This window comes from Geofilum rubicundum JCM 15548, assembly GCF_000974365.1.
Lineage (GTDB): Bacteria > Bacteroidota > Bacteroidia > Bacteroidales > Marinilabiliaceae > Geofilum > Geofilum rubicundum.
The window spans coordinates 1-57,671 of record NZ_BAZW01000017.1 but is presented as its reverse complement, the minus strand read 5'-3'; the positions used below and the strand labels follow the sequence as shown (position 1 = coordinate 57,671).

Sequence of the window (57,671 nt, the reverse complement as noted above, 5' to 3'; positions counted from 1 at the left end):
GATCGATGACCTTACCCTGATACAAATCGATGAAGGAGGAAGCCTTCCGGTCCATGTAGTTCTCCCATGGGCCACGCCCAAACCATGTCAGATTTTGAAATTCTTTTTTCAGCAAGAAATTCATTCCTACACGTGGAATATCTGCCGTCTCAGCGGCAGATGCGCTTAGATGATTCATCACGCCTATCCGGCCATCGCCATAAACCATATAGGTAATGGTATAGGCATTGGCAGTCTCCTTCAGATGATAATTTGCGCGGACTTCAACGACATCTTTGCTTATGCGTTGATGCTCAAAGAGATCACAAGTAGCCTGGTGCATGGCCTTTTTCCAATCGATGCTGTTGACGTGCATGCCATTGCCAAAATCATTATCGGTCACGGCCCGCCATAGATCCGGCTGTGGTCCGTTACCCGCGTGTAAATAGTCTGTCTGGCCCACCTGGTAAGTGACCATCTGCCCCTTTGCTGTGTCAAAAACAACCCTTACCTGAGCGTTGCTTAAAGTGAGTGTTCCTTCACCGACCTTCACATTCAAATCCGCCACCTGGGGCGAAGCATATTCTGGCGCTGACTGCCAGTTCAACTTGATTTGCTCATGGGCCACCATGTGGCCCGCTTTGAGCATCGAAGAGGCCGCCCTGGTGGTGGCTTCCAGGTGCAAAAAATATTCGGTGCCGGGCAGGAGCTGGAGAGGGGTAAAATCTACCTCAACGATTTGCCCCACATGCGGTTGGGCCTTTAGTGACGGCAGGTCCAGGGTCAGAACTACCTGCCCGTCTGCCTTAACATAGCCCTTAAAATCAAATGCTTCCAACGTGGTAAAGTCGTACAGATTCTCCACCAGCAAGCGCAATGATCCCCGGGTCGTCTTCAGCAGTTTAAAGCGTACCGACTCGTGGGCCTTCTTCACTTCATGGGTAGCAGGTTTAACGCTTCGGTCGGGAAACACAATGCCATTTAGTAAAAAATTGCCATCACTGGGCATATTATCTCCAAAGTTCCCCCCATAGGCGAAGATCTGTTGACCAGCCTCATTGGTCTTATACAAGCCCTGGTCTACCCAATCCCAGATAAAACCTCCCTGCAACTGACGGTATTTATTGATTTCATCCCAGTAATCCTGAAAATTGCCCATACTATTGCCCATCGCATGGGCATATTCAGAGGCAATGAAGGGACGGTCGAGCACCTGTTGTCCAAACCAGCTAAAGGTATAAGGATCGGGATACTGTGGAACGATGATATCTGTATTCCAGTCGAACTCCAGCGCCAGGCGCCCGCCGATCTCCGTCCGTTCATACTGAACCGGACGCTTGGTCCGGTCAGCCGCCTTGGCGGCATGGTAACCGGCATAGAAAATCGGACCATTTCCGGCTTCATTACCCAATGACCAGAAGATCACGGAAGCATGGTTACGACTTCTTTTAACCATCCTTTCAATGCGATCGACATGGGCCAGCTCCCAGTTTTCATTGAAGGATGGGGAAGCCGCACCATAACCAAAACCATGGGATTCAATATTGGCTTCATCCAACACATATAAACCGTGCTCATCGCACAGTTCATACCATCGCTCCGGAAAAGGGTAATGACTCAGACGCACCGCATTGATATTGTATTCTTTCATGCGTTGGATATCCTCGAGCATCTGCTCCTCTGTGAGGTATTGACCGGTTTGAGGACTGTGCTCATGAATATTAACGCCTTTAATGGTAATGGGCACGCCGTTGACCAGCAACTGACCCCGTACGATCTCTACACGCCTGAACCCGATGCGGGAGGAAGTACTCTCCAATACTTTTCCCTTTTTGTCCCTCAATGTAATCAACAGCGTATATAAATGGGGCGCTTCGGCACTCCATGGTCTGACCTGTGGAATGTTGGCCGATAGATGCATGGTGGTTTTGGAATTCCCAGCTACAATAAGGCGCTCAGAGCCTTTGGCCAACTCTTTGACCCCGTCCAGTATTGTATACTCTGCCTCCATCCGTTCCGACTTAGCCAAATGGTTTTGAACATCCACAAAGAGGGAGAATTCACCGTTTTCACATCCTTTATCTAAGGTGGTGACGACTTCATAGTCGGCCATGCGCACCTTGGGCTGACTGTATAAAAAAACAGACCGGGAAATACCACTCAATCGCCAAAAATCCTGACACTCCAAATAGCTGGCATCACTCCAGCGATAGACTTCCACAGCCAGGGTATTGGACTCCCCCATCTTAATATAAGGCTAATATTAAATTCAGATGGTAATTTGCTGCCCTGACTATAGCCCACCATTTCGCCATTGACCCATAGGTAGAAGGCCGACTTTACCGACCCAAAGTGTATAAACACTTCACGGCTGTGCCAGTCCGCCGGCACTTCAAAAGTACGCCGAAAAGAACCAACCGGGTTGTAGGTCTTAGGGACCCGGTTCAAATCGGGGCCGTTGGTCAGTTCTGTAATGGGCGTTCGCGTATCCGCGAACTCATAAGGGATATTAACATAAATGGGGACATCATAGCCTTGAACCTCCCAATTGCCAGGGACATCGATCAAATCCCAACCGCTCACATCAAATTCGGGCCTGAAAAAATCAACAGGACGCTCGTCGGGGTTAGCAGCTAAATTAAAAAACCATTGGCCATCAAGGTTCACCCTGTAAGCATCTGTCAGGTGGCCCCGAATGGCCTTAGATACATCCGGGTAACTAAAAAAAACAGCCCTTCCCGGTTCTTTGTTTCGCTCTATTATTTGGGGATCCTCCCAGTCGAGCAACTGTGCCTGAATACCATTAAAAGGCATTAGGACGATAAGGGCAACTGCAAATATCCAACTGTATTTTATATATACCATCTGATAGTTTTGTTTTATCTATTAACTCGGAATTCTTTCGGACCAACTTGCCAACTGCTTTTTGACCTTAATAACCCCATTAAAAATTCACATTACAAAAAAAGCATTTTTTTTATATTTTTTAAAATTATTCCCTCATTCTTTTATTATTTTTTTATAAAAGATTATCTTTATCCTCGAAAATTTATATAATCGTGCCTAAAAAACACATAAACATAGCAACATGAAGAAACACTGGTTGATTTTACTGCTTTTGACCACCCTAATGTCGTGCAAACAACCATTAGAGGATTTAACCATTTTTGTGGATCCAATGATAGGAACCGATGCACACGGGCATACTTTTCCCGGCGCCACAACCCCTTTCGGAATGGTACAGCTGAGTCCCGACACCGGCATTGAAGGCTGGGACTGGTGCAGCGGCTATCATTACTCCGACAGTTCTATCATGGGCTTTTCACATACCCATTTGAGCGGGACCGGCGGCGCCGATCTGGGCGACATCCTGGTGATGCCTTTTTTGGGTGACCACAAATGGGAACCCGGAACCAAAGAAAATCCCGACCTGGGCTACCGATCACGCTTCTCGCATCAGCGCGAATTTGCCCAAGCGGGTTACTACTCGGTCATGCTCGATGATTATAACATTGCAGCCGAATTAACGGCTACCCCCCGCACCGGTATTCACCGCTACCGCTATGCCCAAAGCGAACCTTCCTCCCTCATCATCGATCTTAAACATGGGATCTCTAACCAGCCGCGCGAAGCTTCATTCGCATCAATGGCGACAACGAGGTGGTTGGCCTTCGTCGCTCGCAGGGCTGGGCAGCTGATCAATACGTCTATTTCGTGGCCCGCTTCTCAGCGCCTTTCACTGCTCACACCATTATGGTGGATGGTGAAATCGTTGACCATGCGAACGCTGCTGAAGGTAAAGAAGTAAAACTCATCCTTGATTTTGACGCACTGGATAAAAATGAGCTGATGGTGAAAGTGGCCATTTCAGCCGTAGATGTGGAGGGAGCCATTAAAAACATGGAAGCTGAAGCCCCGCACTGGGTTTTTGACGACTACAAGGATCAGGCTACCGACATCTGGAACGAGCACCTGCATAAAATAAATATTGAAGGGGCTTCAGAAGCGCAGAAACGTACTTTTTATACTTCATTGTATCACGCACAAATTGCTCCCAACTTGTATACCGATGCAGATGGCAGGTACCGTGGCATGGACAAAGCCATTCATTCAGTGACGCCCTCCCATAACATGTACACCATCTTCTCACTGTGGGATACTTTCAGAGCCACCCATCCGCTGTTTACCATTATTGAGCCTGAGCGAAATAACGAGTTCATCAATACCATGCTCACCCAGTACCAGCAACATGGAACGCTACCCGTTTGGGAACTCATGGCCAACGAAACAGGCACCATGATCGGCTACCACTCGGCACCCGTCATCTGGGATGCTTTTGTCAAGGGACAGCGCGACTTTGACGCAGAGCTGGCTTTTAAGGCCATGAAAACATCGGCCATGAAGGACCACATTGGCTTAAAGGACTACAAAGAGCTCGGTTTTATTCCCATGGAAAGGGAAGGCAACAGCGTTTCCAAACAGGTGGAGTATGCCTATGACGACTGGTGCATAGCGCAAATGGCAAAGGCTTTGGGACAGGAGGAAGACTACCAGAACTATATACACCGGGCTCAAAATTACCGCAATGTATTCGACACGTCTGTTGGATTTTTAAGAGGACGCCGGGCCGATGGCAGCTGGCGTACCCCCTTCGACCCCATTGAAAGCTCCATCCTGGGGTCTGGTGATTTTACCGAAGGCAACTCCTGGCACTATACCTTCTTTGCCCCGCATGACGTAACAGGACTCATGGATCTGATGGGCGGAGATGTAGCCTTTGCGGCTAAAATTGATGAAATGTTTAATCAGGAAGCCATCGTCACCAACCAAAATGCCCATGACATTTCGGGTCTCATTGGTCAGTATGCCCAAGGTAACGAGCCAAGCCACCACGTGGCTTACCTCTACAACTTTGCCGGTCAGCCATGGAAGACGCAGGAAAAGGTGGCCCTGATACTGGATTCGCTTTACACCGACCAACCCGATGGCATCAGTGGCAATGAAGATTGCGGACAATTATCGGCCTGGTACGTTTTTTCGGCAGCCGGTTTTTATCCTGTCACCCCCGGAAGTGGCGACTACATAATAGGCACCCCACTTTTTGAACAATTGTCCTTTAATCTGGACAATGGCCAGCAGTTTACGGTCAAGGCCAAAGGCAGAAGCAAAGAAGCGCTCTACATTCAATCGGCCAGCCTGAACGGAGAACCCTTCAACCGCTCTTACATCCAACACCAGGAGATTATGGCCGGCGGTGTATTGGAGTTCACCATGGGCACATCACCCAATAAAACGTGGGCCAGCCAACCCGAAGCCCGCCCTGTAACAACGATACCCGAAGAGTACCGCTTGGCACCCATTGAGGAGCGAATGGTCTTTGCGCCATATATCCATGAAACAACGGCCCTGTTTACGCAACAAAAGGAAATTGCCATTCATTGCAACACGCCTGGGGTAAGCATTCATTACAATCTAAATGGTACCAATGTCTCAGAAAATGACCCTGTTTATACCGGCCCATTCAAAATCAGCGAGACGAAAAAAGTGATGGCCCGGGCGTTCAAAGAAGGCATGAAGCCCAGCGAGTTGCTCAGCCGGGAATTCATCCGGGCACATTTCAACAGCGGCGAAACCTATCCGTCGATTCAATACAACCTGGCGCCTTCCCGACCCTATGATAAAGCCGGAGAAAAAGCCCTCATCGATGGTTACCGTGCCTCCATGGATTTCCATGATGGTCAGTGGCTGGGTTTCAACCGTAACATGGAAGCGATCGTGAATCTGGGAGCGCCAAAAAAAGTAGAACAAGTGCGACTCTCCTTCATGAGAAATGTGGGTTCGTGGATTCTTTTGCCCCGGACGATGACCGTTTACGGGTCCAATAACAACCAATCGTTCACCAAACTGGGCGCCATTACCACAACAACCCTGCCCCAGGAGCACGAGGGCATCATCAGTGAATTCCACTTTCCGGTGAACGCCAGCTTCCAGTATTTTAAAATATCCGCGGAAGCGCTTCCGTTGTTGCCCGACTGGCATCCGGGTGCCGGCAACCGCCCCTGGATATTTGCCGATGAGATCATTTTTGAATATTAAACCAACTCAAATTCCCCTGATGAAATACGCTTCAATCATAACTTTCACTTTAGTGCTGCTCCTTAACGGCTGTTCACATTCCGAACAGCCGGCTAAGGAAAGACTGACGTCACTGGTCAACCCCTTCATGGGCAGCGATGGCCCGGGAAACACCTATCCCGGAGCGACCGTCCCCTTTGGCATGGTCCAGCTCAGTCCGGATATCGGCTACTCAGGCTGGGACAGAATTGCCGGCTACGCATGGGCCGACAGCATCATCACCGGTTTTAGTCACCTGCATCTTTCAGGTACCGGGGCGGGCGATTTGTACGACATACTGCTGACGCCGGTCAACAGCCAATCGGTTAAAACAACACCGGAAAATGGCCACCGGCCCTATTCGCTCTTTAGTCACGACCAAGAGCATGCAGAGCCTGGTTATTACCAGGTATTTTTACAGGACTACGGCATCAACGCGGAACTGACAGCCACCCGACGCACCGGCATTCATCAATATACTTTTCCGCAAGACGACAACTCGGGCTTCATCATTGATTTGGGCTACGCCCTCAACTGGGACTGGCCGACCGAAACTTTTCTGCAAATTGAGGATGCCCAAACCATTTCAGGGTATCGCTACTCTTCCGGCTGGGCGGCCGATCAACGGGTCTATTTTGTGGCCCGCTTCTCAAAACCGGCTACCTCCATCCAACTTTTTAAAAAAGAGACGGCCGTTGATGGACCGTCGGTCAAGGACACGCACACCAAAGTAGACCTGCGCTTTGCCACCTCTGACAACGAAAAGGTTATGGTTAAGGTAGGGATCTCCAGTGCCAGCATTGAAGGTGCCGCCAAAGCCATAGAGAATGAGGCCCCGGAGTGGGACTTCAACGCCATTAAAACGGCAGCCTCCGACACCTGGGAAAACCAGCTGCAAAAGATCAGGGTGCAATCGGACAATGAAACCTGGAAACGCACCTTCTATACCACACTTTACCAAAGCATGCTGGCACCAACCCTTTACAGCGATGCCCAGGGTGCATACAAAGGCGCCGATGGCCACTATCATACGGCCACTGGCTACGATAAGTACGACACTTTTTCGCTGTGGGATACCTTCAGAGCAGCCCATCCGCTCTACACGTTGATGCATCCCGAGCGTGTGCCGGATATGATCCAATCCATGCTTAGTCATTACCGTGAGACAGGCCTGCTGCCCGTCTGGTCCATGCAGGGCAACGAGACCAATATGATGATTGGCTACCACGCCGTCCCAGTTATTGTGGATGCCTACTTTAAAGGCATTGGCGGTTTCGATGTGGAGGAGGCTTACGCAGCTTGTAAATCCAATGCCTTGTCGAGCGACCACGGCATTCAGGAATACCGGGAACTGGGCTATGTGCCCATTTCCTTCGATCATGAAAACTGGTCGGTTTCCAAAACGCTGGAGTATGCTTACAACGACTGGTGCATCGCTACTTTTGCCAAGGCATTGGGAAAAATGGACGACTACGCATACTTCCTTAAGCGCTCTGAAAACTGGCGCCACCATTTTGATGCTGAATCGGGCTTTCTGCGTCCCAAGGATGCCAAGGGCCAGTTTCTTAAAGATTTTGTGGCACGCGATTACACCGATCACTATTGCGAAAGCAATGCCTGGCATTACTTTTGGTTTGTGCCGCAAAATATCGAAGGCCTGCAGAGCGCTTTGGGCAAGGAGCGTTTCAGTGCCCGCCTCGACAGCATGTTCACCTACGATCCTTATCCCAGTGATGAGCTGCCCATTTTCAGCACCGGTATGATCGGGCAGTATGTGCATGGCAATGAACCAAGCCACCATGTGGCCTACTTGTACCATTACACAGGGCAGGCCTGGAAAACGCAGGAGAGGGTCCGACAAATCTTAACCACGATGTATGCCCCTGAACATTACGGGCATTGTGGCAACGAAGACTGCGGCCAGATGTCGGCCTGGTACACCTTCAGCTCACTGGGCTTTTATCCGGTCAATCCCTCCACTGGCATTTACCTCATCGGCAGTCCCTTGTGGAAGCATGCCACCATCCAACTGCCGGGCGGAAAACAGTTCACCGTAGAAGCGCCGGAGGTAGATGATACCCATCTTTACATTCAAGAGGCCTTCCTCAATGGGGAAGCATTGACGCGTCCATGGATCACCCATTCGGAAATTACCAACGGAGGCACACTTACTTTTAAAATGTCGCCCACCCCCAATCTTTCATTGTGGCATGAGGTGACAGAAATTCCTTACCTTGAACTGATGAACCTGCCATAGTTTTTTTCAGACCAAACAAACGACCACTATTATGAGCCGTTATTTCTTTACATTATCGACTTTAGGAGTATTACTCCTCGTTGCTTGTCAACCCAAAAATGACCTGGTGAACCAAAGAGCACTGCATCAGGACTGGGAATTTCGCAGTGCCGATGAGGAGGTCTGGACGCCGGCCTCAGTGCCGGGAGTGGTGCATACCGATCTGCTGGAAGCTGGCATCATTGACGATCCTTTTTACCGCTCCAACGAAGACTCGGTGCAATGGATCAGCACCAAAGACTGGATTTACAGAACGACCTTCACGGTTTCTGAGGAAGAGATGGCCAACCATAATATCCAGCTGGTCTTTGAGGGACTCGATACCCATGCGACTGTTAAACTTAACAATGTGGAGGTACTCAAGGCGAATAACATGTTCCGCACATGGACCATCGATGCCCGGGAGCACCTCACTGCCGGCCTCAACACTATGGAGATCTATTTTCTGTCGCCCGAGACCTACAACAAAGCCCAGGCAGCTAAGCTGCCCTATGTTTTACCCGAAGACGAACGTGTGCACTCCCGCAAGGCGCCCTACCAGTTTGGGTGGGACTGGGGGCCACGACTGATTACTTCGGGGGTTTGGCGACCGGTCTATCTTAAATTCTGGAACACGGCCAACATCCAAGATGTATTTCTTTACGCCCAAAACATTTCTGAGAACCAGGCAGACTATCGCGCACAAATAGAAATTTTGGCCGATCAGGAAGAAGAGGCAGACATCAGGGTGAGTAGTCCGGATGGTCAATTCAAGACCCAAACAACCAAAATCCATTTGAAAAAAGGCATCAACCCTGTCGACCTTGACTTCACCATCGACGATCCGCAACTGTGGTGGCCCAACGGCATGGGCGAAGCGCACCTTTACAAGGTGGATGTTACCCTGGAAACAGCTCAGGGCATTGTTACCCGTTCACAGCGTATTGGGGTGCGGACCATTGAACTGGTGCAGGAGCCGGATGCGCATGGCAGCTCCTTTGAATTCCATGTCAACGGACAAGCCTTCTTCGCCAAAGGGGCCAACTATATTCCTCTGGAGAGTTTTCTGCCGCGACTCACCGCCAGCGATTATGAAAAGGCCATTGAGGATGCGGTTAAAGCCAATTACAACATGCTGCGGGTATGGGGTGGCGGTATTTATGAGGACAAGCTGTTCTATGATCTCTGCGATGAAAAAGGCATCCTGGTCTGGCAGGATTTCATGTTTGCCTGCGCCATGTACCCCGGTGATGAGCCCTTCTTGGAGAACGTGCGCCAGGAGGCCATTGACAATGTTCGCAGAATCAGAAACCATACTTCCATTGCCCTTTGGTGTGGCAACAACGAAATTCAAAATGGCTGGTTCGACTGGGGCTGGCAACGCAGTCTGGGCTACTCCACTGCCGACAGTCTGGAAGTCTGGGGTCACTACCAAAAGGTGTTTCACGACATTATCCCGGAGGTTCTGGCCGCTGAAGATCCTACCCGCCCATACTGGCCCTCTTCCCCCTCTTACGGATGGGGGCATCAAGAGGCCACGGTGATGGGCGACAACCACTACTGGGGTGTTTGGTGGGGCAAGGAACCTTTTGAGATGTACCGCCAAAAGGTGAGCCGCTTTATGAGTGAATTTGGCTTTCAATCGTTTCCCGACTGGAGCACGGTTGAATCCTTTACACTGCCGGAAGACCGCGACCTTTGGTCGCCGGTCATGCGCACCCATCAGAAGCATCCCATTGGCAATGAAACCATCGATGAATACATGAAGCGCTGGTATCCGGCGCCTAAGGACTTTGAATCCTACGTCTATGTCAGCCAAATACTGCAATCAGAAGGCATGATGATGGGCATCGCCGCCCACCGCCAGGCCATGCCCTTTAGCATGGGAACGCTCTACTGGCAGTTTAACGACTGCTGGCCGGTGGCTTCCTGGTCGAGCCGCGACTACTACGGCAACTGGAAAGCCATGCACTACACGGTGCGCAAAGCCTACGAAAATCTCTTTTTATCCCCCATGCAGGAAGACGGTATCTTCAGCCTCTTCCTGGTCTCTGACTTGCAGGAAACTTCTCAGGCAGAAGTGGTACTTACCCTGCTGGATTTTGAAGGAAAGCAGCTGAGCCAGGACAAGCATGCTGTTGAGATTAAACCCAACAGTCAGGTAGTGGTGCAAGCCCCTGTCAACAAGCTGCTCAAGGGCCATGCCGCCAACAACAGCGTACTTAAAATGGAGCTGTGGCAAAATGGGCGGTTGCTGGCCGACAACCTGCACTATTTCGATTTACCGAAAAACCTCTCACTTAAGGCGGTCGATATCCACGCTGAAGTCCAACCATCTGAGAAAGGTTACGAAGTCAGTCTATCGGCCGACTATCTGGCCAAGCACGTCTACCTGAAAATGGATGGCGTGAAGGGCTGGTGGAGCAACAACTATTTCGATTTGCTTCCCGGCGAGCCAGTCACGGTCACTTTCGAGACCAGTGCGGCGGTCGACGATTTCGAGGCCCGACTAAAGATCACTTCTCTGGCAGATGCGTTTTAATGAACCTTTTAAAATGATTGTACGATGCAATATTCCAACAATAGCCGAATTTTTAAAACCCACCTCAACAAGTCGCTCTTCGTCATCCTGACCATGGCCGTTCTGGGTATGGGCCGGGCAACTGCCAAAGAACCAGCTGCGTGGGTGGACCCTTTTATTGGCACCTCCAACTACGGGGCGACTTTCCCAGGCCCCGTCATGCCCTGGGGCATGGTCTCGGTGGTGCCATTCAACGTGACCCCTGCTCAGGGCAATGAATACAGCAACACCGATAACTGGTGCTCTAACCCCTACGTGCATCCCAACAAGGTGATGACGGGTTTTTCGCACGTGAACCTCAGCGGAGTTGGCTGTCCCGATTTGGGGAGCATCCTGCTGATGCCGCTGACCGGTGAGCTGCAAGTGGACCATGCGCAATATGGCACGACTTACAGCCAGGAGGAGGCCAGACCGGGCTACTACACGTCTTTTCTGGACCGTTATGCCATTAAAGCAGAAGCCACCACCACCCTGCGTACAGGCATCAGCCGCTACACTTTCCCAAAGGGGGAAGCGCATATTTTACTGAATTTGGGTCACGGACTGACCAACGAATCCGGCGCTTTTATGCGCATGGTATCGGATACAGAAATAGAAGGTTACAAGCTCATGGGGACTTTTTGCTACAACCCAGATGCGGTATTCCCGGTCTATTTTGTGGCAGAGTTTAGCCAGCCGGCCCTGAACCGCGGCTACTGGAAAAAACAACAAAAACTGCCCGGTCACCGCCACAGCTGGGATGCTACCAGCGGCACCTATAAAATTTACAACAACTACTTCAAAGACATGGCCGGTGAGAACATCGGCGCATGGTATTCCTTCAACACCGAAGAAGGGGAACAAATAGAAGTAAAAATAGGCGTGTCCTACGTCAGCATTGACAATGCCCGTGAGAACCTCCGAGCCGAACAATCCGGCTTTGCCTTTGACGAAACCGCTCAAAGCGCCTGGCGTGAATGGAATAAACAGTTATCAACCATCGAGGTAGAAGGCGGCAGCGACGCAGACAAAACCAAGTTTTACACCGCGCTTTACCACCTGCTAATCCATCCCAACGTCCTGCAGGATGTGAACGGCCAGTATCCGGCCATGGAGTCGCCCGATATTCATCAGGTGACCGACCGCAACCGCTACACGGTCTTTTCGCTTTGGGACACTTATCGCAGTGTTCACCCACTGCTCTCACTGCTTTACCCCGAACAGCAACTCGGCATGGTGCAGTCGATGCTCGACATGTACAAAGAAGGTGGATGGCTGCCCAAATGGGAACTATACAGCAGAGAAACCAACGTCATGAACGGCGACCCGGCCCTCATTGTCTTGGCGGACACCTATCTGCGCGGCTTGACGGATTTCGACATTGAAACGGCTTATGCAGCCATGATGAAGTCGGCCACCACTCCCTCCGCAGAAAACAAAATCAGACCCTTTAACGATTTCTACTTAAAACACCACTACATTCCCTTTACTAAGGACTACGACAATTCTGTTTCTGAAGCTTTGGAGTTTTATGTGGCCGATTACAGCCTGTCGCAACTGGCCAAAGCGCTGGGCAAAAAGGAGGATCATAAGGCGCTCCGGCAGCGCGCTTTGGGCTATAAAAAGTACTTTGACAAAAACTATGGCCTGTTGCGTCCGGTTTTGCCGGATGGCTCATTTATGCCAGGCTTTGATCCCGTTCAGGGTGAGAATTTTGAACCTGTCCACGGTTTTCATGAAGGCTCTTCCTGGCAATATTCTTTTGCCATTCCGCACGATATGCCGGGCCTCATCCGTTTAATGGGGGGCCAAAAAAAATTCATCCAGCAACTGGAAACCTGCTTTAACGAGGATCTTTTCGATATGGGCAACGAACCGGATATGGGCTACCCCTTCCTGTTTAACTATGTGAAGGGCGAGGAATGGCGCAGTCAGAGAACCGTCCGTGATTGTATCAACACTTATTTCCACACCGGACCGGCCGGCTTGCCCGGCAACGACGACACCGGAACCATGAGTGCCTGGCTGATTTACAGCATGATGGGCTTCTACCCCATTGCGCCCGGCGATCCTGTTTACACGCTGTCTTCGCCCGTATTCGACAAGGTGACCATTCACCTTGACAACAGCCATTATGACAACGACCAAATCATCATTGAGACCATCAACAACACTTCGGAGAATATCTACATTCAGAAAATGGAAATGGATGGGCAGCCGCTGAATAAATACTTCATCTCTCATGAAGAGCTGGTCACCAAGCAACATTTCAAATTTCACCTGGGCAATACCCCAAAAAAATAACACTCATGATAAGACGATCAATGATAATCGCTTTGCTCTTTGGCATGATCCATAGCGGACTTTCACAAGAGACGCCTAAAGAGAAAGCCCAACGGATGGAATGGTTTAAAGATGCCAAACTGGGTATCTTCATCCATTACGGCATCTATGCCGTCAATGGCATAGATGAGTCGTGGTCCTTTTTTAACGGCTACATCTCTCACAAAGATTACATGAAGCAATTGGACGGCTTTACGGCCGCCAATTACCGACCCGACGAATGGGCAGAGCTCTTTACCCGGGCAGGTGCCAAATATGCGGTACTCACCAGCAAGCACCACGACGGCGTGGCGCTCTGGGATAGCCAATACGACCATTACACGACCGTGAAACACACGCCTGCCGGCAAGGACCTGGTGGATCCATTTACAAAGGCCTTGCGCAATAAGGGCCTGAAGGTGGGACTGTATTATTCGCTCATCGACTGGTCTCACCCCGATTACCCCGGCTTTACCAGAGAACAAAACCGCTATGAAGATGACCCGGTTAAATGGGCAGCCTTTAAAGAATTCTATCTGGGACAACTCAATGAGCTCTCCACGCAATTTAACCCGGATCTTTACTGGTTCGATGGCGACTGGGAGCATTCGGCCGAGGCGTGGGACACGGACCGCTTAAAGCGGCAACTCAGAAGTCATAACCCCCATGTGATTGTGAACAGTCGGGTAAAAGAAGGTGGCGATTATGAAACACCGGAACAGGGCGTCCCCGTCAGAACGCCCTCCAACCCCTACTGGGAGCTTTGTCTCACCATCAACGATTCCTGGGGATATCAATACAACGATCACAATTACAAAACGCCCTTCCAGTTGGTACGCATTTTTGCCGACTGCATCAGCAAAGGGGGCAACCTGCTTTTAAACATTGGTCCGAAAGAAGATGGCAGCATTCCGCCACCTCAGGTAGAGGTGCTGGAAGAATTTGCCAGATGGACGGGCAAACATGCAGAGGCCATTTATGGCACCCGGGCGGGAATTGATGAAGTGCACTTCCCGGGTATGACGGCACTGAGCAAAGACCACCGCACCTTGTTTCTCTATATTGACAACGCCCCCAACCATCCGCTACAGGTAAAAGGCCTGCTGTCGGAAGTCTCCAATGTTCGGGTGGTAGGTACCCATCAAGCCATCGATTACAACTACACGAAAAAAACGGGCAGTCTGCAAATCACCTTGCCGGGCAAGGTGCTTGATCCGGCCATCACGGTGATCGCCATCGATCTGAAAAGTCCGCTGACGTTATCCACACCCCAAGAGATGTTAACGGCTGAATTCCTAGAAAAGCTCGAGGCAGACAGCCGCTGGTACGAAAAGCATGCACCGGTATTGGAAAACAGCACCAAAGGCATTTCGTCTCTCCACTATGCAGGCCACTCTTTGCTTTCTATGGGAAAGGACATTCTGTATCTTTTGGTAGATGGTCAACCCAACGGACCGCTCATGATCAAGGGGCTGAAAAACAAAATTAACCGCATCTGGGTAGTGGGCAACGGCACCAAGCTGGATCACAACATCAATGGCCAATTATATTGGAGTCACGTTCCCGGAATTGCTTACATTGATTTACCTGAACAAGCGCTGGACCCTTCTGTGACGGTTATTGCCGTGCTGCTGGATGGCCCGGTTGCGCTCTATTCAGAGGAGGGACAAGTCATTGAAAGCAATTAAGCGATTTTCAAACTGATCTACAATACCAAAGCTTTGCTATTTTACACCTGGCAACAAAAAGGCTGTCCATACCATTTGGACAGCCTTTTTTCCTATTACTAACTAAACCTAATCTCTGTTGATGCGATTGCGGTGCATGAGCTCATCATTGACATAAATCTCCACAATGTAACGGGCGGGACTTAAATGCCCAATATCAAAACCAATGGAGCCGCCTTTGAAGTCGTAGTACTCATGCACGGCTAAAACAACCCCTTCTGTCATAAACTGCACACGCAAGGTCGAAGGCGTTGGCAAAAAGGCATCCAATTCAATGTTCTTTTTAGTCCTGCGTGGATAAAGAAAGAAAGCACTTTGTGAAATACTGGTGTCCCTCACGGCATTTAGTTCAGCTTTAAAGGCCAAAAACTGACCATTGCCACAATCGCTTATAAAGGGATGAATGATGTTATCCTCCATGTCCAATAAGCGCAAATAGCCATAGCCACTTTGAGGTCTCGCCCAGAATTCAAGGCCATCACCGGCTGAATCTGTCAGATGAAATTCATAGTTGCCGGATTTTAAAGTGACCGTATCCACATAGATTTCATTGGGTCTGCATTGCTCAGGCATTCGCTGATAAATGGTATCACCCTTGCTGTTGACCATAAACAAATGGTTCTCTTCTGGCTTGTTATTGGATTTGTACTGAACCTTGAATTGTAAAGGCAGCACTTTGGGACCTTCGAAATCCTGAATCAAAAAATTGTCCTTTTCCCAAGCATCTTTCTGACCGTTCGGCCGCTCAAGGCTTACTTCAAACTGATTCCCCCCCTGCTTAAAATCAATTTCACCGGGAAGTGTCACCTGCTCTGTTTCATTAAAATCCAAGTATCCCTTCCAGATAAATTTCTTTTGTTTGAATCCGGTTGTTCTATATAAAATTTCGATCTTTTCAAGCGGTTCGCTGCCCAAATTTTTAATCACTACTATTGGGTTGAAAACCGCAGGATTTTGTCTCGAATAAAGCTGTTTTTTACTGGGTACGATAACATCCACCAAAGCCACATCATGCTTATTTGCGGGCTTCTCATACTGAATCAGGTAGGCGCTGATAATTTCTTCAGCTTGCACATTTGCGGTCGCTATATAAGGCTCCATAACAAACTGGATGGTGTTGACGCCGGCATCGGCGGCCACATCAAACAAATCAGGCTGCTGCAGATCGCCCGGACACCAGTATGCCCTATCATGAATCCAGGTACCACCTTGCGGATACAGCGGATTGGCCCCACAATCTTTCCATAAGGCCCGGTGATCTATCAGCGCCCCATTAAACAACACTTCCCGCCAACGCGAACAAAACTCACTGCAATAACGTGGGCTGTCTGCTCCGTGACCGGTATGCTGAATCCTGATTCTTCCAAAATCCGCTTTTTCCTCAAACTCAAAAGAGAAGGGCGTCAGATGGTTTTCAATGGGGTCTTCCGCATTCCCATAAGGGTAACGACCATTGTAAATTTCAGTGATGGATATAGGTTTGGCAGCAGGAGGTCCTAAAACAATCTCAAAATCCACCGTCAATGCCCATCCCAATGTTTCTGGTTCCCATCCGGAGTGCATATATTCAATCTCCACACTATCGCGCAACAACATGGAAAAATCAGTCACATCTACCTCCCAGGTAAATTGCCAGTCATCCTTAAAACTACTTCCATAGGGCGTCAGCATCCGGCCAATTTCAATGTCCCTTGAAGGTTTATTGACCCCACCTTTCCGACGCAAGTAGATGAAATCAAGGTAGTCCCAATGGGCTATGGCCATGGTATCAGGGTGCCCTAAAGTCACCTTCATGGTTATTTGGCGAATGTCCTCCTCAATGGAAGGAAAAACGCCCCAAGAAGGGAAGTAATTCATACCCTCTGCCACATTGGTATGGATGGTTACGCCTTCATGGGTTGTCACTGTGGCATCCGAACGACCCGAGGCCCATCCAAATCCGGACCCGATAAAGATCACGATAAAAAAAGAGATCCAATTCTTCATAAATAAGTTCTTTAAAACCTTATAATAGGCTATCCTACAGTTGCTGATTAATAGGCCGGCACTTCCTGCTGCTCAGCTGATAATACCAGTGCCCCGGCTCCCAACAAGGGAATTCTGGGATTACCCGACACTTCAATAAGGGTGTGTGCCAATGCCTCCTGATGGGCAAAGTTGGATAAAAACTCCTTCAAACCGGACTTAAAATATGGAAAGGCATTTGAAAGGGAACCCCCAAGAATAATCGCTTCGGGTCCAACAGAGTATAATATTGTCTCTATAAGATGACCAACATGAATGCCAAATTCATGGAAAATATTGAGTGCCGAAACGTCTCCTGAGGCAGCTTGTTGAGCTAAATCAACAGCCTCTATATGGTGCTGGTTTCTGAAGAACTTACCACTGCAGTATTCTTCATAGCTACTGTCGAGATGTTTGATACCACCAAACTCGCCTGCTAAGGATCCATTACCAATAAGAAGCTGCTTGTTGATGATTACACCAGCGCCAACACCAGTTCCAAGCGCTAAAGCCACCAGGTGTTTGTAGCCTTTTCCTTTCCCAAAATAATATTCGCCAAGGGCAAAACAATTGGCATCGTTACCGATGTAAACAGGAATATTGAAACGTGACTCAAGGAGTTCTTTTACCGGAAAATCCTTCCAGGCAGGAATGTTAGAAACATTGCATATCACACCGGCCTTAATATCCACCAATCCGGGAACACCCAAACCTATCCCTGCAACCCTATCTGTCATCAATTCAGAAATGCCTGCTTCCAAATCGGCAACAATCTCTTCACGGGGTCTATGAGCCGCTGTAGGAAGCCTCAACTCTTTAAGAACCTCTCCATCCCTGATGAGCCTACATGAATCTTTGTGCCTCCAACATCCACTCCAATAAATTCTCTGATAATCATAGTTCTAAAAAGTAAAAATCTATTTTTCTAACTTAAACATTTTGTCGTTCAATGCTTAACTTGCCAGAAATCTTATTTTTACTAAAACTATAACTTCTGAAAGCTAGTGATGATGCTTTTGCATATAGTCAAAAACCTCAGACATAACTACAGCTAATGCGCCATTTAGGCCAATATCCTTTCCAAACCTCGATAATTCAATGGTGACCCTGCCACTTATCTGTGACATACTATATGTATTAATGGCTTGTTGTATAGGCATGGTTAAATACTGCCCCACTTCGGCCATCTTTCCACCTATGACAATTTGCTCAGGATTAAACAGTTGAATCAAAATAGAAATTCCTTTACCCAGATTTTTTCCTATTTCAGCAAACAAATTAATGGCAAACTGATCGCCCCTAAGCGCTGCATCAACAATGGCATGCAAACTAAGGGTACCCAATTCTTCTTTTGCCAACAAGGAACTTTTCCCCTCCTTTAATCCTTCTTTGGCCTTCTTCACCAACGCCGTTCCTGCACCCAGTGTTTGTAAACAACCCAACTTTCCACAAATACAAAGTTCTCCATTCTCTACAATGGGAATATGGCTAAACTCCCCGGCAAAGCCAGAGGCTCCTCTATATAACTTTCCATCCAGGATCATCCCTAAACCGATGCCCCAATCTAAAAACAATACAAGGACATCCTTTTTTCCTTTAGCAACACCATCCCGCCAAACCGACAATGCTATGGCTTTTGCATCATTTTCAATAAAAACCGGAAGCTTTATTCTATCTTCCAAAACATCCTTAAGCGATGGGCCATCGAATTGAAGATAGGTTCGGTTGACACCCTTACGTGAATCCACAAGGCCTGGCATACTCACGCCAATTCCAACCAATAATTTTCGGTCAACACCAGCCTCCTTAATAAAGCTCTCGATACTACTTACCAATAACTCCAAAGTCTCAACCGTGTTGTTTAGCGCAATTTCATAAGTCCGTGTTTCTGAACAGGATTGGTTGGCAGCATTAAAAACATTTATGCGGGTCTGATAGATATCCATGTCAATAGATAAAACATGAAAAGCATCTTCGCATAATCCATACAATTCAGGTTTTCGACCTCCTTTAGATTTCCCAACCCCTTTTTCTCAATTATCTGCCGATCTATCAGTTCCGACAATAACGCCACCCCATTTGGAGCGCTTATCTTCAACAACTTACACATATCCGTCACAGATGACCCGCGACTATAATAAAAGCCCTTCAATGCCTTTATGGCCAAAGCCAACTTTTTGGGCTCAAAGCCGGATAACTTATCGATGAGCTGGTTTTCCAGAAAATAAGATTTCATAACAGCTTAAGCTTATAATAAATGAACGACATGGTAAAGTACACCATTTTTTTTTAATGATCCAAGACTTTTGTAAAAAAATAACAAAAGAGAATGATTGTTTTTTGAAATAATACTATTTCAATCCATAAAAGACCCAAAATTACAAATTGAAAGCGCACTAACCACAATCCCATCAAAAAAGATCAGGTAATAAAACCCTTTCCTCATTTTTCACATTTTTTTTGAACCAGATATTTGGAAGAATCTAAATTTGCTATATCTTTGCATCCGCAATTGAAAAGCGATTCTCCTTTGAGAATATTTTAAGGTCCCTTCGTCTAGGGGTTAGGACGCCAGGTTTTCATCCTGGAAACAGGGGTTCGATTCCCCTAGGGACTACAATAAAAACATTTGAACTTTATATTTAATTACGATGGCAAATCATCAATCAGCAAAGAAAAGAGCGAGACAAGGCGAAGCCCGCAAGGTGACCAATAAATATTATGCAAAAACGGCACGCAACGCTGTTAAATCATTACGTGACACCACCGACAAAGAAGCGGCATCTACTTTGTACCCAAAAGTGGTTTCTATGATTGATAAATTGGCTAAGAAGAACCTTATTCACAAAAATAAAGCTTCTAACTTAAAAGCCAGTTTAGCCAAGCATATCAACACTCTGGCATAAGCGCCAAGAGTCACGGTCCCTTCGTCTAGGGGTTAGGACGCCAGGTTTTCATCCTGGAAACAGGGGTTCGATTCCCCTAGGGACTACTGAAGCCTCACCTGAACGGTGTGGCTTTTTTTATTTTTATTATTCAGGACTTTTTGTAAATTGTGGGTCAAAATCTTAACCATGACCCCATACACCAAACTTTCCATCAAGCAGTTGGCTGTGGAAGACCGACCACGGGAAAAGCTGCTTCAAAAGGGCATCTCCACCTTATCAGATGCCGAATTGCTGGCCATCCTCATTGGATCGGGCAGTTCCAAAGAGTCGGCCGTTGACCTGGCACGAAAAATTATGGCCGGCTACCGCAACAATCTCAACGAACTGGGAAAAGCCGAAATTGACCATCTCAAAAGCAATTTTCATGGGGTTGGCGAAGCCAAAGCCATCACCATTGTTGCCGCCATGGAACTGGGCAGAAGACGACTCCAGCATGAATCATTAATAATGCCCGTCATCAAAAGCAGTCAGGATGTCTACAACCTCCTGACACCTTTGATCGGCGACCTGCCCCATGAAGAATTCTGGGTGCTGATGCTCAACAGGGCCAACAAAGTACTTTTCCGATACAATGTCAGCAAGGGCGGAATGACCGGCACGGTGATAGATGTCCGAATGATTTTGAAAAAAGCGCTCGAAACCAGAGCCGCCTCCATCATTCTTAGCCACAACCATCCCTCCGGCAACAAACAACCGAGTAATGCAGATACAAAAATCACCCACAAATTAAAAGATGCAGGAGCCCTTATGGATATCCCGGTGCTGGATCATGTGATTATAACAGATAATGGTTATTTTAGCTTCGCCGATGAAGGCATGCTGTAAACAGTTTTATCTGTATGAAAAAAAACGACCTGATACAACTTCGGCACGATGAAATCGACAAAGCGAAATGGGACGCGGGCATTGCGCGCTCTTTCCATCCGTTGATCTATGCGGAAAGTTGGTATCTCGACATCGTCTCTCCGAAATGGGAGGCCATTGTGTCGACCGACTATGGCACACTGTGGCCGCTAACCATCAATCGAAAACTCAAATGGCCGGTGATTATGCAACCCATGTTCACTCAACAGCTGGGCTTGTTTTCATCGCAGCACTTAGACGATAATGACCTTACCCGGATTTTTAACACCAATAAATATCCGGTTTTCACGCTGCAGAACCATTCGAAAATAGCGTGGCCGGAAACGCGCCGGACCTCAACCAAAAGCAATTATATCCTGGGCCTTGAAAAACCGTATCCGGAACTCAAAAAAACTTTTAGCAAAAACTGTCAGCGAAACATCAAAAAAGCCCTCAGCCAGGCCCAAACTTTTGGCGATCCACCGACACCGCCAGCTTTTATTGCATTTACCCGACAGCATAAAAACTACCTTCTGACTGAAAAACACCTGCTCATACTCCAACAAATCATCGAAGAAGCCCTTCATCGAAAGACCGGTTTTTTGCTTCAGGTGACAGATTTAAAGGGAGCGCCACTGGCCATGGCTTTTTTTCTCAAAAAGCACCAGCGGCTGACTTTCCTGTCGGGACAATCCTCACCCGAAGGTTTTCAGCACCAAAGCATGTTCCTGATCATGCATCAGGTGATTCAAAGCCATGCGGCCTCTGATTTAACACTGGATTTTGAAGGGTCTGAAGTGCCAGGCATTGCTCGCTTTTACAGGAGTTTTGGCGCTATCACTGAGACCTGCCAATACTTTCAAAGCCCCTGGTTGACCCATTTACAAAAAATCAAAAAACGATTCAGCCAAAAAAACAGCTGACTTTTAATATTATCCATTATTTTTGTCAAAAAAAATCGACCGATGGAAATTAAGTATATCAATCAACCACCCTCTATTCTTAATCAATTCATTGCAGAAATTCGTGATAAGAACATCCAGACCGACCCGCTCCGCTTTCGCAGGAATCTGGAAAGAATCGGTGAAATTTTTGCCTATGAAATAAGCAAAACACTCACCTATCAGGAAAAGGAGGTTAATACACCCCTGGGTACAGCCAAAGAGTTTTTTCCTCAGGAACAGTTGGTTATTGCCTCCATTTTAAGAGCTGGTATTCCGCTTCACAATGGTCTGCTCAATTATTTCGACCGCTGTGAGAATGCCTTTGTTTCGGCCTATCGCAAATACACCGAAGACGGTCAGTTCGAAATTCACATCGAATACATTTCAGCTCCCGACCTCACCAATAAGACCGTCATTTTGGCCGACCCCATGCTGGCCACCGGGTCTTCGCTCGAATTGGCTTTCAACGCCCTAAAAGCCAATGGACAGCCTGCCCACATTCACATGGTGAGCATCATAGCCAGTCAGGCCGGTGTGGATTACGTTGAAAACATGCTGGCAGGTGAGCCCGTTACCCTATGGCTGGCAGGCGTGGACGAAGAGCTCAATGCCAAATCTTACATCATTCCCGGCCTGGGTGACGCTGGCGATTTGGCCTATGGTGCCAAACTTTAGTCCACCCGCTGAACAAAACCATGGTCGCTACAGCGCGCCAATAACTCTTTAACCGTTACACCAATGGTCGGATGCACCCAATCCGGCCATTGTTCGTTAAGGGGCATCAGGGTGAACCGCCGCTGATGCAAGCGGGGATGCGGAACGGTCAACTCTTTGGTTTCCATGACCAAATCATCCAAAAACAAAATATCAATATCAATACCCCGTGACGCATAGCCGGAACCAGGGCTTCGTGTCCGTCCCAAATCCTTTTCAATTTTCTGCAAAAGATGCAACAAATCAACCGGCTTTAGCTTGGTGGTCATTTCCAACACCTGGTTTAAGAAATTTTGATCCGCCTCAAAGCCCCAGGCGGCGCTTTCATACATCGCCGATTCTCGGGTCACCTTTCCCGCCAAGCGGTCCATTTCATTCCTGGCCATCTGCATCAGACGCTTCGTCTCTCCTATATTTCCACCCAAAAGTATCAAAGCTTTCACCATTATTTTTTTTTATCAATACCATTCTTTAACCATTTGAAAAACCAGTCACCGTCCACCTGGCTTACCCGGTTATGACCTAAAATAATCTACAACCTGAAAACCGTACCTATTCAGAACTTTTATTCCCAGAAACAGTAACCCTTTGATTCCAAAAAACCTCTTTGGGTCCTATTATCAAAGAGGTGAAATCCAATCAGGTCATTTCAGGAATTAATCAGGTAAAATTGCACCACAACAAGCATTGTTCAATTGATTTTTTGTAAATTAGCCCATAATTTTTTCAAACATACAACAGAACTTTCCTTATTCCTAAAAACTGCAAGTTATGAGTAAATTTTTAAAGTATTTTTTAGCCGTTATAGCAGGCTCAATGGTATCGGCTTTTTTCTTTCTCATGGGCATCGTCATTTTCGTGAGTATTCTGGCTTCCTCCTCCAGTCAGGAAGTTAAGGTGGCCGACAACTCCATTTTGGTTCTGGATCTGAAAGGCCCTATTGTCGAGCGTACTTCCGACGACCCGTTTGAGCAAATCATTTCTGAATTGTCGGGTCAGGTGGCCCCTGTCGGTCTCAACAAAATACTGGCTTCCATTAAAAAAGCCAAAAAAGACGACCGCATCAAAGGTATTTATATGGAATCGGGCATGGTCATGGCCGGTTATGCCACCATCGAAGAAATTCGGAACGCCCTGATCGATTTTCGGGAATCGGGAAAATTTGTTCATAGCTATGCCCCGGTCTATACCCAAAGTGCCTACTATTTAGCATCGGCTGCGGATAAAATTTATCTTAATCCAACCGGCATGTTGGATTTTCAGGGAATAAGCGCCTCCTATACTTTCTACAAAGGAACCCTGGAAAAGCTGGGCATTGAGATGCAGATTTTCAAGCACGGCGAATTCAAATCGGCTGTTGAGCCATTTATTTTAGAGAAATTAAGTGATGCCGCCCGCCACCAGTCGGAAGTCTATTTGAATTCCATCTGGGACCACGTTTTGGCCAAGGTGGCCGACAGTCGCTCACTCAACATGGAAGCCCTGAATCAAACCGCTTCGCAGGCGCCCGTACTGATGGAGGACTCATTGATGCTGGCATCCGGTTTGATTGACGGCTTCAAATACAAGGATGAGGTGCTCAATGAACTGAAAAGCCTCACCAACACCGAAGAAAAGGATGATCTTAATGCCTTGAACATAAGCAAATACAGCTCCGTTTATCTGCCGGACGAAAAGAAAGGCCTTGAAAAAAATAAGATCGCTGTCATTTACGCAGAAGGTGCCATCGATGGCGGTTCCTCGGATGGCATACAATCTGAAGACCTTTCCCGTACCATCCGGGAAGCCCGCCGCGACAGCTCCATAAAGGCCGTCGTGCTAAGAATTAACTCCCCCGGAGGTTCGGGCCTGGGCTCTGAAATCATTTGGCGGGAAGTGCAGCTGACCAAAAAAATCAAGCCGGTTATCGTCTCTATGGGTGACCTGGCGGCTTCGGGCGGATACTATATTGCCTGTGCGGCCGACTCTATAGTGGCGCACCCCACAACGCTCACGGGAAGTATAGGTGTATTTGGCATGATCCCCAACACAGAGGGCCTGCTTAAAAAAATCGGGGTGACCACCGACCGGGTTAAAACCAATCAGTTTGCTGACTTTCCGGTGCTCGACCGGCCATTTACTGCGGATGAAAAGCAGTTGATGCAAGGCTACATTGAACGCTTTTATGGCATCTTCCTGAAACGTTGTGCCGATGGCCGACAGACCACCGTTGAGGCCATCGACGAAGTGGGCGAAGGTCGCGTTTGGAGCGGCGAAAATGCCCTGGCCATTGACCTGATTGATAAGCTCGGCGGCATTGACGAGGCCATTGCCATTGCGGCCGGCATGGCTGAACTTGAAAACTACCGCTTGGTGGAATTGCCCGAAATTTTAACCCCCATCGAGCAAATCATGAAAAGCATGTCCGAAAATGCGTCTGCAAGAATTGGTCAGCTCTTCCTGGGAGAACAGTACCAGATCCTGAAGACCATCAATGACTTAAAGACCGCACATCCGGTACAGGCGCGCATGCCTTTCGATGTCCAACTGAATTAATTCAACATTCATTTGCGTAAAAAGGGAACACCCGGAAGCTGGATGTTCCCTTTTTATTCCTTCAAAATCAGACCAAATGTTCCGGATTCGTCGCTTGTTACTCCCCTTGTCCTGGCTCTACGCCACCATTATGGCCTTGCGCAACAAGCTGTTCGACTTCGGCATTCTGTCTGCCACATCGTATCAGCTACCGGTCATCTCAGTGGGCAACTTAACGGTGGGCGGAACCGGTAAAACGCCCGTCACCGAGCACTTGCTTCAGTTGCTGTTACCCGCCAAACGTTGTGCCACCTTGTCGCGCGGCTATGGCCGGAAGACCAATGGGGTAATCATTTCAGGGGCTTCTGACAACTTCACCACCATTGGGGATGAGCCCATGCAAATGAAGCTGAAATTCCCACATGCCACCATTGCGGTGGCAGAAAAAAGGTGGATGGCATGGAAGCCCTGCTGAATCAATCGTCTCCGCCGGATGTCGTTTTATTGGATGACGCCTTTCAGCACCGCTATGTAAAACCGGGATTATCGATCATGGTCATGGATTATCACCGCCCCTTATGGAAGGACACCTGCCTGCCGGCAGGTAATCTCAGAGAAAGTGCCAGCGGCATTAACCGGGCAGACCTTATCATCATCAACAAGTGTCCGCCCCACTTAAAAAGAGAGACGGCCCATGAACTAAGCAGGCGACTCCGATTAAAAAACAAACAACCGGTGTTCTTTACTAGTATTGAGTATGACGATCCTGTAGCCTTGGCAAACGGTCCATCCGGACTTTCTTTTACACAAATTTTGCAGCAGACGAAGTCTCCTTTTATAGCTATTGCGGGCATCGGCAACCCTATCCCCTTTTTCGAAAGCTTAGAACGCTTCCATGTACCTTTTAAAACCAGAACTTTTAAGGACCACCATGCTTATACTTCGGATGATTTGGAACTAATGGCCGGCTGCAATGGTCCATCTCGGAAGTGCGAACCCCGATTATTACCACAGAAAAGGATGCTATTCGGCTGCGAAACACGCCTGGAATGACCCCGGAACTACTTTCAAGTATCTGGTACATCCCCATTCACTTGAAATTTCTGTTTAATGAACAAGCCACTTTTGATAAAATAATTACTGATTATGCTAAAGAAAATAAGTGAAACAGCAGACTTTTTAAAATCTGCACAGACCACCCATCCACGGATAGGGATTATTTTGGGAACGGGACTTGGCGGCCTGGTAAAGGAAATCGCCATTGAGAAAACCATTCCTTATGCAGAGATCCCGAATTTCCCGGTTTCTACCGTAGAAGGTCATCAGGGCCAACTCATCTTCGGAACCATCAAGGGGCAACCCGTCATGGCCATGCAGGGGCGCTTCCATTACTACGAAGGTTATGATATGAAAGAGGTGACCTTTCCGGTCCGCGTCATGAAGCAAATGGGCATCACCCATTTGGTCGTTTCCAATGCCAGTGGGGGACTGAACCCCGATTTCAAGGTGGGCGACATCATGATCATCGATGACCACATCAACATGTTTGGTGACAACCCCCTGCTGGGCAAAAACATCAACGAACTCGGCCCCCGTTTTCCGGATATGAGTCAGCCCTACAACCACGAGCTGATTGACCGCGCCCATGCCATTGCCCAAAAAGAGGGCATCGAATTGAAGCAGGGTGTCTACGTTGGCGTTGCCGGTCCCACCTTTGAAACGCCGGCCGAATACAAATATTTCCGCATCATTGGCGGTGATACCGTTGGCATGTCCACCGTTCCCGAAGTGATTGTGGCGCGTCACGGGGGAATGACTTGCTTTGGTGTTTCCATTATCACGGATTCAGGGGTTCCCGGACAAATTGTTGAAATTTCCCATGAGGAAGTGCAGGCAGTGGCCGCAGCAGCAGAGCCCAAAATGACCCGGGTTATTGCGGAGCTGGTCGCGACTATTTAAAGAAAAAAAATCCACGAATTACGCCTGCGTCAATGAGCGAAATTAGCGGACAAAAATCGCGTCAATGAGTGGACAGTACCGTGACTTTTTTGGCTTCTTTGACCGCTCCGGAGGGGTGAAAGCAGCGGACCAGTAACACATAAATGCCCGTTGAACAACGGGCATTTTGTTCATTGAGTCCGTCCCACGAAAAAAAGCCACTGGTACCGGCCAGCTCATTGTTGACCAGATACCTGACGGGTTGACCAGCCCGGTTGTAGATGGTGACGGAACAGCTGTATCCGGGTTTTTCAAAGGCATAAGAGATGCGCAAAAGGTCGTCGATGCCATCCTGATTGGGCGTGAACACCCCGGGCTCAAGGGAAATAAAATCAGGGGCCGTGGAACCCTTGGGAGGAAGCGACTGAGAATTTTCTCTTCCGGGTGTTGCATACCCCTCATCCGCCGATGCGGAATGCCAGTTAAACTCCTGTTGGGTGGGTGCATCCGCATCCATGCGCTCCAGCGACACTCCCTTGGTGGTGCTCAAAAGCGGGTAGTGTAAAGCCTCACTGTAGGTAAAGGCGTCGATGACCGACGCTTTCTTGTCACTTAAAACAACTGTTCCTCCCGCCACCACATAGTTGGGCATGCCCTCCGTCAGAACGATCCCAAGTGCTTCCGGCACATTGTAAGTTGCCATTAACCCTTCCCTATCACCTGTCAGCACCAGATATTCTCCCGGAAACAAGGCCCGCTTCACAGTCGATAGGGGCACCAAAGTCTCGGGCAGACCAGCTTCGTTGCTGCGCGATAAGAAAAGCCCTGACAAGTCGATGTGCTTGTCAGACCTATTGTACAACTCCACAAAATCGGATCCGCCTGCTGGCGGATCATAGAGGAGTTCATTAATCACTACATCAAAGGGCTGCGCGACCAGGGGACGGGCAAAGCGAACCGGTCCATGCGTCACCAAAGTATTACCTGCCAAATCTGCCGGCATTTTCCTAAAGGTCATCTCACAACCCCGGTTTTGGGGGAGCTTATGGGTAAAGCAGACTTCCAGTCCGGAATGAAAGGGTTCGGTCAGCCGGGCCGACTGAACGGATAAACCGCCCGGCAAAAACCAGGCATCCTCCAGGTCCGATAAGAAGTCAGAACCCATGGGTTCAGTCATTTGAAATACCACACATGAATCGCTCTTCAGATACACACTTTCGATGCGCGGTGCGGTCTCATCCGGGAGTTGGGTCGACAAAGAATTGGGCCGGCCGGGTGTTCCCCCCACGTTATCGATGGAATAATCCCAGTTGGTCGGGTGGCCCGACAAGTTATGGACATCCCTCACCTCGAGCGACCAGCCGCCATCGCGTTTGAAACCTTCCTGTCCCATATCACGCCGGTAATGACAAGCGGCCACCACATCCCCGAAATTATCGCGAAGCACCATTTCAGCGCCGGAAACCGGCAATTGGGACCAATCCGTCAGCTCCAGCACATTCTCCACAAAAGACCAAAGGGTGGCCTGCCCCGATGGCACCAACAGCAGATACTCCCCGGGATAGAGGACACCCTCCTTTAAGATGGCCCGCCGGGACCCGACCTCCAGGGTGAAACCGGACACCGGTATCGGCTGCTCGCTGCGGTTAAAGATCTCCAGGTAGGAAGTTCCGGGCAGTCCCATTGAAGGCGATGGATCGGCCATGACCTCCGAAAACACCAAGTCGTAGCGCTGTGTTTTGTAAAAATAGAGCGTGAAAGCGGCTCCTTCAACGGGTCCACCATTGGCACCCAAAACCGACTGCAGGCCAGCTTCAAGTAACCGACCGTTGGGGTAGTCCTCTGCCAAATGAATGTGCACATGAACGGGATCCATCCATGAAACAGAATCAATGGCGGGACCACCGTCCAGCCAATAGAAAGCGTTTTTATCAAAGGTCTCCACACGTATTTCCCGGCTAAAGCCAAGGCGTACCGTCCGGGCATCCACCACCTCCCACGTCTCCACTCTGGAGGGAACCGTATCTCTGAAAGCGGCCCCCTCCGTCAGAAAATCCATGAACCAAAACAGCGTGCTACGGGTGGAGGTATAGTGGCAACTCAATCCGAACCATGCCGACGAAAAGCCTTCTGTAGCAACCACGCGTCCCTCTTCCTGCCAAACCCCGTCCCTGTTTGTTTCCAGAATCATCTCCCCTCCCTGTGTCGGGTCACCCTGACCCGACCCTCAGGGTGACTACTGTTGAGTCGCCCAGCCTCCCCCTTTATCAACCGTTCGTGCTGCCCGTTTTTCACCTGCCACAACGAAACGTGGTCATCGCTGCTTCCCAGCACCACATAAAAAGCGGCATGAAGCTGCGCGAGATCGGTCCCGTCCGCCGCTAAATAAACCCGGGCATAATTGGCCGAAGAAGGATTAAAACCCATGCGAAAGGAAAACTGCCAAATGGCCGCTTCCATGCTTTGGGAGGCCGTAAACAGAAAGGCTGTGCCGGCCTCAGCCGGAGCATTCAACCGCAAAGACGATGGAGCCTCATCCACTATAAACCAGTCTGAAAGACCCAGCCATTCCGGATTCTTAACAAAATCACCATCAGAAAAATTATCAGAAAATTGGGCATACAGAGAGCAGCCCTGAAGTAGTAAAACAAGAAAAAACAAACGCATGTGGGTACAGGTTATGTTATAATTATCTACCTTTGTAATTGCTAACTAATTAAATTGTAAGCATAAAGACGCTACAATTTACGCATTTTTTATTTTTTGTAAAACTTAAATACTTTATCCAGGGATGAAAGTAGCTATTGTAGGTGTTAGTGGAGCTGTTGGACAAGAGTTCCTAAGCGTATTAGAAGAAAGAAATTTCCCTATGGACGAACTGGTTCTGTTTGGTTCGCCCCGAAGTGCGGGAAAAAAATATGTTTTTAAAGGTGAAGAGCTCACAGTTAAAGAGCTTCAGCACAATGACGACTTCAAAGGTGTGGACATTGCGCTGACGTCTGCAGGCGCCTCCACTTCTAAAGAATATGAAAAGACCATCACCAAACATGGTGCCATCATGATTGACAACTCCAGTGCTTTCCGTATGGACAGTGATGTGCCTTTGGTGGTGCCGGAAGTCAACCCCCAGGCATGTGCCCACATTCCCCGCAAGGTGATTGCCAACCCTAACTGCACCACCATTCAGTTGGTGGTTGCCCTGAAGGCCATCGAAAACCTGTCGCACATCAAAAGCGTACATGTATCCACCTATCAGGCAGCCTCGGGTGCCGGTGCCACTGGAATGGAAGAATTGCACAACCAGGTGCAGGAAATTGCCAAAGGTGATATGCCCACGGTCAGTAAGTTTCAACATCAGCTGGCCATGAACATTATTCCGCATGTGGATGTGTTTACCGAAAACGGCTACACCAAGGAGGAGATGAAGATGTACAACGAAACCCGCAAAATCATGGGAACGGATGTTCAGGTGAGTGCGACTTGTGTGCGTGTACCGGTGATGCGGGCGCACTCTGAAGCTACCTGGGTAGAAACCGAGCGCCCCATCTCGGTTGAAGAAGCCAAAGCCGCTTTCAACAGCGCTAAAGGCATCCGGGTAGTAGACAACCCAACGACCAATGATTACCCCATGCCTTTGTTTGTAGCCGGAAAAGACGAAGTGTTTGTCGGTCGCATCCGGAAAGACTTGTCCAATCCCAACGGCTTGACTTTCTGGACCGTTTCTGACCAGGTAAAAAAGGGTGCGGCGCTTAATGCCGTGCAGATTGCAGAATATATGATTGAAGCAGGATTGATCAAATAGGAAATCATTATCGACCGACAAGAGGCTGTCTGAACTTTGTTCAGGCAGCCTTTTTCTTTGCCTGTCCTTGCCCCGTGCATCGTTCTTTCATCCTTTTTTCGTATATTCGATATTCCAAATATAACCATTCAGATTATGCTGTCAGATATTGAAATAGCTCAAGGTACCGCACTTAAACCCATCAAAGAAATTGCATCCAGACTGCGAATTCCGGAAGACCAATTGGAACCATACGGACATTACAAAGCCAAACTTCCCTTATCGCTGATTGACCCGGAAAAGATGAGGGGCAAGAAACTGATTCTGGTTTCTGCTATTTCACCCACCCCTGCAGGTGAGGGAAAAACAACCATTTCAATTGGCTTAAGTGAGGGCTTGAACCGCATAGGGAAGCAGACCACCGTTGTGTTGCGGGAACCGAGCCTGGGACCGGTTTTCGGCATTAAAGGCGGAGCACCGGAGGCGGACATGCACAGGTAGTACCCATGGAAGACATCAACCTCCATTTTACGGGTGACTTCTCGGCCATTGAAAAAGCGAACAATTTGTTGGCGGCACTGATTGACAATAACATTCAAAGCAAACCGGCCTCTCTGGGTATTGACCCCCGAACCGTGCACTGGAAGCGCGTTATGGACATGAACGACCGGGCATTGCGACGTATTATTATCGGATTGGGAGGAACGGCTTCCGGCATTCCCAGGGAAACGGGATTCGACATTACAGCAGCCTCAGAAATTATGGCCATTTTATGCCTCTCTGAGAACTTTCATGACCTGAAAGAACGCATAGGGAATATATTTATTGGTTTCACGCTGGACAAAAAACCTGTTTTTGCACGCGACCTGAATGCCCAGGGGGCGATGGCCGCTCTGCTCAAAGATGCCATTAAACCCAATTTGGTTCAGACACTGGAAGGCAACCCGGCCATTATTCATGGTGGCCCCTTTGCCAATATCGCTCAGGGAACCAATTCGGTGCTGGCCACAAAAATGGGGCTTTCTTTATCGGACTATGTTGTCACCGAAGCCGGATTTGGTTTTGATTTAGGGGCCGAAAAATTTCTGGACATCAAGTGTGTTTCTGCCGGTCTGCAGCCGCAAGCGGCGGTTTTGGTGGCCACCGTGAGAGCTTTAAAATACCATGGCGGTGTGCCTTTGGCCGACATCCAAAAACCGGATGCAGAAGCTGTGGCCCGGGGCACAGAAAACCTGGAGAAGCATCTGGAAAACATGCTCAAATTCAATATTTGTCCGGTGGTCGCCATCAACCACTTTGCCGATGACACAGAGGAAGAAATACAGGCCATCACGGATAAATGCCGTGCGATGGGTGTCAAATGCGCTGTGGCCAGGGTGCATGCCCATGGGGGACAAGGCGCCGAGGAATTGGCCACCCTCGTCAGTCAGGTAGCAGAAGCTTGCCAATCAGATATGACACCACTTTACGACTGGAACTGGAGCATTGAGAAAAAAATAGAAACCATTGCGACCCAAATCTATGGGGCTTCGGCCATTGATTACACACAGCAAGCCCGGGCCGACCTGAAAAAGATTCAGGACCTGGGACTGGAACACTTGCCTGTATGTATCGCCAAGACTCAAAAATCACTGTCAGACAATCCCCAATTATTGGGACGTCCGGCGAATTTCATCGTTACAGTACGGGAAATTGAGATCGCGGCTGGTGCCGGATTTGTGGTGCCCATCACCGGTAACATTATGCGCATGCCGGGGTTACCTGCCAAACCAGCGGCTGAGAACATAGACATTAACGAGGAAGGGAAAATTACAGGTCTTTTTTAAAAGTCATCCTCCGCATCATCCATGTCCTCCGCATCCGGATAAAGGAAATCATTATAAGGAAAACGCGTTACATGAATTTTCATCACTTCATGGTACAAGGTATCGCGAAACTCCTCAAAATTGGTCTTCTCCAGAGCGGAAATAAAAATGGAAGGCGTTCCCCTGGCCATCCAGGTCTGCTTCAATTCTTCCAGGGAGACATTGGCACGCGTGGAAGGGGTTAAATCATCTGCTTCCTTTTCGATGTGGGAAAAGGCATCCACTTTATTAAAGACCAGAATCGAAGGTTTTTCCCGGTCATCGATTTCATGAAGCGTCTCATTCACCACATCTATTTGCTGTTCAAAACCGGGGTGAGAAATATCTACAATGTGTAACAACAGATCAGCTTCCCGAACCTCATCCAGGGTAGACTTGAAGGACTCCACCAAATGATGCGGCAATTTCCGGATGAACCCAACAGTGTCGGCCAGCAAAAAAGGCAAATTACCGATAACCACTTTCCGAACGGTCGTATCCAGAGTGGCAAACAGTTTATTCTCGGCGAAAACTTCACTTTTACTTAAGGCATTCATCAGGGTGGATTTACCCACATTGGTATAACCCACCAAAGCCACCCGGACCAATTTTCCGCGATTTTTTCGCTGCGTGGCCATTTGGCGATCAATTTTCACCAGGTCATTCTTCAACTTGGAAATAATATCCCGAATAATGCGTCGGTCGGTTTCAATTTCCTTTTCACCGGGTCCCCGCATACCAATACCGCCACGCTGTCGTTCCAGGTGGGTCCACATGCGGGTCAGGCGTGGCAAAAGGTATTGGTATTGTGCCAGTTCTACCTGCGTTTTTGCGTGTGCCGTACGCGCGCGTCTGGCAAAAATATCCAAAATCAGATTGGTTCGGTCCAACACTCTCCTTTTCAGGGTAGCTTCAATGTTTTTCAATTGGGAAGGGGACAATTCATCGTCAAAGATGACACCGGATACATCCTCATGCACCTTCAGATATTCCAGAATTTCCTGCAGTTTACCACTGCCGACATAAGTCCGGTTATCGGCCATGGTGAGCGACTGTACAAAACGACGAACAGGGACCGCACCGGCTGTCTCAGCCAAAAATGCCAACTCATCCAAATACTCATTCACCAGACTTTCACTTAAGCCGGGTGTTCGAACAGCCACCAGTATTACTTTTTCAAGATCTGTATCGGTCGATATTAAATCACTCATTCATTACGGTTTTAGTCCACAAAAATAAGGGAAATTTTGCCACGAACATAGCGCTGCAAAAACAAAAAGCCCGGTTTCTAAAAACCGGGCTTTTCGTACCTATTTCTTTTTGTAAGAATCTGTCTACTGAAGCACAAAGTTAATGGGCACAGTATAAGAAACTCTTACCGCTCGGTTACGTTGTTTTCCGGGCTTCCACTTGGGCATGGCCTGAACAACACGTAAGGCTTCACGATCAAGACTTGGGTCAACCCCTCTTAAAATAGTGGCGTTGGTTACGGCGCCGGTTTGATCAATTACAAACTGAACATAAACCCGTCCCTGGATACCATTTTCCTGGGCAATGACAGGATAGCGCACCGAAGAAGCCAAATACTTCTGAAGGGCTTCCTGACCACCGGGAAACTCAGGCATCTCTTCCACAATCATAAAAATTTCACCAGCATCTCTGGTTTCTTCTTCCATAACCATGTTCGAGAAATCAACCATATCATCCTGATTCATCTCCGTATCCATGATTTCCAACTCATCGTCCAGCTCCACATCATCTTCAACGATGTTCAAAATGTCAGCGACAGCTGGCGGTGGAGGTGGTGGAGGTGGTTTCACTTCTTCCTGACGGGTGATTGGAATAATCTCTTCCTCTACCTCGATATCCTCTTCCATGAGACTCTGATCGATGTTTACATCGGTTGAAGTCCACTCAAAGGCAATCAAAACCAAAGAAAGCACCACAACAAGTCCAATCTGCATAAAGACCGTCTTCTTGTTTTCTAGATCCGCTTTGGGTGACTTTTTAACTTCCATAACAAATGGTTACTGATTATTAGACACTTAAATTTATGACAAAAACTCTATTTTGACAAGTAGAAAGGCAATAAATCTCCATATTAAAACAGAGAGGTAAAAATAAGTTTTTATGGCGACATAATACAAGGTTTTTTACCTATTATTACTGAAACAGGCCTCATTTTTTATAAAATTAACACACGCTAACTTTTGGCCAATGGGCTTAGATAAACACCAATAGCTTATCTATGAGCAATTTGAAAGCTAATGGGCACTGTAAAAAGCACATTCACCAATTGACCATCTTTCACTCCCGGCTTCCAGTCCGGCATGCTCTCAATGACTCTCAGTGCTTCCTGATCGAGAGAGGGATGCACGCCCCGCTTCACATTCACCCTGGTAATTTTCCCATGCCTGTCAACCACAAACTCTACATACACACGGCCTTCAATCTCATTGCTTATGGCCTCCCGGGGATAGCGCACGGATGAAGAAAGAAATTGAAAAAGGGCCTTTTCGCCACCCGGAAATTCAGGCATCTCATCAGCTAACAGCAATACCTCCTCCCGCTCCTCGGCTGGTCCTTCCAGGGCGGCCCAATCCCATTCAGCATCAGGTTCAAGTTCAGAAGATCCCAGGTCCAGGGTCTCTTCCAATTCAGAAAAATTGTCTTCAATTAACAAGAGATCCACACTTTTGGGCATCGGGGGCTTTTCCACCTCCTTGTGTGTAGTAATGGGAATGATCTCCACAGGGACATCCATTTCAACACCGTAAAAATCTAAAGTACTGGCCTCAACAGCCGAGCTCCATTCAAATGCAACCAGGGATAATGCCAAAGAAACAATCAACCCGATTTGCAAAAATACCGACCTTTTGGTTTCAAGGTCGCAACGAGGTGCTTTTTTAACTTCCATGATACAAGGTTTAATGGGTTTGCTTATATTAAGTTATCGTTAATATTACCGTTGAACAAACTCCTTATCGTTGTTTAACTTCTGTTGTTAATTTTATACACGGATCAAGCCCTGTTTAAGGAAAACCACAGTATCCTATTAACTTTGTGTGGTTAATTTTAACCATAATAACAGGGCGCTTTTACCCGACTTTTGGAAAGTCCGGGATAAAACACCTATTATGCAGGCTTCAGGCAATATTTTTCTCAAATCACTTGGAGGGTATTGCTAAAATAATTTATATTTGCACTCGCTAAAGAAACGGGGGCATAGCTCAGTTGGCTAGAGCGTTTGACTGGCAGTCAAGAGGTCAGGGGTTCGACTCCCCTTGTCTCCACTCTTAAACAACAAGGCCTTACATGTTCAAACATGTAAGGCCTTGTTGTTTTTTCCTTCCTCTGACGAAAAAACACCAGAATATGGATCAGAACAGGGATTTTCGATTACCAAAAGTAAATATCAAACCGCCCATCAGGGAATTGGCGGCCACTTGCTCACGTTCAAACCCACTATAGACACTTAGGAATTCAAAATGGTAGACCAGTTTTAGTCCGAGACGCTGCGTAAGGCGGTAATTCATCTCCGGAGATATTTTGGCGCCAAGTCCTGAACTGGTCTCATTCATCTCAAGAACAGGCCGATAGGTTCCTTCCCTATTTTCCGGGACTATTTCGTTATCGATATTCAACAATCGTTCCCCTGAATAAAAGTGAAATTGAGGCGCAAGCGCCAGGCCAAACCTTATGCGGTTATATAGTCCGCCGGACTGATAAGCCGAATGCAAAACAAGGCGTGGCCCCACCGTTAAAAAAGCACTCCCATTGGTGCTGATTTCAGCAAATCCATGATCTGAATCCGGACCTAAAAAATGATGATAGCCCATGGCCACACCTCCTGCCAGCCAGGGGTTAATTTTGTGCTCATAGGAAACTTCAACCTTCAAGCCGGACTGATGAACGGATGAAGGAAAAAACAACTGATTTTCACTTCCGGTCAACACGCCGTAACCCCCATTAATGCTAAGGAGTTGACGCGTCTCTAAAAGTTGTCCAAAACAAACAACGGTCAACATACTGAGAACAAAAACCAACACTATTTTCTTAAAAATCTCCATCCGGAATAAATCTGTAAATAACATTAATAACCAAATAAAACACATCCCCGTTAATGTCTTTAAAAAATCTCGTCTGATCCGTTTTTCTTGAAACAGATGCGGGATTCAGCTTAGCAAAAGCGCCATTACCTGTGGGGAATGGTTTGCTGATGTATCGTTTGAAACTCTCCTGAAATAAAGTTATAGATCTGGCAGGTCATGGAAAATTCAGCCCCCACATACTCATGGCCATAATAAGGGGGTTCAATCCGCAGACTGTCTTGCCAAACTTGCGAATTAACATAGGAGACATTGTCAATATCAACCATCAGATCCACCCGACGAAAATCAATGTTCTGTGCATAAATGGTGATAGGATCCATCACATAGATACTGAGTCCCGACACGCCCAGAATTTTTTGTTCATTGTAACGAAACTCATCAGTAATTAGCACTTTCTCATCCAATTGTTTCAAATGAACGGATACCCTTTCCTCCTCCCCTATAAATGGCACAATAAACATGAGCGAATCTCTGCCAGACGTGAAGGACCGGCTCGCCCTGCCACCAAATTCAACGGATCCATGCTTTTCCGAAAAGTGATTCCCGGAAATGATTATGGTATCCGGAAATTGCCCATTGGTATGGCTAACTTTGGTGACTATTGGCGAAGGAATCTCAAAGACTTTTTTGTTTTCAGAGGCTTTACCATAAAGTTTTACGGAAATGTCACTTCTTTTTCGATTCAGTTCATCGGGCACTATGGCGAAAAGAGTATCGCAACTCCCCCACGTTTTTGTGGATTTAAATTCACCGAACCAGATCGTATTTTGCTTCCCCGAACGATCAAAGTTTTGCCCGGTAATTTGAATGGTGTCGCCCCATAAGGCCATTTCCGGCTCTATCGTTTCGATCAGAGGTGGCGCTGTCCCATTGGAATAGAACGATACTTCATTGCCATATATTAAGAACTTTTCCGTCCTGACAAAACTTCTTACATAGTAGGTCGTGTCAGACCTCAGCGCGTCCTCCAGCACTATTTTAAATTGGCGCTTGCCCGTAGGGGGTACTTTCAAAACAACATCCTGAAAATCCGGCTCAGCCATCAATCCATAGGCAAACCCTTGTTCCACAACAGCTTCGCCACTCTCTAACAAGATGGAGGCTGAGAATTGAATCCCATTTTCAGTACTGCCATTGATTTCCACTTCATGGGTCGAAAGAACCATCAAGTCAGACGCTTGATCCTTTTCCTCGCAGGCATTAAACAGCATCAAACCCAGACCAAAACAAAACAGGTATTTTCTCATAACTAACAACTTACGGATGGGGATTATATTCCCAAAAATCTTTTAAAGCCTTGCCATAATTATGTCCCCCGCCTATGTATGTCGCATCTTCAACGGTAAAACAAAGACCATCCTCTCGACCCTCCACTCGACTAACAATAAACCATTTGTTGTCACTGAAGTTATATTTGCAGAGATATTCATTATAGGAATCCGGCATGAGATAGAATTCATTTTTTATAATAAAAAAGCTCCTTTTCCCATAGGTCTGTAGGTTCATCTGGGAAGCCAGTTGTTTCCATCGGCGAATGGAAGGGTCGTATTCCCAGAATTCGTCTGCCTTTGATGGTCCGCTTGAGGCTAAAAGGTAGCCCTTGCTGCCATATGAAAAACCCAAATCAACAGATCCTTGAAATCTATCTTTCTGGACAAAATCACTCAGCTTTACCCAGGAGTCGGCCTCTACGTCATATTCCCAAAAGTTGCTACTCTTTGAAACGGTGCAAACAACATACCCATTCCCATTTACAGCAAAGGATGTCATTCCCATATTGGGCAAAGGAAAATCGGCAACCTGTTCCCATGTATTATTTAAAATATCATATTTCCAAAAATCCTGAGTACCATTAAAACCACCCACATAAGCATCATCGCCAATGACAAAGGCAGTCATTTCAAATCTGAAGGTGCCGGGAAAAGTACCCGTTTTCAACCACCTGTTTGCTGCAGGATTATATCTGTAAGTCGTTATTTGATTATCGGATGCGATGCCGCAAAACCCATATTGCCCATGACTAAAGCTAAATGCAACCCCTGAGAATATGCCATGGTCCGGAATACTCCCTTTATTCAACCATATATTCATGATTCGGATTCTGGAACCAAAAATATGTTCCTGCTCCGCAGTCTGTAAACCGACTGTGACATCCCGACTATCATAGACGCCATCTGGTATTCCCACTTCCAGCCTGCTGCTTGAAGCATTCCAGGGAGTGATGCTTTGCTGGCCAAAAAGCACCACATTATTGTTGGGCAGCGGATTAAAGCCCCGACCGTCAATGACCAGGTTTTCACCGATCTTCACCTCTTGCTGCGACAAGCGCTCAATGACCGGCGGATCAACTATAAAAAGATCTTGTGAACATCCGGCCAGACCATTGGCTGAAACGCATAGCTGCAGGTTCTTTTGGTTGGCTTCACCAGGAGCCTGAACCCTTAACTTCTGCCAGGAAGCCTCCAGTATTTTTGCTTCCTGTCCGTTAAAAGTGACCTTCAGGCTTTCAGTATTTAAAAAATGGGAACCGCTGATGGTGATCGTATCTCCAAAAGCCCCATGCCCGGGATCAAAAGCATCAACAACCGGCTTTCTGTAGATGAAATCATCCCTTGAAATGGCCTCCTGCCCTATGGTCTTAACCATAAGCTTCACACGCTCTTCATTCTTTTCAAAGGGCACAACGACTTTTAGCAAAGAGTCCGATTGGCTCACCACCTCCCCCTCAATTTCACCCAAAAAGACCTGATTTTCCCTGGCACTGAACCTTTCACCTTTCAGGGTTAGGGTATCGCCCCAATTGGCGATTGTGGGGTCAAATGCACTAATTTCTGGTGGGAGACTGCCCTTACTGTGAAACCGAACCGTTGTACCGACAACCGTAAGATTTTCGGTTCTGACAAAGGCCTTGACAAAATATTCCTGGTCTTTAATCAGGGCGGATTCTGACCTGAAACTAAAGACTCCCGCACTTCTGGCCCCATAACGGCTTATCTTTTCAGACCTGGTCATATACTCTGTAGATACAGTATCCCACGAAAAACCATATTCGACAATCGGATGGATGCCTAAAGTCAATATTTCAGCATTAAACGTGGCGCCTTCCTCTGTAACGTTAGCTACTTCCAGGGTGATAAGGCGTGGGTATTCCTGCGATTCTACGACGTCTTTCTGGCAACTCATACAGAAAACAAAAATCAGCACGCCATGCAATAATAGAATTCTCTTCATCACTCAGAGGGTCAAAAAGTTAAACCTGTTGAAAGTCGAAAGGAGGTGAAAACGGTCTCCATCTCATAAGTATTAAGACTCATCCCATATAAAATCGAAAAATTACTAAAAGCCCGAAACTTATTAAGCAATACGTATTCAAGCCCTAATCCGCCTGTTATTCCGCCACTGAATTTCTTAAATAATTCAGGATTTTCCTCACTGGTGTAAACACTGTTAAGAAAGGCCCTTTCCAAATAGAACCTGATGTGGCTGTTGAGTATCGATTGACCATATACACCGGCAAATACTTCAGGCCTGAACTTATATTTGGGATAGGTGTATTTCAGCGAAAAACTGCTCAACAGGTTATCATTGTTAATATGATAGTAAGAGTTAATGGCGTATCCGGGGTGCCGTTGAAATTGGGTGCCATAGAAATAATCCTTATTAAAAGAAACATTCACCAAAAACGTGAGCTTTTCATTCCATCGGGGAACAATAAAATTTATGCCCAGGCCGGCCAACGGACTGGAACTCATCCGGAAATCCACCTGCTCTATATCCGAATTGATTTGCTCATATTCACTGTTATTAAAAGCAATACCATTTATGGCGTAACCAATGGTGGGCTTCCATTCAATTCTTAAAACGGGAAGTTTCTTTTCATAAATCACACAAACCTCATCACTGCATTTATAATCGTGGTATTTATGGGTAATATCAATCAGTGATTTATGGGTTAATCCGGTTTGAAATACATCCTTTCGTATTTCAGGACAATCAGAAAAGGCATAACTAAGTATCCCCAGATACCGGTTATCCTCTCCGGTGAAAATTTTACCATTTTTCTCAATTTCAATTTCATTTTTCCTTAATTCCAGCAGTCCCGAGTCCTCTGATTCCAGAAAATAAGCCCTGTAATTGAGACTGTTGTAATAGTAAAGATTAGAAATCCCTTTCAATAAAAACTCAACGAAAACAGTCTCCTTTAAGGCTTCCGTATCGACTTCTTTTGATACATAATACTTACCTGCGTTAAAACGGTATCCATATATATCACCGGGTAAAAATTCTTTGGATGGTTCCTCCGGAGAATTTTTAAAGGTGCAAATTCTCATGTTTCTGATTTCACCCCTGTAATCCAACAGCCCGTGAATGGTGTCCATGGAATGGGTGATGATGAAACCCGGGCGAAAATCCGTTTGAGCAGAAACCGTTAACAGGCCCATCGCCCAAAAGGCCAGAAAATAGATTGAACGCATAAAGGAATTATATTTAGGTGGATCTATACTTCATTTCTTTAAGGGGCACGATCTGAATACCTACACCCAATATACAAACCGCTATAAAAACCTGAGATGAGCCGGTTCTGACAAATTCTGCCTTTAACACCGGGCCTTTAAGTTTCTTTTCATAGGTGCCGAAATGCGTCCTGACTTTTAAGAAATGATCCAGGCCTCCCCAGCATAGCACCTCTCCGTCTGGGCCAACATCGATACTCAGCAGCCAATTTCTGGCCACCCTGGTCTCTTTAAGAAGTCTGGCCTCAGAAATGGCCGCAATACTCCATTCGAACAGACGCCCATCGTCTCCCACACAAAGTAAACGATCCTTTTTATCGCTAATGGCCACTTTTCGAATCCAATCCTTGCCTACCACTATCCTATCCACCCATTCATAAGTAGGTTCTCTGAATAAAGAAATGCTGCCATCCCCACTTGAAATGGCAATCATTTGCTTCTCTTTGGAGACAGCTATTGAGGTAATGGTCTTTTCGTGTTGATAAAACGCACTGACGTCATTTTCTTCTTCTAATGACTGCTTGTAAACCATGCCATTTTCACAACCTACCAGAACGTATCGTTCATCGCTGGTAAGCGCCAGAGCATTAACACTTCCCCCCATATAATTTTTCTCAAAAGAACTCTTTCCCGTTTTCTTTAAGACGGTCACTATTTGCCCTGATTTGGTACCTAATAAGAGGGTGTTGGAATGTTCGATGATGGAGAGAACGGGCGCATCCAGATGAATGTCCCAGGTTTTAACCACTTCATTAAGATCCAGGTTGAGCAGGGTGATCTTGGTTTCGCTGGCAAAATACATCATCTGCCCATCTGAAGAGGCAACAAAACTATAAATATTCGAATCGCTATTAGAAAGTTGAATAATGGTATTGTTTTGAGCATTCAAAACAATCCAACAATACGGCAGTAAAACAAATGAAAGGGCTAAAATTATCTGCTTCATAAAAAGGGTTACAAAAAATGAGGACAAAGGACAATCAAAACTAATTAAAAAAAAGACACAATGATCCAAATGTTTAAATTATATTCAGGTGTGCGGGCGTTTCCTTGACAGACCCATCGGTTTTTATGCTTTCTTAACTTCAAAAAAGGGAGGAATATTTCCCCTTATGCATTGAATACGTTAATTTTGTTACCTTAATGCCTCTGGCAAAAAGCATCGCAGCAGAACATGACAGATAACTCAGGGAAAATTCTCAAAAGCATTCACCCGGCGCGAATAGTATTACCTATTATTATTGGTATTGCTGTTACCGGTTATCTTATGTATCGGGAATATGAACCCGGCAGTTTATCGCAACTGAGTTTCACACTTCAGTCTCTTTTTTGGTTGTTCGTAGCCATTTTGTTGATGGGTGTGCGCGATTTGGGTTACATTATTCGTCTGCGTATTTTAACAGGGAATCAACTTTCATGGCGAAAGACTTTTAATATCGTCATGCTGTGGGAGTTCACCTCAGCAATAACACCCTCTTCCATAGGAGGGACCAGTGTGGCCATTTTTTTCATCAACAAGGAAGGCATCCGACTTGGACGGAGCACGGCCGTGGTGATGGTTACCTCTTTTCTGGATGAGCTCTATTTCATTATCACATTTCCCCTGATCCTTTTGCTCATTGGGCGCACCGACATATTTTCTTTTAATCCGGAAGAAATGGCCGTACCCTGGTACCAAAACCAGTATTTGATATTTGCCTTGACCGGCTATTCGCTCAAGTTTTTATATACCCTGGTTATTTCCTACGGATTGTTTTTAAATCCCCGTGGACTTAAGTGGGTATTGTTATGGATTTTTAAACTGCCTATTATCCGGAAATGGCGCCCTCATGCCAACGAATCAGGATCAGAACTCATACAAACCTCCCACGAATTCAAAAAGTGGCCATTAAAAAAATGGTTGCAGGCATTTTTGGCAACAGCCATCAGTTGGACCGCCCGTTATTGGGTCGTGAACGCCCTCATCATTACCTTCTTTGGCATCCACTGGCTCAACTGGGACGACCACATTCTGGTTTTTGGCAAACAACTGGTCATGTGGATCATGATGCTGGTTAGTCCAACCCCCGGCGGAAGCGGCTTTGCAGAATATGTCTTTAAAGGATTTCTGGCCTCCTTCATCCCCTTGGGAACCGGCGTAGCCATGGCCTTTTTTTGGCGGTTGATCAGCTACTACCCCTACCTTTTCATTGGTGCCTTTGTGATTCCCAAATGGGTAAAAAAACACTTCGCCACCCGAAAGAAGCCATAATTTTGACAAAGACCGGCTTTTAAGTGATGAAACTCAAGCAAAAGAACGCATCATTTCCTATTTTGCATAATATTATAAGCCCGGATTAAGCTATTAGCACCTGTCCATACGATAGGTGCTATTTCAGCGTTATATATTTATGATCTTAATTTTCTAAAAAATTCGAATAAGACACATGACACCAATTCGAAAAATCATACCATGCGTGCTGGTTCTTTCCATGCTTTTGGCTGCCTGTGTCGACAGCCAAAGCGAACCTGCAGATCCTGCGCCTGCCTATCAGCCCGAATTAATCATTTACTGTGAAAACGGAGTGGTGGCCCCCATCTATGAAATCAGTCAGTTTTTTGAAGCCCGTTACAATTGCAAGGTAACCATCCAAAATGGAAATGTCCGGAATCTGACCAGCATGATCCACCTCTCTAACAAAGGCGACCTCTTTATCCCGGACACCAATTATGGCTTTTCATTGTTGCGCCATTTACAACCGGATATTATCAGGGACAGTCTCTATATCGGAACCAACCGATTGGTGTATATTGTACCCAAAAGCAACCCGGAAAAATTTGATGGTCAAATAGAATCTGTCAGCCAAAGACAGTTTGCTGTAATAATTGCCAATCCGGAAACAAGTTCATTGGGACTAAAAACCAAAGAAATACTAAAAAACAGAGCCATTTATGCTGAAGTTATCAATAATATTATGACCTTGTCAGTAGATAGCAGAGGGCTGATCCGCAGTATTGACAACGGAGAAGCCACCTTAGCCATTGACTGGTTATCCAGCTACTATTATAACAGCAATCGGGAAAGAGTAGATACCATCCACTTCTTGCCGCCAATACCGGAATCTGATATTTACGCTTCAGTGCTGAACACCTCAGAAAAACCAGGTTTGGCCCAAACATTTCTGGCCGTATTAAGTTCTCCTGTTGCCGTCGACATATTTAAAGCGCATGGAATTAAAAAAAAGAGGTCGGGTCTAATAATTACATCTTTATCCAGCACTCAGAATGACACTATTAACGAAGATAATAGAATCAGGTAAAACATTGTTGCCGTCTAAAATACGGCGAAGAATTTCCCAGTCTTTTAAAGAGCCGGTTATCAATAAGCTATTTTGGCTTCTGGGAATTTTTCTGTTTACTATTTTTATCATCCTCTTTATTGAAAACTATTTTGACCAAAACTATACACTTCGCTATCAGCATACCATCAGAAACCAGGAACAAAAACAAAAACTGGATTTCATTCTTAAAGAACAGCTGATGAACATTCAGTTGGCCTTTAAAACTTATCCTTCTATAAATCACCCCCAACAACTGGCCAACAACCATGACATCATCAAGGAAAAGATTAGCCAGTGCATTGATATCCTGCGCATTTTGGATCAGGGTGGGCAATATTCCTACCGAAACACCGTCAATTTGGCCTCCAGCGAAGAAATCATTGAAATCATCACCTACGAAAAAGATCAATACACCGGCACCATCAATGAAGTCCGACAGCTTTACCCGGCCATTAACGATCTGCAATCACTGTCCTCCCGAATTGTAGCCACCCTTAAAACACCCGTCGATAATGAGGTGACAGATCTGGCATCGGTGGACGAATCGGTCGCCTTTTACTTAAAGCAAGCAGACAGTATCTTTACCCGCATATTTGAAATAGAACGAAAGATTTCCTACGATATTCAAAAAAACGTCGTCTCTGTCAACAACACAAGCATCAATGTTTTAAATCGGTACAACCGACTCAAGTACATCAACCTCATGTTGTTTTCCCTTTTTGCCGGTACCATCACTTATCTGGTCATCATTCAAATTTCCAAGATCATCATCGTCAGGAAAAAGGCAGAACAAAACAGCAAAAAACTCTTAATGGCCGTAGAACAAAGTCCGGTAGCATCATGATAACCAACACAAGAGGCATCACGGAATATGTCAATGACAGTTACGTGATTAAAACCGGCTATACCAAGGATGAAGTAACCGGTACCAGACCCTATTTTTTTAGCAATAACGGCATTTACGATTTTTCAGAAATTGTCATGGCCACCATTCAGGTAGGCAATACCTGGTCGGGAGAAATTGAAACCCGCAACAAATCGGGCGTTACCTATTGGGAACGCGTGCAAATATCGCCTGTTTTTAATGAGCTTAACACCATTTCCAACTTCATCATCATCAGGGAAGACATAACCGAAAAGCGACAGTTGACACAATCGCTCAATGAATCGGTTGAAAACCTCAAAAACATCACGGAAAATCTGCCCGTAGGAATTCTGATAGTAGATGACCGCCAAAAGATCATCCAAATCAATCAAACAGCGGCCAAAACAATGGGCTTCGACAGCATGGATGGAGCCCAGCAATTCATCAACAGCCAGTCCTACAGTCAATTTTTTGAAACCCTTGTTCAGGATCAATACCACGATGTCAATTCGGGTCTCAATGTGTTTACTTTAGAAGAGCGCCTTACGGTACCCGAAAACAATATCTCACGCATTATTTTGAAGAACATTATCCCCATAAAGCTTAACAACGAATCGGTTAAGCTGGAGGCCTTCATGGATATTACCGCTCAAAAACATTTACAACAAAAAGAAGCCGAGGCCAACAAAGCCAAATCGGAATTCCTGGCCAATATGAGCCATGAAATACGCACCCCCATGAATGGTATTGTAGGTGCCACTGAATTATTGACCCAAACCAAATTGGGCAAGGAGCAACAGAATATCCTCTCCGTCATTTCCAAGTCATGTGACAACCTGATTACCATCATCAACGACATTCTGGACTTCTCAAAAATTGAAGCCGGAAAAATGAAGATCGAAACTTTCCCGTTCAACCTCCGCTCAACCCTCGATTATCTGTTGGATCAGATTTCCTTTAAGGCCAACGACAAACAGCTTGAAATCAACACCGTGCTGGATGAAAATATTCCTGCAGTCCTTATTGGTGACGAAGGCCGACTGGTGCAAATCCTTATCAATTTGATGGGCAATGCCGTTAAGTTTACAGATAAAGGGGAAGTGATTCTGAAAGTTGAGACCGTATTGAGAAAAGGGAAAGAAATATCCCTGCACTTTATGGTTCAGGATTCCGGCATTGGTATTCCTCCGGAAAAGGTTGAATCCATCTTTGAGTCCTTTACGCAGGCGGACGGATCAACCACCCGGAAATACGGCGGAACTGGTCTGGGTACCAGCATTTCAAAAATGCTGGTTGAATTAATGGGTGGCAAAATATGGCTGGAAAGTCCCAACCCGGATTATGCCTGGTCCAAAGAGAATCCCGGAACCGTATTCCACTTTGTTCTACCCTTTGAAACCGACAAGTCCTTAACGAATACCGACCAATACAAAGACAAATTAAAAGGACTCAACACCTTGTTGCTCGACGACCATCACACCAATCTGTTACTGATGACCAAAACGCTCAATAACTGGGGCATTGAATTGAGCACCTCCAAGTCCATTGAAGAAGCCCTGCAGTTATTGCGCCAGCAACCCAATATCGGCCTGATCATTGCCGATAATCACTTGCTCAGAGATGCCAACAACAACTTTCTCAAGGAAGCCAAAAAGATGGTTCCCCATATTAAAGCCCTTCTGTTGGTGGCAGACCCTAAAACAATCACTAGCAACAATTACAAAGGCTTTGATCGCATGCTTCATAAACCGGTCAAATACTCTTCCCTTTTTTCCACCATTTATGATTTATTTCAAACAGAAGTTCCGGGAGCATCCGCGCTAAAAGAAAATGGTCCGGCAAAACCCGCTTCTAAGGAAACTAAAGGAAGAATTCTTTTGGTGGAGGACAATCCCATTAATCAGAAAATTGCCGAGAAAATGCTTCAACGCCTCCGTTTCGATGTCGTGATAGCCCCTAATGGACAAGAAGCCATCGATCGAATAACCGCCCAACCAGATCACTTTGATGTGATACTCATGGATGTCCAAATGCCGGTTTTAAATGGTCTGGATGCCACCAAAGCGCTGCGAGCCAAGGGCCTGTATCTGCCCATTATAGCCATGACGGCCAATGTCCTGAAGGGTGACCGGGAAATTTGCATAGAAGCAGGCATGAACGATTACATCGGGAAGCCCGTGAGATTGGAGACCCTTGATAACACACTCAACAAATGGATTACGCCCAACAAGGCGTAATTAAAACAACAAAAATTGTCCGACCAAAGTAACGATCACTATTAAAACAAAAATGGTTTCCCGAATGGATCGACGGGAAACAGATTCCAGCCAGGCGGTTAAAGTTACGGCTGCACCTATCGCAGCCAAAGGGAGCATTTCCATCGAAAAGAAGGGGGTTAAAACGGCCGTAGCGGCAAGTAAAATAACCCAAATAAATATGCGGTGATACCGGCGCACAATGATCTTCTGCAAGCCCATTTGACGAACCGTGGCCAAAATGGACAGCCCTGTTATCAGAATGATAAGCCCCATGTAAATTCTTGAGTAAATCCCATGGTTATACTGACCGGGATTGGCCACCAAATTCTCACTCAAAACTTCAAAAAATACAAAACCCTTATTCCAGTAAAAATACCAGGCAAAACTCAGGATAAACGGGAGTAGCAGTCCCAATACAGAAGCCACGACAGACCTTAAATTCGCTAACCTCAACACGCCCATTGCAATTAAAATCAAGGGGAAAAAGAAGACCCCCTTGGCATAAAACAGACTTCCGATACCTAAAAGAAAGGCCGCATCGAAACAATTCGCTGTGGCATTGCGCTTCTGAACCCCACTGAATAGGCGCTCCAGCCCTAAAACAAAAAAGAAAACAAAAAACCAGACCGGGCTTAACTTCTGAACCGATAAAAAGGCTGAAGACAGCAAACCATACATAATAAGCACCATGGTGCTTTGATGTCTGAGCATCCCGTAACGCACCACCATTCGGTTAACAGACAGGCCCGTAATCAACACCAGTACATAAGAGCCCAAAGCTGCTGTAAAGGCGGAATACCCCAGATACGGTTCCACCAAAAAATCCCAAAATGGCATAGAAGGATTATCCAGTACCGTAATGTGTGTGATCTCCACCACAAAATACCTGATCCATAAGCCCAGAACCACGAGTGGACCCAGGACAAGAGCAGACATGGTGTTATTATGCAGCGACTTAAATAACATACAACATTAAATCAGATCAAATCCAATATCTTTTCTGTAATGACGCCCTTCAAACTGAACGCGTTCGGCATTCTTTAATGAAACCGACCTGGCCTCCTCAATACTATTGCCAAAAGAAGTCAGCGCAAAGACACGGCCACCATTCGTAACCACCTGATTGCTCTGAAAAGCGGTTCCGGCATGAAAAACAAAACTCGCATCCACCTTCTCAAGGCCCCTTACGGCTAACCCCTTCTGATACTGTTCAGGATATCCGCCCGATACCAGCACCAGCGTGACCGCTGTCCGTTTATCAACTATGGCTTTATGGGCCTTAAGATCCCCCCGGGCAGTAGCCATTAGTAATTCAACCAAGTCGTTCTTCAATCGGGGGATAACAGCTTCCGTTTCAGGATCGCCCATACGCACATTGTATTCAATGACAAAGGGCTCGTCTCCAACTTTGATCAAACCAAAGAAAATAAATCCTTTATAATCGATTTGGTCTTTATGAATCCCATGGACCGTCGGAACAATGATCTTCTCTTCCACTTTGCGCATAAAAGCCTCATCTGCAAAGGGCACCGGCGAAACAGCTCCCATTCCACCCGTGTTCAATCCTTTATCACCTTCACCAATTCGTTTGTAATCCTTGGCCTCCGGCAATATAAAGTATTCTTCCCCATCGGTCAGCACAAAAACAGACAATTCAATACCACTCAAAAACTCTTCAATCACCACACTATTGCCAGCTGCACCAAACTTGCCGCCCAGCATCCGATCCAACTCCGCACAGGCCTCTTCATAATCCTCCAGAATGACCACCCCTTTACCAGCAGCCAAGCCATCGGCCTTCAACACATAAGGGGCTTTTAAATCCTTCATAAAAGCTTTTCCCTCCTCACTGCTTTGAGCCGTCACGGTTAAGTAGCGTGCGGTGGGTATCTGGTGCTTAAGCATAAACTGTTTGGCAAAATCCTTACTGCCCTCCAAGGTAGCCCCCATTTTGGATGGACCAATGATGGTAACGCCCTCCAGCCCTTCATCGTCCTTAAAGAAATCGACAATTCCCCGGACCAGAGGCTCCTCAGGTCCAACCACCACCAATTTAACACGGTGCTTTAGCACCGCCTCTTTCACCGCTTCAAAATCGTTGGGGTTAATGATCAGGTTGGTCCCCAAAGCCGCTGTACCCGCATTACCAGGCGCAAAAAAGAGTTTATCGGTCAAAGCACTTTGCTTAATACGCCATCCAAAGGCATGTTCACGCCCACCCGAGCCAATGATTAATATATTCATTTTCTAATATTTATTTTTATTCCATTGCAATCAAATCCATTCTATACCCCTCATGACTCAAGTATTCGAGAATATCGGGCAATGCTTTTTCCAGTCGCGGCCAGGCTTTAAGTGAATCATGAAAAACAATAACAGATCCCGGCCGCACATGCTTTATTACCGCCTCAAAAACATCACCATCTGAAAGGTCGGCTCTGTAATCCATCGATAAAACATCCCACATGACAATTTTCCGACAAGTCCGTTTTAATCGCGGCACATACCATGGGTACAACTGACCATGTGGCGGCCTGAAAAGCTCTGTCGGGTTCCATTCAAGTCCCTTTTCAACATCCGAAAAATAGGCACTGACACTATTGCTCCACGCCTTCATGTGCGAATAGGTGTGGTTACCTACCTGCATGCCATTTTCCTGCAACATTTGATAAACCTCCGGAAACCTACGAATGTTATCTGCTACGCAGAAAAAAGTGGCCTTGGCCTGATATCGGTTCAGAAGCGCTACCACCTTTGGCGTAACTTCCGGTACCGGACCATCATCAAAGGTTAAATAGACACATTTCTCCCTTGTTGAAAAGCGCCAGATGGTCCCAGGAAACAACCACCTTAAAAAAACCGGTGGTTGAATTTTCCATTTATCCATCTTAGTTCTCAAAGAACCCCAATCGTTGAAACAAGCCCTCGTAGCGGGCTTCTACTTCACTGATCACCTCATCCCTGTTATTATTTCTCAAAACCCTTAATACCTCTGCATAAATCGCCATGGACCGTTGGATGTCACTCATGGAGTTATTGCGCAATGAAGGCTTCAGATTGGTGAAGAAATTCAGCTCCTGAAAATTCTCATCGGCCAGTCCCAACGCCATTTCATCCCCTTTTTCGGCATCACCGGCCTGATAATAAGCTTCCGCAATAAACATGGAAAAGTAATTGTGTGGAATACGATCGGCCGGCAGCACCTCCATGGTTTTGTCGAGCACCTCTACGGCCCTTTCATGATCCCCCTCCTCAATCAAAGCAGTAGCCAGTCGGGATAAGTTATTTCGCATATTGATACCCATGCGCTGGTGATTTTCATCCAAATAGACACGCGGATCATTCCATCCGTCGAAAATAAATGTATTCATGACATTGTCATACATTTTTTCGGTATCTACCCGACCGTATTGCCCGTCTTCCGACTCAGAGCGCACGGGTACTATCTGGTAACCAAAACCCTCCAGCTGAAAATAATTCTCCAACCCGACATAGTTTTCACTTCCCACGGTCACGGCATAATAAATAGGACGTTCCCAGTCATTGTGGGCCAGCAAGTCCAGCACCATCACCTCATTCTTCAAAATCCGCTCTTTGTTAAGGTCGATCAGCATCTCTGGTCGAACCAAATGCGCATATTTCTCACTAACAATTCCCTTTTCCATAATCTTGGCGCTGTCTGCCGGGATTCTGAACGAGGTAGATGGCAAGTGCTCTATACGACCTCTGTATTGGGGGATCTTTTTGGTCCGCTCATTATCACTGGCCAGGAAGCGGATGGCTTCTTTCAAATCCACATCTCCCTCAATCCGGTCCAGTACATAAACTACATCCCTTTTGCCCAGAACATACTGATCATGGTCCATGGAAATGGGCAATGGATCCGATTCGTAAGCTTTACGTTTCATTTGATCGATGTACCAATCGGTTTGCAGATAACTCAGATTGGTCACCCGGACATCCGTCCGGATGCCTTCGACTTCCTGGGCATACCAAAGCGGGAAAGTGTCATTATCACCATTGGTAAAAATGATGCCATTTTCACCAATCGTATTTAGATAATTGAAGGCGATATCCCGGGCGATGGACCTGTGTGAACGGTCATGATCATCCCAGTTCTCTTTGGCCATAATGCCCGGAACCAATAACAGCGCAGCCCCTGAAGCAATAATTGTAGCGGGCATACCGGACATTAATCTTTTTAGTCCGCTAATCAAGGGCAGCATTCCCAGGCCAATCCAAATGGCAAAAGCATAAAACGAACCTGCAAAGGCATAATCCCGCTCCCTCGGTTGCAGCGGTGTTTGATTCAGATAAAGCACAATGGCCAGACCCGTGAAGAAGAACAGCAACATCACCACCCAGAAATCACGCTTACCCTTAACATTGGAGCCCGACTGAAAGGCCAGTCCCAGTACACCCAAGAGCAGGGGCAACAAATAATACTTGTTGCGGGCCGGATTTTCTTTGTAGGTATCCGGCAGGTTATCCTGATCGCCATACATCATGTTATCCAGAAATGGAATACCGGATATCCAATTCCCCTTATGGATTTCACCATGCCCCTGAATGTCATTTTGCCGACCGGCAAAATTCCACATAAAGTAACGGAAATACATGTGACGTACCTGATAGTTAAAGAAGAACCTTACATTCTCTATAAATGTGGGCAGCTGTATGTTTTGGGAACGACCGGAATCATCGTTGACCGTCATGGGTCTTCCCTTGATATTGGCCCATCGCTTATACTCTTCAATGTGTCGGGCTTCCCGACTGTACATTCGGGGAAATAAAGTAGTGGTACGCTCATCAAATTTGTAGGAAGGTCGGTGGTCCACCACCACATACTTGTCATCCTTCGGAATATAGACCGGACGACCTTCATCTCCCTCCATAGCCTCCCAGTCCAGCGGCGAATTATAATACTGACCACTAAAAAGCGGTCGTCGCCATACTGCTCCCGGTTAAGATAGGACATTAAAGAAAAGACATCTTCTGGAGAGTTCTGATCCATGGTTGGATTGGCCATCGAGCGAATCACGATCATAGCAAAAGAGGAGTAGCCCAAAAGAATAACCGCCACACCCGTCAGGATGGTATTCATCACCGGCTTATTCTTCACATAGGTATAGTAAATACCATAAATAATACCGCCAATTAACAGCACGGCATAAACAGCAATCCCTGAATTAAAGGGCAGTCCCCAGTTGTTCACAAACAGCAGTTCAAAACGTGAAGCCAGACGAATGACTCCGGGAATAATCCCGTAAAGAATGGCGCCCAGGATCAGAAACGAAAGTCCCAATGCTTTGAGTGTGTTATTGCGGGTTACCTCATACTTCCTAAAGTAATAAACCATCACGATGGCCGGTATGGCCAGCAGGTTCAGCAAGTGAACCCCAATGGATAAGCCCATGAGATAGGCAATGAGAATCAGCCAGCGGTTGGAGTGCGGCTCATCGGCCACATTTTCCCACTTAAGAATGGCCCAAAAAACGACGGCCGTAAAAAGGGACGACATGGCATACACCTCTCCTTCCACTGCAGAAAACCAAAAAGTGTCGGAAAAAGTATAGGACATGGCGCCGATAAAACCGGCAGCCATAACGGCATAAACGCGCCATGGTTCGGGATTCTCAATACCGTTGATGAATATTTTTTTGGCCAAATGGGTAATCGTCCAGAATAGAAAGGCAATGGTAAAGGCACTGGAGAGGGCAGACATAAAATTAACCGAAAATGCGACGTTCTCCGGACCACCGGCAAACAATGTAAAGAAGCGTCCCACCATCATAAAGAAAGGTGCCCCGGGGGGGTGACCCACCAGCAATTTGTAGGCGGACGATATAAACTCACCCACATCCCAAAAACTGGTAGTTGGTTCAACGGTAAGCGTATATACGATGGCAGAAATCAGAAAGGCCAACCATCCCAATCCATTGTTTAAACGACTATAATTTTGCATATCTATTAATTTTCAATATTTTAAACCGAATCAGACGACTCGAATGCCAAAAATACAATATTCTATTAAAAAACGAACGATAACAGAAGCGTATATCACCAATATTTTAGACAAGGAGGAAGGCAAGCCCGGTCACTCTGAATTATTTCAAAGTTCCTTTGACATTTTTATCTCTGATAACGTGGATGATAAAGAAAGAACAACAATAATTTTGACTTTTTAGCCTCAATTCTTTGAAAGAACCACTAAAACATTCTATATTTGCATCGCTTTTAAAAACAGAAAGCAGTCAAGTTTGTCCCGTTGTGTAATGGTAGCACAGATGGTTTTGGTCCATCTAGTCCGGGTTCGAATCCTGGCGGGACAACAAAAGGGAAAAAGCCCGTTAAACTTTTTAGGTTTAACGGGCTTTTTAGTACCTGTCATTCGAAGGCGGCACCTGACAAAGCCCACATCTGGCACGAGATTTGAACAATTGTTCGCTTAATTGCTTATACAACAAAATTATTAATCTCTACTATCATGAAAAAAGTTGCATTATTAACTATTGGCTTGTTTATGCTATTCTCTGTGGCTTCATTTGGACAGGAGAAAGCGCTTGGACTTAGATTTGGAGGCGGCAATCTTCTTGGAGCTGAAATATCCTACCAAACCCCATTTGCCGGCGAACGACTCGAGCTGGACCTTGGTTGGGGAGGAAACTCAAACTGGAACTACTGGAACATTGCAGGTATTTACCAATGGGTGATGCCCATCGAAAGTGGTTTCTATTGGTATTTAGGCCTTGGCCCTTCACTGGGAAGCTGGAATTACGTAGGAGATTTTGACGACCGTTACGATGCTGGCCTGTCTCTTTCTCTTGCCTTGAACGCGGGGATTGAGTACAATTTTGCAGAAATACCCCTTCAGTTGTCCATTGACACCAGGCCGGAACTCGGACTCATCAACCATGGAGACGATCGCTGGTTTGGTCTGGCCCTGGGGATCAGATACCGATTTTAAACGACAAAAAACGACCGTTCGAAAAAAGAACGGTCGTTTTTTTATGTCTTTATTTCCTGTTCAAGGGGCAATTAGCTCATCCATCATACTGAATACTTTTTTAGAGTCCCAGCGCGCAGCACCCGTTTTATACAACACCATACGGCCACCGGAACCAATTAATATGGTAGTTGGCAAAGTAGATGTTTCAAAAGGCTCTGTCACGCGCCCCACCACGGTATACAAAGGCAGATCATACGCTCTGCTCTCCATAAATCTCCTCACCACTTCCGGATCTTCGTTGGATATGAAAACAAAATGAACATCGTCTTTGTATTCGTTGTATAAGTTCTGCAGAGAAGGCATTTCTGCGATACAAGGCGGACACCAGGTGGCCCAATAGTTAATAAAAACAGGCCTCCCTTTCATTTCAGACAACTCCACCAAATCCCCGCTATAGCTCATCAAAGACATACGCCAATCCTCTTCATCCAGAAAAATGGTTTTGGAGGATTCTCTGGGAGATAGCATGGTGTGCCGGACCACGAAGGCGGACATCGATTTTCTGGCCTCCGGAATTAACATGGCCACAATTAAAACCAGAAACAGAAAATCCAGAAGAATACTCCACCAGCGCTTGGTTCTCTTATACTTCTCCCAACGCTCTCTCAATCTAATTTTTATCATATGGCTATATTTTTCCTACTACAAACCAACGCGGATAAGCCCAGGTACGATAGCTCTTTCCAAAGCTGGTGTCAATGGAAGCGCCTACCCTGTTAAACCCCTTCAAATCAGGCACCTTCTCCCAGAATTGTTCCACATCAATCACCATGGAGTGCCCTGTTCCGGGCGTTAATGTCAACGGGAAAAGATCGTTTTTGATCACGAATGAACGCCCGCTGCCCCATTTCTTAAACAACAAATAAGGCCTCATAAAGGTTTTACTTTCAGCGGTATTGTTGAAAACATCCAACTTCAAAAGCAGACGCCCGCTTTTTCTTTCGTAATACAAGCGGATATTAAACCGGACCCATTGGGGAAAAAGTGTGGATAACCACCCCTTTTTGTAGGCATAATACCCCATTAGCAGCAGGGCTGTCAACATCATCACGAAAAGGAAAAACGATGCAGGGTCACTTTCCGGCCGCCTCGACCGTTCCGTCATTAACTCCTCATAGGATTTAAGACGCGGCAGACCGTCATCGACATCCGCCGATTCAACCGATGGGGAAACGGTCTCCACCGGCTTGGGCGAAGTCGGTGGCATCATGATCCGGCCGCACCAATTCATCAAAAGCAGGAATCCAAAAACCGAAATAATAAACATTTTATTTCTTTGCCAAAATGCAAGCAACTTCTCCATAGTCTATTATTGAGGAAATGGCATCAGCCCTTTATAGTTAATAAAATATTCGCCATCCATCTCCGGTTGTCCCATTTCTTCATCGCTATCCCCCTTCGCGTTAGCCACCCCAACACTGCCAAAACGACACACCGCTTTGTGCTTCATGGCATGGTGCGCCACCTTTGCAGCCACATCCGGAAGCAATATACCATTTCGGGATAAGGGGCCGTCCGCACCACAATAAAATAGAGTACATCCTCCTTCCGCGCCAAAATCTGAGGATTCACATCCATCTCCCTGCGCACATTCAGGACTTCAAACCCATTGTCCACCAAATCTTTATAGACCACCTTTAGTCCAAAAAAATGCAGATCTTCCTGATTCATTCTTTTTCTCATACAACCATCACCTGTTAAACCTATTTTGGAAGGCCAACCTTGCCTTAGAAACAATCATTCTTTCGTTAAACGAGACCATCCTCAACAAGGTTCAAAAATAGGGTGTTTTTGGTAGATCTCAAACAATATGACCAGAGGGATCAGGAATGCCCTGTTTCCGGACCAAAATTACCACCTCCACCAATTACAAAAATTTAAAAATGACCAAATCATTTTCACCTAACGACCCATCAACCCCGCCTCGCATCTTGACCTATCGACCTAATGACCTCTTGACCTATCGACCTAATGACCTAATGATCCCGATCCTCGGTATTCCACTTCGTTACAACTCCTGCTTCGCTGCGCCTCTTTCAATTTGGAATTTTTAACGCGACAAATCCCTGCAAGACAATAATCTGTTATACCTTTGCAGCATGTGGATAATACTTTTAAGCATAGTAGCTGCTTTGGTTCTGACTTACATAGGTAGCCAATTTTTTGGCAGCAAAAAAGACAGCAACGGACAGGCCCTTGCCGAAACGAAAAATATTGCAGACGCCGATTGTTGCGGTGCACATGAAGTGTGTGATAAAGAGACCTTATTGTCGGCCTCCGACGAAATCGTCTATTACCAGGATGAAGAGTTGGATCAATTCCAGGGTACACCTTCCAACGGATACAATCCGCAACAAATTGAAAGCTTTCGGGAAGTGCTTTATACCATGCGCGATGACGAGGTCGCCGGATGGTTACGCAGCCTCCAGCTGCGCAACATCAATCCGCCCAACGCTATCCGGGAAGAAGCACTCATGATCGTCTCCGATGTGCGGGACATCATCAGAGGCAGCAAGCAGTTCGCCTAACAGTTGCCTTCTTCCCTGCCATCCGCAATTAAGGATGCACAAGGGTTCCAATCTTCTCACCCGACAGCACCTTTTTCAGATTGCCCTTCACATCCATATTAAATACCAATACGGGCAGATTATTCTCTTTACACATGGTCGTGGCTGTCAAATCCATCACTTTGAGTCCCTTGTCGTAGATTTCATCAAACGAGATACGGTCGTACTTCACCGCCTTGGGATCCTTTTCCGGATCGGCCGTATAGACGCCATCCACCGTGTGCCTTTCAGCATCACATCGGCTTCAATTTCAATACCTCGCAACGATGAACCGGTGTCGGTCGTAAAATAAGGATTACCGGTCCCCGCAGCCAGAATAACCACCTCGCCTTGGTTCAGCGCATCTATGGCGACAGGCTTGGAGTAGTACTCGCCCACCGGCTCCATCCGAATGGCCGTTAATACCCTGGATTTAGTCCCCATGCATTGAGTGCCGAAGCCAGTGCCAGTCCGTTGATCACCGTAGCCAACATGCCCATCTGGTCGCCCTTATAACGGTCAAACCCCTTAGAGGCCCCA

44 protein-coding genes, 4 tRNA genes and 5 pseudogenes (1 of these 53 running past the window's edge) are annotated in these 57,671 nt (G+C 46.7%); 25 read left to right on the top strand and 28 right to left on the bottom strand.

What is annotated here, in order from left to right:
* A protein-coding gene (locus tag JCM15548_RS26285; RefSeq protein ID WP_227625663.1) for a glycoside hydrolase family 2 TIM barrel-domain containing protein crosses the window boundary here: on the bottom strand, positions 1-2,092 show its 5' portion. The gene continues 425 nt to the left of window position 1, outside the view; only the first 2,092 of its 2,517 coding nucleotides appear in the window; the start codon lies at positions 2,090-2,092; its stop codon lies off the left edge, out of view.
* A gap of 69 nt (positions 2,093-2,161) precedes the next feature.
* Positions 2,162-2,793: pseudogene (locus JCM15548_RS26280) on the bottom strand (sugar-binding domain-containing protein); the annotation flags it as partial.
* 274 nt (positions 2,794-3,067) lie between these two features.
* Here JCM15548_RS26280 and JCM15548_RS23640 point away from each other — a divergent pair.
* The 6 genes and pseudogenes from JCM15548_RS23640 to JCM15548_RS09770 form a co-directional block, all read left to right on the top strand.
* Positions 3,068-5,244 (top strand): annotated as a pseudogene (locus tag JCM15548_RS23640) (GH92 family glycosyl hydrolase); the annotation flags it as partial.
* Positions 5,224-6,075 carry a chitobiase/beta-hexosaminidase C-terminal domain-containing protein gene (locus tag JCM15548_RS23635; RefSeq protein ID WP_369403692.1) on the top strand — a complete coding sequence of 284 codons (852 nt, stop codon included), beginning with the start codon at positions 5,224-5,226 and terminating at the stop codon, positions 6,073-6,075. The pseudogene JCM15548_RS23640 and the gene JCM15548_RS23635, both read left to right, overlap by 21 nt.
* A gap of 19 nt (positions 6,076-6,094) precedes the next feature.
* Entirely contained in the window at positions 6,095-8,350 is a 2,256-nt protein-coding gene (locus JCM15548_RS09785) for a GH92 family glycosyl hydrolase (RefSeq protein ID WP_062124818.1), read from the top strand.
* Between the two features lie 106 nt (positions 8,351-8,456).
* Complete coding sequence (locus JCM15548_RS09780; protein ID WP_162198207.1) at positions 8,457-10,910, top strand: beta-mannosidase; 2,454 nt, start codon at positions 8,457-8,459, stop codon at positions 10,908-10,910.
* A gap of 24 nt (positions 10,911-10,934) precedes the next feature.
* Entirely contained in the window at positions 10,935-13,232 is a 2,298-nt protein-coding gene (locus JCM15548_RS09775; RefSeq protein ID WP_083985074.1) for a GH92 family glycosyl hydrolase, read from the top strand.
* A gap of 5 nt (positions 13,233-13,237) precedes the next feature.
* The gene (locus JCM15548_RS09770) at positions 13,238-14,938 is read left to right on the top strand and encodes an alpha-L-fucosidase (RefSeq protein WP_062124815.1); all 1,701 of its coding nucleotides are present in this window, start codon (positions 13,238-13,240) and stop codon (positions 14,936-14,938) included.
* Between the two features lie 108 nt (positions 14,939-15,046).
* Here the strand turns inward: JCM15548_RS09770 and JCM15548_RS09765 are convergent, their stop codons facing one another.
* The 4 genes from JCM15548_RS09765 to JCM15548_RS23630 form a co-directional block, all read right to left on the bottom strand.
* Positions 15,047-16,963: a peptide-N-glycosidase F-related protein gene (locus JCM15548_RS09765; RefSeq protein WP_062124813.1), complete on the bottom strand. Its 1,917-nt coding sequence runs from the start codon at positions 16,961-16,963 to the stop codon at positions 15,047-15,049.
* Positions 16,964-17,010: 47 nt separating this feature from the next.
* Positions 17,011-17,820 (bottom strand): ROK family protein, encoded by an 810-nt coding sequence (locus tag JCM15548_RS09760; RefSeq protein ID WP_227625661.1) that lies wholly within the window; start codon positions 17,818-17,820, stop codon positions 17,011-17,013.
* Positions 17,821-17,982: 162 nt separating this feature from the next.
* Complete coding sequence (locus tag JCM15548_RS09755; RefSeq protein ID WP_227625657.1) at positions 17,983-18,927, bottom strand: ROK family protein; 945 nt, start codon at positions 18,925-18,927, stop codon at positions 17,983-17,985.
* Complete coding sequence (locus JCM15548_RS23630) at positions 18,903-19,217, bottom strand: hypothetical protein (protein ID WP_227625656.1); 315 nt, start codon at positions 19,215-19,217, stop codon at positions 18,903-18,905. The genes JCM15548_RS09755 and JCM15548_RS23630 overlap by 25 nt, the downstream gene beginning before the upstream one ends.
* Positions 19,218-19,526: 309 nt before the next feature.
* Between JCM15548_RS23630 and JCM15548_RS09750 the strand changes: the two genes are divergently transcribed.
* The 6 genes from JCM15548_RS09750 (at position 19,527) to upp (ending at position 22,391) form a co-directional block, all read left to right on the top strand.
* Positions 19,527-19,598: transfer RNA gene (locus tag JCM15548_RS09750), tRNA-Glu, on the top strand.
* 34 nt (positions 19,599-19,632) lie between these two features.
* Entirely contained in the window at positions 19,633-19,887 is a 255-nt protein-coding gene (gene rpsT / locus JCM15548_RS09745) for a 30S ribosomal protein S20 (RefSeq protein ID WP_062124808.1), read from the top strand.
* Between the two features lie 14 nt (positions 19,888-19,901).
* Positions 19,902-19,973 (top strand) — tRNA-Glu (locus tag JCM15548_RS09740).
* Between the two features lie 82 nt (positions 19,974-20,055).
* The gene (radC, locus tag JCM15548_RS09735; RefSeq protein ID WP_062124805.1) at positions 20,056-20,754 is read left to right on the top strand and encodes a RadC family protein; all 699 of its coding nucleotides are present in this window, start codon (positions 20,056-20,058) and stop codon (positions 20,752-20,754) included.
* Between the two features lie 14 nt (positions 20,755-20,768).
* Entirely contained in the window at positions 20,769-21,695 is a 927-nt protein-coding gene (locus JCM15548_RS09730) for a hypothetical protein (protein ID WP_062124803.1), read from the top strand.
* Between the two features lie 42 nt (positions 21,696-21,737).
* Positions 21,738-22,391 (top strand): uracil phosphoribosyltransferase, encoded by a 654-nt coding sequence (gene upp, locus JCM15548_RS09725; protein WP_062124801.1) that lies wholly within the window; start codon positions 21,738-21,740, stop codon positions 22,389-22,391.
* Here the strand turns inward: upp and folK are convergent.
* Positions 22,388-22,876 carry a 2-amino-4-hydroxy-6-hydroxymethyldihydropteridine diphosphokinase gene (gene folK, locus JCM15548_RS09720; protein ID WP_062124799.1) on the bottom strand — a complete coding sequence of 163 codons (489 nt, stop codon included), beginning with the start codon at positions 22,874-22,876 and terminating at the stop codon, positions 22,388-22,390. The two genes, upp and folK, sit on opposite strands and share 4 nt — an antisense overlap.
* 325 nt (positions 22,877-23,201) lie before the next feature.
* Here folK and sppA point away from each other — a divergent pair, with 325 nt between their 5' ends.
* The 3 genes and pseudogenes from sppA to JCM15548_RS09705 all read left to right on the top strand — a co-directional run bounded on the left by sppA (position 23,202) and on the right by JCM15548_RS09705 (position 26,903).
* Positions 23,202-24,965 carry a signal peptide peptidase SppA gene (gene sppA, locus JCM15548_RS09715; protein WP_062124797.1) on the top strand — a complete coding sequence of 588 codons (1,764 nt, stop codon included), beginning with the start codon at positions 23,202-23,204 and terminating at the stop codon, positions 24,963-24,965.
* A 76-nt stretch (positions 24,966-25,041) separates the two neighbouring features.
* Positions 25,042-25,997 (top strand): annotated as a pseudogene (gene lpxK / locus JCM15548_RS26275) (tetraacyldisaccharide 4'-kinase).
* Positions 25,998-26,090: 93 nt separating this feature from the next.
* A complete protein-coding gene (locus tag JCM15548_RS09705) occupies positions 26,091-26,903 on the top strand; it encodes a purine-nucleoside phosphorylase (RefSeq protein WP_062124796.1) in 813 nt (270 codons plus the stop codon).
* A gap of 61 nt (positions 26,904-26,964) precedes the next feature.
* On the opposite strand, the gene JCM15548_RS09700 is transcribed toward JCM15548_RS09705, so the two are convergent.
* Together JCM15548_RS09700 and JCM15548_RS09695 are read right to left on the bottom strand one after the other, a co-directional pair.
* Positions 26,965-29,073: a lamin tail domain-containing protein gene (locus JCM15548_RS09700; protein ID WP_062124795.1), complete on the bottom strand. Its 2,109-nt coding sequence runs from the start codon at positions 29,071-29,073 to the stop codon at positions 26,965-26,967.
* Entirely contained in the window at positions 29,070-29,549 is a 480-nt protein-coding gene (locus JCM15548_RS09695) for a hypothetical protein (protein WP_062124793.1), read from the bottom strand. Before JCM15548_RS09695 ends, JCM15548_RS09700 begins: the two co-directional genes overlap by 4 nt.
* A 124-nt stretch (positions 29,550-29,673) precedes the next feature.
* Here JCM15548_RS09695 and JCM15548_RS09690 point away from each other — a divergent pair, with 124 nt between their 5' ends.
* The gene (locus JCM15548_RS09690) at positions 29,674-30,684 is read left to right on the top strand and encodes an aspartate-semialdehyde dehydrogenase (RefSeq protein WP_062124791.1); all 1,011 of its coding nucleotides are present in this window, start codon (positions 29,674-29,676) and stop codon (positions 30,682-30,684) included.
* A gap of 135 nt (positions 30,685-30,819) precedes the next feature.
* Positions 30,820-32,489, top strand: a pseudogene (locus JCM15548_RS09685) (formate--tetrahydrofolate ligase).
* On the opposite strand, the gene hflX reads toward JCM15548_RS09685, so the two are convergent.
* The 3 genes from hflX to JCM15548_RS09670 all read right to left on the bottom strand — a co-directional run bounded on the left by hflX (position 32,486) and on the right by JCM15548_RS09670 (position 35,424).
* Positions 32,486-33,718 (bottom strand): GTPase HflX, encoded by a 1,233-nt coding sequence (hflX, locus tag JCM15548_RS09680; RefSeq protein WP_062124788.1) that lies wholly within the window; start codon positions 33,716-33,718, stop codon positions 32,486-32,488. The pseudogene JCM15548_RS09685 and the gene hflX sit on opposite strands and share 4 nt — an antisense overlap.
* Before the next feature lie 123 nt (positions 33,719-33,841).
* Positions 33,842-34,525 (bottom strand): energy transducer TonB, encoded by a 684-nt coding sequence (locus JCM15548_RS09675; RefSeq protein ID WP_062124786.1) that lies wholly within the window; start codon positions 34,523-34,525, stop codon positions 33,842-33,844.
* Between the two features lie 224 nt (positions 34,526-34,749).
* Positions 34,750-35,424 (bottom strand): energy transducer TonB, encoded by a 675-nt coding sequence (locus JCM15548_RS09670; protein WP_062124784.1) that lies wholly within the window; start codon positions 35,422-35,424, stop codon positions 34,750-34,752.
* Positions 35,425-35,726: 302 nt separating this feature from the next.
* Here JCM15548_RS09670 and JCM15548_RS09665 point away from each other — a divergent pair.
* Positions 35,727-35,800, top strand: a tRNA-Ala gene (locus JCM15548_RS09665).
* Between the two features lie 87 nt (positions 35,801-35,887).
* On the opposite strand, the gene JCM15548_RS09660 is transcribed toward JCM15548_RS09665, so the two are convergent.
* From JCM15548_RS09660 to JCM15548_RS09640, 5 genes are all read right to left on the bottom strand, one after another.
* Positions 35,888-36,577, bottom strand: coding sequence for a hypothetical protein (locus tag JCM15548_RS09660; RefSeq protein ID WP_157482607.1), 690 nt, complete (start codon positions 36,575-36,577; stop codon positions 35,888-35,890).
* A gap of 125 nt (positions 36,578-36,702) precedes the next feature.
* Positions 36,703-37,866 (bottom strand): IPT/TIG domain-containing protein, encoded by a 1,164-nt coding sequence (locus JCM15548_RS09655; RefSeq protein WP_157482605.1) that lies wholly within the window; start codon positions 37,864-37,866, stop codon positions 36,703-36,705.
* A gap of 10 nt (positions 37,867-37,876) precedes the next feature.
* Positions 37,877-39,850: an IPT/TIG domain-containing protein gene (locus JCM15548_RS09650; RefSeq protein ID WP_062124776.1), complete on the bottom strand. Its 1,974-nt coding sequence runs from the start codon at positions 39,848-39,850 to the stop codon at positions 37,877-37,879.
* An 11-nt stretch (positions 39,851-39,861) separates the two neighbouring features.
* Positions 39,862-41,094, bottom strand: a complete 1,233-nt coding sequence (locus JCM15548_RS09645) for a hypothetical protein (protein ID WP_062124774.1) — start codon at positions 41,092-41,094, stop codon at positions 39,862-39,864.
* Between the two features lie 13 nt (positions 41,095-41,107).
* Positions 41,108-42,079 (bottom strand): WD40 repeat domain-containing protein, encoded by a 972-nt coding sequence (locus tag JCM15548_RS09640; protein ID WP_157482603.1) that lies wholly within the window; start codon positions 42,077-42,079, stop codon positions 41,108-41,110.
* A gap of 228 nt (positions 42,080-42,307) precedes the next feature.
* Between JCM15548_RS09640 and JCM15548_RS09635 the strand changes: the two genes are divergently transcribed.
* The 4 genes from JCM15548_RS09635 (at position 42,308) to JCM15548_RS09620 (ending at position 47,555) form a co-directional block, all read left to right on the top strand.
* The gene (locus JCM15548_RS09635; RefSeq protein WP_062124770.1) at positions 42,308-43,384 is read left to right on the top strand and encodes a lysylphosphatidylglycerol synthase transmembrane domain-containing protein; all 1,077 of its coding nucleotides are present in this window, start codon (positions 42,308-42,310) and stop codon (positions 43,382-43,384) included.
* A gap of 175 nt (positions 43,385-43,559) precedes the next feature.
* The gene (locus JCM15548_RS09630; protein ID WP_083985070.1) at positions 43,560-44,432 is read left to right on the top strand and encodes a substrate-binding domain-containing protein; all 873 of its coding nucleotides are present in this window, start codon (positions 43,560-43,562) and stop codon (positions 44,430-44,432) included.
* Positions 44,398-45,297, top strand: coding sequence for a hypothetical protein (locus JCM15548_RS09625; protein WP_157482601.1), 900 nt, complete (start codon positions 44,398-44,400; stop codon positions 45,295-45,297). Before JCM15548_RS09630 ends, JCM15548_RS09625 begins: the two co-directional genes overlap by 35 nt.
* Positions 45,294-47,555 (top strand): PAS domain-containing hybrid sensor histidine kinase/response regulator, encoded by a 2,262-nt coding sequence (locus JCM15548_RS09620; protein WP_062124762.1) that lies wholly within the window; start codon positions 45,294-45,296, stop codon positions 47,553-47,555. The genes JCM15548_RS09625 and JCM15548_RS09620 overlap by 4 nt, the downstream gene beginning before the upstream one ends.
* On the opposite strand, the gene JCM15548_RS09615 is transcribed toward JCM15548_RS09620, so the two are convergent.
* The 5 genes and pseudogenes from JCM15548_RS09615 to JCM15548_RS26700 all read right to left on the bottom strand — a co-directional run.
* Complete coding sequence (locus JCM15548_RS09615; RefSeq protein WP_062124760.1) at positions 47,556-48,542, bottom strand: hypothetical protein; 987 nt, start codon at positions 48,540-48,542, stop codon at positions 47,556-47,558.
* 6 nt (positions 48,543-48,548) lie between these two features.
* A complete protein-coding gene (purD, locus tag JCM15548_RS09610; protein WP_062124758.1) occupies positions 48,549-49,820 on the bottom strand; it encodes a phosphoribosylamine--glycine ligase in 1,272 nt (423 codons plus the stop codon).
* Positions 49,821-49,836: 16 nt separating this feature from the next.
* Positions 49,837-50,463, bottom strand: a complete 627-nt coding sequence (locus tag JCM15548_RS09605; RefSeq protein WP_062124756.1) for a polysaccharide deacetylase family protein — start codon at positions 50,461-50,463, stop codon at positions 49,837-49,839.
* A gap of 1 nt (position 50,464) precedes the next feature.
* On the bottom strand, positions 50,465-52,471 hold the full coding sequence (locus tag JCM15548_RS26705) for a hypothetical protein (RefSeq protein ID WP_500778314.1): 2,007 nt from the start codon (positions 52,469-52,471) through the stop codon (positions 50,465-50,467).
* A 494-nt stretch (positions 52,472-52,965) separates the two neighbouring features.
* Positions 52,966-53,541, bottom strand: a pseudogene (locus tag JCM15548_RS26700) (glycosyltransferase family 117 protein); the annotation flags it as partial.
* A gap of 296 nt (positions 53,542-53,837) precedes the next feature.
* On the opposite strand from JCM15548_RS26700, the gene JCM15548_RS09590 reads away from it, so the two are divergent.
* Both JCM15548_RS09590 and JCM15548_RS09585 read left to right on the top strand, forming a co-directional pair.
* Positions 53,838-53,908 (top strand) — tRNA-Gln (locus JCM15548_RS09590).
* Between the two features lie 155 nt (positions 53,909-54,063).
* Positions 54,064-54,543, top strand: coding sequence for a hypothetical protein (locus tag JCM15548_RS09585; RefSeq protein WP_062124751.1), 480 nt, complete (start codon positions 54,064-54,066; stop codon positions 54,541-54,543).
* A gap of 60 nt (positions 54,544-54,603) precedes the next feature.
* On the opposite strand, the gene JCM15548_RS09580 is transcribed toward JCM15548_RS09585, so the two are convergent.
* From JCM15548_RS09580 to JCM15548_RS23610, 4 genes are read right to left on the bottom strand one after another with little or no spacing between them, the layout of a single operon-like run.
* On the bottom strand, positions 54,604-55,209 hold the full coding sequence (locus tag JCM15548_RS09580; RefSeq protein ID WP_227625654.1) for a TlpA family protein disulfide reductase: 606 nt from the start codon (positions 55,207-55,209) through the stop codon (positions 54,604-54,606).
* Positions 55,210-55,213: 4 nt separating this feature from the next.
* On the bottom strand, positions 55,214-55,888 hold the full coding sequence (locus tag JCM15548_RS09575) for a hypothetical protein (protein WP_062124749.1): 675 nt from the start codon (positions 55,886-55,888) through the stop codon (positions 55,214-55,216).
* Between the two features lie 6 nt (positions 55,889-55,894).
* Complete coding sequence (locus JCM15548_RS23615; RefSeq protein WP_227625653.1) at positions 55,895-56,035, bottom strand: hypothetical protein; 141 nt, start codon at positions 56,033-56,035, stop codon at positions 55,895-55,897.
* On the bottom strand, positions 56,032-56,268 hold the full coding sequence (locus tag JCM15548_RS23610) for a DUF8840 domain-containing protein (RefSeq protein ID WP_227625652.1): 237 nt from the start codon (positions 56,266-56,268) through the stop codon (positions 56,032-56,034). The genes JCM15548_RS23615 and JCM15548_RS23610 overlap by 4 nt, the downstream gene beginning before the upstream one ends.
* A 416-nt stretch (positions 56,269-56,684) precedes the next feature.
* On the opposite strand from JCM15548_RS23610, the gene JCM15548_RS09565 reads away from it, so the two are divergent.
* Positions 56,685-57,113 (top strand): hypothetical protein, encoded by a 429-nt coding sequence (locus tag JCM15548_RS09565; protein WP_062124748.1) that lies wholly within the window; start codon positions 56,685-56,687, stop codon positions 57,111-57,113.
* 28 nt (positions 57,114-57,141) lie between these two features.
* Here JCM15548_RS09565 and JCM15548_RS23605 read toward each other — a convergent pair whose 3' ends face one another.
* Both JCM15548_RS23605 and JCM15548_RS23600 read right to left on the bottom strand, forming a co-directional pair.
* On the bottom strand, positions 57,142-57,369 hold the full coding sequence (locus JCM15548_RS23605) for an amino acid kinase family protein (RefSeq protein WP_227625651.1): 228 nt from the start codon (positions 57,367-57,369) through the stop codon (positions 57,142-57,144).
* Positions 57,321-57,575 carry an amino acid kinase family protein gene (locus JCM15548_RS23600; protein WP_227625650.1) on the bottom strand — a complete coding sequence of 85 codons (255 nt, stop codon included), beginning with the start codon at positions 57,573-57,575 and terminating at the stop codon, positions 57,321-57,323. The genes JCM15548_RS23605 and JCM15548_RS23600 overlap by 49 nt, the downstream gene beginning before the upstream one ends.
* Between the last annotated feature and the right edge of the window lie 96 nt (positions 57,576-57,671).

Coding starts and splice junctions, on each gene's coding strand:
- JCM15548_RS23635 (WP_369403692.1), top strand. CDS start 5,224: ATGGCCGGCGGTGTATTGGAGTTCACCATGGGCACATCACCCAATAAA.
- JCM15548_RS09785 (WP_062124818.1), top strand. CDS start 6,095: ATGAAATACGCTTCAATCATAACTTTCACTTTAGTGCTGCTCCTTAAC.
- JCM15548_RS09775 (WP_083985074.1), top strand. CDS start 10,935: ATGCAATATTCCAACAATAGCCGAATTTTTAAAACCCACCTCAACAAG.
- JCM15548_RS09770 (WP_062124815.1), top strand. CDS start 13,238: ATGATAAGACGATCAATGATAATCGCTTTGCTCTTTGGCATGATCCAT.
- JCM15548_RS09765 (WP_062124813.1), bottom strand. CDS start 16,963: ATGAAGAATTGGATCTCTTTTTTTATCGTGATCTTTATCGGGTCCGGA.
- JCM15548_RS09755 (WP_227625657.1), bottom strand. CDS start 18,927: ATGGATATCTATCAGACCCGCATAAATGTTTTTAATGCTGCCAACCAA.
- JCM15548_RS23630 (WP_227625656.1), bottom strand. CDS start 19,217: ATGAAATCTTATTTTCTGGAAAACCAGCTCATCGATAAGTTATCCGGC.
- rpsT (WP_062124808.1), top strand. CDS start 19,633: ATGGCAAATCATCAATCAGCAAAGAAAAGAGCGAGACAAGGCGAAGCC.
- radC (WP_062124805.1), top strand. CDS start 20,056: ATGACCCCATACACCAAACTTTCCATCAAGCAGTTGGCTGTGGAAGAC.
- JCM15548_RS09730 (WP_062124803.1), top strand. CDS start 20,769: ATGAAAAAAAACGACCTGATACAACTTCGGCACGATGAAATCGACAAA.
- upp (WP_062124801.1), top strand. CDS start 21,738: ATGGAAATTAAGTATATCAATCAACCACCCTCTATTCTTAATCAATTC.
- folK (WP_062124799.1), bottom strand. CDS start 22,876: ATGGTGAAAGCTTTGATACTTTTGGGTGGAAATATAGGAGAGACGAAG.
- sppA (WP_062124797.1), top strand. CDS start 23,202: ATGAGTAAATTTTTAAAGTATTTTTTAGCCGTTATAGCAGGCTCAATG.
- JCM15548_RS09705 (WP_062124796.1), top strand. CDS start 26,091: ATGCTAAAGAAAATAAGTGAAACAGCAGACTTTTTAAAATCTGCACAG.
- JCM15548_RS09700 (WP_062124795.1), bottom strand. CDS start 29,073: ATGATTCTGGAAACAAACAGGGACGGGGTTTGGCAGGAAGAGGGACGC.
- JCM15548_RS09695 (WP_062124793.1), bottom strand. CDS start 29,549: ATGCGTTTGTTTTTTCTTGTTTTACTACTTCAGGGCTGCTCTCTGTAT.
- JCM15548_RS09690 (WP_062124791.1), top strand. CDS start 29,674: ATGAAAGTAGCTATTGTAGGTGTTAGTGGAGCTGTTGGACAAGAGTTC.
- hflX (WP_062124788.1), bottom strand. CDS start 33,718: ATGAGTGATTTAATATCGACCGATACAGATCTTGAAAAAGTAATACTG.
- JCM15548_RS09675 (WP_062124786.1), bottom strand. CDS start 34,525: ATGGAAGTTAAAAAGTCACCCAAAGCGGATCTAGAAAACAAGAAGACG.
- JCM15548_RS09670 (WP_062124784.1), bottom strand. CDS start 35,424: ATGGAAGTTAAAAAAGCACCTCGTTGCGACCTTGAAACCAAAAGGTCG.
- JCM15548_RS09660 (WP_157482607.1), bottom strand. CDS start 36,577: ATGGAGATTTTTAAGAAAATAGTGTTGGTTTTTGTTCTCAGTATGTTG.
- JCM15548_RS09655 (WP_157482605.1), bottom strand. CDS start 37,866: ATGAGAAAATACCTGTTTTGTTTTGGTCTGGGTTTGATGCTGTTTAAT.
- JCM15548_RS09650 (WP_062124776.1), bottom strand. CDS start 39,850: ATGAAGAGAATTCTATTATTGCATGGCGTGCTGATTTTTGTTTTCTGT.
- JCM15548_RS09645 (WP_062124774.1), bottom strand. CDS start 41,094: ATGCGTTCAATCTATTTTCTGGCCTTTTGGGCGATGGGCCTGTTAACG.
- JCM15548_RS09640 (WP_157482603.1), bottom strand. CDS start 42,079: ATGAAGCAGATAATTTTAGCCCTTTCATTTGTTTTACTGCCGTATTGT.
- JCM15548_RS09635 (WP_062124770.1), top strand. CDS start 42,308: ATGACAGATAACTCAGGGAAAATTCTCAAAAGCATTCACCCGGCGCGA.
- JCM15548_RS09630 (WP_083985070.1), top strand. CDS start 43,560: ATGACACCAATTCGAAAAATCATACCATGCGTGCTGGTTCTTTCCATG.
- JCM15548_RS09625 (WP_157482601.1), top strand. CDS start 44,398: ATGACACTATTAACGAAGATAATAGAATCAGGTAAAACATTGTTGCCG.
- JCM15548_RS09620 (WP_062124762.1), top strand. CDS start 45,294: ATGATAACCAACACAAGAGGCATCACGGAATATGTCAATGACAGTTAC.
- JCM15548_RS09615 (WP_062124760.1), bottom strand. CDS start 48,542: ATGTTATTTAAGTCGCTGCATAATAACACCATGTCTGCTCTTGTCCTG.
- purD (WP_062124758.1), bottom strand. CDS start 49,820: ATGAATATATTAATCATTGGCTCGGGTGGGCGTGAACATGCCTTTGGA.
- JCM15548_RS09605 (WP_062124756.1), bottom strand. CDS start 50,463: ATGGATAAATGGAAAATTCAACCACCGGTTTTTTTAAGGTGGTTGTTT.
- JCM15548_RS26705 (WP_500778314.1), bottom strand. CDS start 52,471: ATGGAGGGAGATGAAGGTCGTCCGGTCTATATTCCGAAGGATGACAAG.
- JCM15548_RS09585 (WP_062124751.1), top strand. CDS start 54,064: ATGAAAAAAGTTGCATTATTAACTATTGGCTTGTTTATGCTATTCTCT.
- JCM15548_RS09580 (WP_227625654.1), bottom strand. CDS start 55,209: ATGATAAAAATTAGATTGAGAGAGCGTTGGGAGAAGTATAAGAGAACC.
- JCM15548_RS09575 (WP_062124749.1), bottom strand. CDS start 55,888: ATGGAGAAGTTGCTTGCATTTTGGCAAAGAAATAAAATGTTTATTATT.
- JCM15548_RS23615 (WP_227625653.1), bottom strand. CDS start 56,035: ATGAAGCACAAAGCGGTGTGTCGTTTTGGCAGTGTTGGGGTGGCTAAC.
- JCM15548_RS23610 (WP_227625652.1), bottom strand. CDS start 56,268: ATGAGAAAAAGAATGAATCAGGAAGATCTGCATTTTTTTGGACTAAAG.
- JCM15548_RS09565 (WP_062124748.1), top strand. CDS start 56,685: ATGTGGATAATACTTTTAAGCATAGTAGCTGCTTTGGTTCTGACTTAC.
- JCM15548_RS23600 (WP_227625650.1), bottom strand. CDS start 57,575: ATGGGGACTAAATCCAGGGTATTAACGGCCATTCGGATGGAGCCGGTG.